This is a genomic window from Sphingobium sp. TKS (assembly GCF_001563265.1).
Lineage (GTDB): Bacteria > Pseudomonadota > Alphaproteobacteria > Sphingomonadales > Sphingomonadaceae > Sphingobium.
On sequence record NZ_CP005083.1, the window covers coordinates 401,005 to 457,239 of the forward strand.

At 62.8% G+C, this 56,235-nt stretch carries 54 protein-coding genes, 10 pseudogenes and 1 other annotated feature (1 of these 65 only partly in view); of the genes and pseudogenes, 23 read left to right on the forward strand and 41 right to left on the reverse strand.

From position 1 onward, the window contains the following. Positions 1-319: 319 nt before the first annotated feature. Positions 320-532, reverse strand: coding sequence for a hypothetical protein (locus tag K426_RS02020; protein WP_020818524.1), 213 nt, complete (start codon positions 530-532; stop codon positions 320-322). Between the two features lie 167 nt (positions 533-699). Further along, the gene (locus tag K426_RS02025) at positions 700-2,973 is read right to left on the reverse strand and encodes a TonB-dependent receptor (protein WP_235589629.1); all 2,274 of its coding nucleotides are present in this window, start codon (positions 2,971-2,973) and stop codon (positions 700-702) included. A gap of 589 nt (positions 2,974-3,562) precedes the next feature. Between K426_RS02025 and K426_RS02030 the strand changes: the two genes are divergently transcribed. The 6 genes from K426_RS02030 to K426_RS02060 all read left to right on the forward strand — a co-directional run bounded on the left by K426_RS02030 (position 3,563) and on the right by K426_RS02060 (position 7,331). Beyond that, positions 3,563-4,084, forward strand: coding sequence for a helix-turn-helix transcriptional regulator (locus K426_RS02030; protein ID WP_235589628.1), 522 nt, complete (start codon positions 3,563-3,565; stop codon positions 4,082-4,084). Between the two features lie 83 nt (positions 4,085-4,167). After that, positions 4,168-4,476, forward strand: a complete 309-nt coding sequence (locus K426_RS02035; protein WP_020818527.1) for a hypothetical protein — start codon at positions 4,168-4,170, stop codon at positions 4,474-4,476. Positions 4,477-4,517: 41 nt separating this feature from the next. After that, positions 4,518-4,991 (forward strand): hypothetical protein, encoded by a 474-nt coding sequence (locus K426_RS31765; protein ID WP_020818528.1) that lies wholly within the window; start codon positions 4,518-4,520, stop codon positions 4,989-4,991. Between the two features lie 122 nt (positions 4,992-5,113). After that, positions 5,114-5,953: a JAB domain-containing protein gene (locus K426_RS31770; RefSeq protein ID WP_158500939.1), complete on the forward strand. Its 840-nt coding sequence runs from the start codon at positions 5,114-5,116 to the stop codon at positions 5,951-5,953. A gap of 500 nt (positions 5,954-6,453) precedes the next feature. Then, positions 6,454-6,906: a MucR family transcriptional regulator gene (locus tag K426_RS02055; protein ID WP_020818598.1), complete on the forward strand. Its 453-nt coding sequence runs from the start codon at positions 6,454-6,456 to the stop codon at positions 6,904-6,906. Continuing rightward, positions 6,903-7,331 carry a hypothetical protein gene (locus K426_RS02060; RefSeq protein WP_020818599.1) on the forward strand — a complete coding sequence of 143 codons (429 nt, stop codon included), beginning with the start codon at positions 6,903-6,905 and terminating at the stop codon, positions 7,329-7,331. Before K426_RS02055 ends, K426_RS02060 begins: the two co-directional genes overlap by 4 nt. 226 nt (positions 7,332-7,557) lie before the next feature. On the opposite strand, the gene K426_RS02065 is transcribed toward K426_RS02060, so the two are convergent. Together K426_RS02065 and K426_RS02070 are read right to left on the reverse strand one after the other, a co-directional pair. Further along, positions 7,558-8,931, reverse strand: a complete 1,374-nt coding sequence (locus K426_RS02065; RefSeq protein WP_031293519.1) for a hypothetical protein — start codon at positions 8,929-8,931, stop codon at positions 7,558-7,560. Beyond that, on the reverse strand, positions 8,932-9,501 hold the full coding sequence (locus tag K426_RS02070; RefSeq protein ID WP_013849886.1) for a recombinase family protein: 570 nt from the start codon (positions 9,499-9,501) through the stop codon (positions 8,932-8,934). A 140-nt stretch (positions 9,502-9,641) separates the two neighbouring features. Between K426_RS02070 and K426_RS02075 the strand changes: the two genes are divergently transcribed. The 3 genes and pseudogenes from K426_RS02075 to K426_RS02090 all read left to right on the forward strand — a co-directional run. Then, entirely contained in the window at positions 9,642-12,611 is a 2,970-nt protein-coding gene (locus K426_RS02075) for a Tn3 family transposase (protein WP_062734670.1), read from the forward strand. An 805-nt stretch (positions 12,612-13,416) separates the two neighbouring features. Beyond that, positions 13,417-14,474: pseudogene (locus K426_RS02085) on the forward strand (IS3 family transposase); the annotation flags it as partial. Next, positions 13,698-13,814, forward strand: a sequence feature (AL1L pseudoknot). (Overlaps the previous pseudogene by 117 nt.) A 63-nt stretch (positions 14,475-14,537) precedes the next feature. Beyond that, positions 14,538-14,807 (forward strand): annotated as a pseudogene (locus tag K426_RS02090) (transposase); the annotation flags it as partial. Positions 14,808-15,072: 265 nt separating this feature from the next. On the opposite strand, the gene K426_RS02095 reads toward K426_RS02090, so the two are convergent. The 9 genes from K426_RS02095 to K426_RS02130 form a co-directional block, all read right to left on the reverse strand. Then, positions 15,073-16,242: an AlbA family DNA-binding domain-containing protein gene (locus K426_RS02095; RefSeq protein WP_020820181.1), complete on the reverse strand. Its 1,170-nt coding sequence runs from the start codon at positions 16,240-16,242 to the stop codon at positions 15,073-15,075. Between the two features lie 128 nt (positions 16,243-16,370). After that, positions 16,371-17,075 carry a glutathione binding-like protein gene (locus K426_RS02100; protein ID WP_013521170.1) on the reverse strand — a complete coding sequence of 235 codons (705 nt, stop codon included), beginning with the start codon at positions 17,073-17,075 and terminating at the stop codon, positions 16,371-16,373. Beyond that, positions 17,072-17,686, reverse strand: coding sequence for a TetR/AcrR family transcriptional regulator (locus tag K426_RS02105; protein ID WP_013521171.1), 615 nt, complete (start codon positions 17,684-17,686; stop codon positions 17,072-17,074). The genes K426_RS02100 and K426_RS02105 overlap by 4 nt, the downstream gene beginning before the upstream one ends. Before the next feature lie 63 nt (positions 17,687-17,749). Then, complete coding sequence (locus K426_RS02110; protein WP_013521172.1) at positions 17,750-18,544, reverse strand: SDR family NAD(P)-dependent oxidoreductase; 795 nt, start codon at positions 18,542-18,544, stop codon at positions 17,750-17,752. A gap of 1 nt (position 18,545) precedes the next feature. After that, on the reverse strand, positions 18,546-19,262 hold the full coding sequence (locus K426_RS02115) for a glutathione S-transferase family protein (protein WP_013521173.1): 717 nt from the start codon (positions 19,260-19,262) through the stop codon (positions 18,546-18,548). After that, on the reverse strand, positions 19,259-20,248 hold the full coding sequence (locus K426_RS02120; RefSeq protein WP_013521174.1) for a DMT family transporter: 990 nt from the start codon (positions 20,246-20,248) through the stop codon (positions 19,259-19,261). The genes K426_RS02115 and K426_RS02120 overlap by 4 nt, the downstream gene beginning before the upstream one ends. Beyond that, positions 20,245-20,454: a hypothetical protein gene (locus tag K426_RS32320; RefSeq protein ID WP_237229884.1), complete on the reverse strand. Its 210-nt coding sequence runs from the start codon at positions 20,452-20,454 to the stop codon at positions 20,245-20,247. Before K426_RS32320 ends, K426_RS02120 begins: the two co-directional genes overlap by 4 nt. Beyond that, positions 20,427-20,906: a peroxiredoxin family protein gene (locus tag K426_RS02125; protein WP_237230029.1), complete on the reverse strand. Its 480-nt coding sequence runs from the start codon at positions 20,904-20,906 to the stop codon at positions 20,427-20,429. The genes K426_RS32320 and K426_RS02125 overlap by 28 nt, the downstream gene beginning before the upstream one ends. Positions 20,907-20,993: 87 nt before the next feature. Further along, positions 20,994-21,452, reverse strand: a complete 459-nt coding sequence (locus K426_RS02130; protein WP_443018204.1) for an ATP-binding cassette domain-containing protein — start codon at positions 21,450-21,452, stop codon at positions 20,994-20,996. A 189-nt stretch (positions 21,453-21,641) separates the two neighbouring features. Between K426_RS02130 and K426_RS02135 the strand changes: the two genes are divergently transcribed. Continuing rightward, positions 21,642-22,529, forward strand: a complete 888-nt coding sequence (locus K426_RS02135) for a LysR substrate-binding domain-containing protein (RefSeq protein ID WP_066553272.1) — start codon at positions 21,642-21,644, stop codon at positions 22,527-22,529. Positions 22,530-22,607: 78 nt separating this feature from the next. Further along, positions 22,608-22,907: pseudogene (locus K426_RS02140) on the forward strand (transposase); the annotation flags it as partial. 188 nt (positions 22,908-23,095) lie between these two features. Here the strand turns inward: K426_RS02140 and K426_RS02145 are convergent. From K426_RS02145 to K426_RS02200, 13 genes and pseudogenes are all read right to left on the reverse strand, one after another. After that, complete coding sequence (locus K426_RS02145) at positions 23,096-24,643, reverse strand: IS91-like element ISPps1 family transposase (RefSeq protein ID WP_008328818.1); 1,548 nt, start codon at positions 24,641-24,643, stop codon at positions 23,096-23,098. Between the two features lie 108 nt (positions 24,644-24,751). Then, a complete protein-coding gene (locus tag K426_RS30040; protein ID WP_371295092.1) occupies positions 24,752-24,907 on the reverse strand; it encodes a hypothetical protein in 156 nt (51 codons plus the stop codon). 67 nt (positions 24,908-24,974) lie between these two features. Further along, positions 24,975-25,304 (reverse strand): annotated as a pseudogene (locus tag K426_RS32325) (IS481 family transposase); the annotation flags it as partial. A 111-nt stretch (positions 25,305-25,415) separates the two neighbouring features. Further along, positions 25,416-25,727: a hypothetical protein gene (locus K426_RS02155; protein ID WP_008651550.1), complete on the reverse strand. Its 312-nt coding sequence runs from the start codon at positions 25,725-25,727 to the stop codon at positions 25,416-25,418. Positions 25,728-25,975: 248 nt separating this feature from the next. Continuing rightward, positions 25,976-26,266, reverse strand: coding sequence for a putative quinol monooxygenase (locus K426_RS02160; protein WP_066553278.1), 291 nt, complete (start codon positions 26,264-26,266; stop codon positions 25,976-25,978). A 111-nt stretch (positions 26,267-26,377) separates the two neighbouring features. Next, the gene (locus K426_RS02165; RefSeq protein WP_066553280.1) at positions 26,378-27,043 is read right to left on the reverse strand and encodes an HvfX family Cu-binding RiPP maturation protein; all 666 of its coding nucleotides are present in this window, start codon (positions 27,041-27,043) and stop codon (positions 26,378-26,380) included. A 254-nt stretch (positions 27,044-27,297) separates the two neighbouring features. Next, positions 27,298-28,845, reverse strand: a complete 1,548-nt coding sequence (locus K426_RS02170; RefSeq protein WP_008328818.1) for an IS91-like element ISPps1 family transposase — start codon at positions 28,843-28,845, stop codon at positions 27,298-27,300. Between the two features lie 108 nt (positions 28,846-28,953). Next, entirely contained in the window at positions 28,954-29,175 is a 222-nt protein-coding gene (locus K426_RS02175) for a hypothetical protein (protein ID WP_066553282.1), read from the reverse strand. Positions 29,176-29,268: 93 nt separating this feature from the next. After that, the gene (locus tag K426_RS02180) at positions 29,269-29,892 is read right to left on the reverse strand and encodes a glutathione S-transferase family protein (RefSeq protein WP_197672746.1); all 624 of its coding nucleotides are present in this window, start codon (positions 29,890-29,892) and stop codon (positions 29,269-29,271) included. Positions 29,893-29,913: 21 nt separating this feature from the next. Further along, positions 29,914-30,519, reverse strand: a complete 606-nt coding sequence (locus tag K426_RS02185) for a glutathione S-transferase family protein (protein ID WP_066553286.1) — start codon at positions 30,517-30,519, stop codon at positions 29,914-29,916. Between the two features lie 39 nt (positions 30,520-30,558). Beyond that, complete coding sequence (locus tag K426_RS02190) at positions 30,559-30,918, reverse strand: sodium:solute symporter family transporter (protein WP_066553288.1); 360 nt, start codon at positions 30,916-30,918, stop codon at positions 30,559-30,561. Between the two features lie 165 nt (positions 30,919-31,083). Next, positions 31,084-32,631 carry an IS91-like element ISPps1 family transposase gene (locus K426_RS02195; protein WP_066553291.1) on the reverse strand — a complete coding sequence of 516 codons (1,548 nt, stop codon included), beginning with the start codon at positions 32,629-32,631 and terminating at the stop codon, positions 31,084-31,086. Positions 32,632-32,739: 108 nt separating this feature from the next. Then, positions 32,740-33,177, reverse strand: coding sequence for a hypothetical protein (locus K426_RS02200; protein ID WP_066553293.1), 438 nt, complete (start codon positions 33,175-33,177; stop codon positions 32,740-32,742). 120 nt (positions 33,178-33,297) lie between these two features. Between K426_RS02200 and K426_RS02205 the strand changes: the two are divergent. Further along, positions 33,298-33,614 (forward strand): annotated as a pseudogene (locus tag K426_RS02205) (transposase); the annotation flags it as partial. A gap of 35 nt (positions 33,615-33,649) precedes the next feature. Here the strand turns inward: K426_RS02205 and K426_RS32925 are convergent. The 10 genes and pseudogenes from K426_RS32925 to K426_RS32995 all read right to left on the reverse strand — a co-directional run. Next, positions 33,650-34,066: pseudogene (locus K426_RS32925) on the reverse strand (peroxiredoxin family protein); the annotation flags it as partial. A gap of 161 nt (positions 34,067-34,227) precedes the next feature. Beyond that, complete coding sequence (locus tag K426_RS02210) at positions 34,228-34,470, reverse strand: hypothetical protein (protein ID WP_021225953.1); 243 nt, start codon at positions 34,468-34,470, stop codon at positions 34,228-34,230. Beyond that, a complete protein-coding gene (locus K426_RS02215; protein WP_020820182.1) occupies positions 34,467-35,132 on the reverse strand; it encodes a 3-oxoacid CoA-transferase subunit B in 666 nt (221 codons plus the stop codon). Before K426_RS02215 ends, K426_RS02210 begins: the two co-directional genes overlap by 4 nt. 4 nt (positions 35,133-35,136) lie before the next feature. After that, complete coding sequence (locus K426_RS02220; protein ID WP_020820183.1) at positions 35,137-35,835, reverse strand: 3-oxoacid CoA-transferase subunit A; 699 nt, start codon at positions 35,833-35,835, stop codon at positions 35,137-35,139. After that, complete coding sequence (locus K426_RS02225; RefSeq protein ID WP_020820184.1) at positions 35,835-36,536, reverse strand: dienelactone hydrolase family protein; 702 nt, start codon at positions 36,534-36,536, stop codon at positions 35,835-35,837. The genes K426_RS02220 and K426_RS02225 overlap by 1 nt, the downstream gene beginning before the upstream one ends. Next, positions 36,533-37,672, reverse strand: coding sequence for a muconate/chloromuconate family cycloisomerase (locus tag K426_RS02230; RefSeq protein WP_157838174.1), 1,140 nt, complete (start codon positions 37,670-37,672; stop codon positions 36,533-36,535). Before K426_RS02230 ends, K426_RS02225 begins: the two co-directional genes overlap by 4 nt. A gap of 11 nt (positions 37,673-37,683) precedes the next feature. Then, entirely contained in the window at positions 37,684-38,757 is a 1,074-nt protein-coding gene (locus K426_RS02235; RefSeq protein WP_020820186.1) for a maleylacetate reductase, read from the reverse strand. A gap of 11 nt (positions 38,758-38,768) precedes the next feature. Beyond that, on the reverse strand, positions 38,769-39,104 hold the full coding sequence (locus tag K426_RS02240; protein WP_020820187.1) for a YciI family protein: 336 nt from the start codon (positions 39,102-39,104) through the stop codon (positions 38,769-38,771). Beyond that, complete coding sequence (locus K426_RS32335) at positions 39,104-39,274, reverse strand: hypothetical protein (protein ID WP_237229891.1); 171 nt, start codon at positions 39,272-39,274, stop codon at positions 39,104-39,106. Before K426_RS32335 ends, K426_RS02240 begins: the two co-directional genes overlap by 1 nt. Positions 39,275-39,345: 71 nt before the next feature. After that, positions 39,346-39,660 (reverse strand): annotated as a pseudogene (locus tag K426_RS32995) (MarR family transcriptional regulator); the annotation flags it as partial. 141 nt (positions 39,661-39,801) lie between these two features. On the opposite strand from K426_RS32995, the gene K426_RS02245 reads away from it, so the two are divergent. From K426_RS02245 to K426_RS02265, 5 genes are read left to right on the forward strand one after another with little or no spacing between them, the layout of a single operon-like run. Next, the gene (locus K426_RS02245; protein WP_020820189.1) at positions 39,802-40,434 is read left to right on the forward strand and encodes a glutathione S-transferase family protein; all 633 of its coding nucleotides are present in this window, start codon (positions 39,802-39,804) and stop codon (positions 40,432-40,434) included. Next, positions 40,431-41,045 (forward strand): glutathione S-transferase family protein, encoded by a 615-nt coding sequence (locus K426_RS02250; RefSeq protein ID WP_020820190.1) that lies wholly within the window; start codon positions 40,431-40,433, stop codon positions 41,043-41,045. Before K426_RS02245 ends, K426_RS02250 begins: the two co-directional genes overlap by 4 nt. A 41-nt stretch (positions 41,046-41,086) precedes the next feature. Beyond that, the gene (locus K426_RS02255) at positions 41,087-42,055 is read left to right on the forward strand and encodes a Bug family tripartite tricarboxylate transporter substrate binding protein (RefSeq protein WP_020820191.1); all 969 of its coding nucleotides are present in this window, start codon (positions 41,087-41,089) and stop codon (positions 42,053-42,055) included. A gap of 6 nt (positions 42,056-42,061) precedes the next feature. After that, complete coding sequence (locus K426_RS02260) at positions 42,062-42,700, forward strand: glutathione S-transferase N-terminal domain-containing protein (protein WP_020820192.1); 639 nt, start codon at positions 42,062-42,064, stop codon at positions 42,698-42,700. Continuing rightward, positions 42,697-43,854, forward strand: a complete 1,158-nt coding sequence (locus K426_RS02265) for an FAD-dependent oxidoreductase (RefSeq protein WP_062121849.1) — start codon at positions 42,697-42,699, stop codon at positions 43,852-43,854. The genes K426_RS02260 and K426_RS02265 overlap by 4 nt, the downstream gene beginning before the upstream one ends. Positions 43,855-43,858: 4 nt before the next feature. Here the strand turns inward: K426_RS02265 and K426_RS02270 are convergent, their stop codons facing one another. Both K426_RS02270 and K426_RS02275 read right to left on the reverse strand, forming a co-directional pair. Continuing rightward, entirely contained in the window at positions 43,859-44,791 is a 933-nt protein-coding gene (locus K426_RS02270) for a hypothetical protein (protein ID WP_443018205.1), read from the reverse strand. A gap of 185 nt (positions 44,792-44,976) precedes the next feature. Further along, positions 44,977-45,678 (reverse strand): recombinase family protein, encoded by a 702-nt coding sequence (locus tag K426_RS02275; protein WP_372587600.1) that lies wholly within the window; start codon positions 45,676-45,678, stop codon positions 44,977-44,979. 69 nt (positions 45,679-45,747) lie between these two features. Here K426_RS02275 and K426_RS33000 point away from each other — a divergent pair. Then, positions 45,748-48,716: pseudogene (locus K426_RS33000) on the forward strand (Tn3 family transposase). Between the two features lie 19 nt (positions 48,717-48,735). Here the strand turns inward: K426_RS33000 and K426_RS33005 are convergent. Both K426_RS33005 and K426_RS33010 read right to left on the reverse strand, forming a co-directional pair. Continuing rightward, positions 48,736-49,452 (reverse strand): annotated as a pseudogene (locus tag K426_RS33005) (Tn3 family transposase); the annotation flags it as partial. A 103-nt stretch (positions 49,453-49,555) separates the two neighbouring features. Beyond that, positions 49,556-51,013 (reverse strand): annotated as a pseudogene (locus K426_RS33010) (Tn3 family transposase); the annotation flags it as partial. 113 nt (positions 51,014-51,126) lie between these two features. Here K426_RS33010 and istA point away from each other — a divergent pair. Continuing rightward, complete coding sequence (gene istA, locus K426_RS02295; protein ID WP_061939592.1) at positions 51,127-52,641, forward strand: IS21 family transposase; 1,515 nt, start codon at positions 51,127-51,129, stop codon at positions 52,639-52,641. Continuing rightward, positions 52,628-53,356, forward strand: a complete 729-nt coding sequence (istB, locus tag K426_RS02300; RefSeq protein ID WP_061939590.1) for an IS21-like element helper ATPase IstB — start codon at positions 52,628-52,630, stop codon at positions 53,354-53,356. Before istA ends, istB begins: the two co-directional genes overlap by 14 nt. Positions 53,357-53,466: 110 nt before the next feature. Here istB and K426_RS02305 read toward each other — a convergent pair whose 3' ends face one another. Next, positions 53,467-54,288 carry an SDR family oxidoreductase gene (locus K426_RS02305; protein ID WP_066553301.1) on the reverse strand — a complete coding sequence of 274 codons (822 nt, stop codon included), beginning with the start codon at positions 54,286-54,288 and terminating at the stop codon, positions 53,467-53,469. Positions 54,289-54,374: 86 nt separating this feature from the next. Here K426_RS02305 and K426_RS02310 point away from each other — a divergent pair, with 86 nt between their 5' ends. The 3 genes from K426_RS02310 to K426_RS02320 form a co-directional block, all read left to right on the forward strand. Further along, entirely contained in the window at positions 54,375-54,815 is a 441-nt protein-coding gene (locus tag K426_RS02310; protein ID WP_234893064.1) for a winged helix-turn-helix transcriptional regulator, read from the forward strand. A 124-nt stretch (positions 54,816-54,939) separates the two neighbouring features. Further along, positions 54,940-55,335 (forward strand): hypothetical protein, encoded by a 396-nt coding sequence (locus K426_RS02315; RefSeq protein ID WP_008831331.1) that lies wholly within the window; start codon positions 54,940-54,942, stop codon positions 55,333-55,335. After that, positions 55,332-56,235 carry the 5' portion of a tyrosine-type recombinase/integrase gene (locus K426_RS02320; RefSeq protein WP_008831330.1) on the forward strand. The gene runs 65 nt beyond the window's last position, so only the first 904 of its 969 coding nucleotides appear in the window; the start codon lies at positions 55,332-55,334; its stop codon lies beyond the right edge, outside the window. The genes K426_RS02315 and K426_RS02320 overlap by 4 nt, the downstream gene beginning before the upstream one ends.

Consider the following 56,235-nt stretch of genomic DNA (forward strand, 5'->3'; position numbering starts at 1 on the left):
ATGAGGACGAGCTGGTGCGATCGGCCGATGATGGACGCTGACTCGCGGCCAGATAGTTGTTCGCTGTTTCAATTCGCACGAGAACGCCCTTTCCGCCAAGCCAATCGCGGACGATTGCAGGACATGGTTAATTTCAGGTGAAACGGCGTGGGATTTGAGCCGGCGAGAGACCGGACCTTAAGTATCGCCCCGCGCGGTCGCATTGTTCACGGGTAGACTATTTTCGCCGGGGGCCTTGAAGTGACGACGATCGGTGCAGCTACCAGCGCGATGCCCTATATAAAATCGCGCCGCCCAGATTGAATTATCGGTCAAGGCATCAAATGGACGCTTCACCGCTGAGGAAGTTACCGCAAGGCTTGAGGCGCGCGACGTCAGACAGCTTCGCCACGCGCAGAGCTATGAAAACCTCCTTGATGGCAAGGGGACGTATTTCGGCCACTCCGTTGGCAATAAGACCGTTTGGAAGCCGGAACTGGCGGCGCAGCAGATCAACGCTGCCCGCGCCGCTCGCGTAAAGCCTTATCTGCACATGTCCGGCCCCGTCAGCATCGAGGCGCTGAACGTCGATTCCGCCGTCAGAGCGCAGGGGATGATGAGGCAGCGCGCGGGGATCCAGATGTTCGGCCTAGAGCAAACGGTACGTCTGCCGTGTACCACGACCGGTTGTCGATCTATGGCATTACTCATGCCGCAAAATCACCACCGCGCCTCGAGCGCGATCCCCAGCACGCGCGGGTTTCCAAGGACCGCACGCGGTAGCCCGTCGAGGCGATAGTGATAATATCGATCGTCGAAAAGGTTGCTGGCAAAAGCGGACATCGTCCAGTGCCCTGTCTCATAGGCGACCCGCGCGTTCACCAGCGTGCGTCCGCTGGCCCGCGATGCGCTTTGTGGTAGGCGAACCTCGGTAAAAACCGCTGAACGATGGCTGGCGTTCAAGTTAATGGCCACTCGATCGACGGGACGAATGTTGACGCCGCCGGCGAGCGTCCAGCGCGGAGCATGAGCGAATTCAAGGCCGTCATAGTCCGTCACGCTGCCGACCGTCGTGGCAAATTCATCGAACCTCGTGCGCGAGTAGCCCACCGAGGCGTACCAGTCGAAAGCGCCGCTGGGGCTGTGCGTCGCCTCGATCTCGAACCCATAGAGATGGGACGAGCCGGCATTGACGATATGCGTGTCGTATATGCTCATGCCGAAGTTCGCTGAAACCTGCTGATCCTTCCAGTCGACATAGAAGGCGTTGGCATTCAATGTCAGCCGCCCATCGAGCCACGCGGAACGCAGCGACAGCTCGTAGTTCCAGGTGAATTCAGGATCGTAGGAAAAGGTCGCCGAACGCGCGATATTGCCGCTCGAGCCGCCTGACCGATAGCCTCGTTGGACCGTGAAACCAGTCTTGAGGTTCGGCGTCCAGGCCATTTGGATCCCCGCCTTCGGCAAGAACGCATCGAAGGTCCGATCGGTAGCGGCGGCCGAACCGCTCGCTTGGGCTACGATGCCGGCAACGCCCTGGTTGATTGCAACCACCGCGCGGTACAGCGGCGACCCGGTGGAGCCGAAAGCCCTCGGATCAGGATAGGCCCCCGCGAACCGCGCGGTCTGATCGATGCCCAAGCTGTTCGTTTCGTGGTCGTAGCGAAACCCCACGGTGAACATGAGCCTCTCGGTCAGCCTGAATTGAACATCGCCGAACAGGGCATAAGATCGCACGTGACCAGAGGCATCCGCTGAGAAATCGACCGGAATCGCTGCCAGCGCCCGGCTGTAGAGTCCGGCAACCAACTGCGCAGTCGGCGCGTCGATGCCACTGCTTCGCAGCAATGCGCTTATCGTGTCGACCGGCGTCGGAACGCTGTCATCGCTCGCCGTCGCGCTTCGGTTCCTTCGATCGTAGAAGAATGCCCCCATCAATCCGCTGAGGCGATCCCCCTCATAGTTCAGCCGGAGTTCCTGGGAGAACGTCCGATAGCGATTCTGCTGGTCGTAGGCGCCCCCATCGGCGGCCGTCATGTCGTTGTCGGAGCGATTGAACTCGCTAATCTCATTGAAGGCCGTGATCGCCGTCAGGGAGAGACCTGCGCCCAAATCGAAGCGCAGATCCGCGGTCGCGATATCGGTGCTCGCCTCACTGTCGTTAGGACTGTCGGAGAAGTTCCACCGACGGTCGAAAAAGTCGGGCACAGACGTATCGGTGAAGCTGAACGAATAGCCGCTGTAGCGGTCATAGCGCGTGTAGCCGAACCGCGCCTCGAAGCCCGGAACGGCCGTCGGCGTCCACAAGAGCTTTGCTCGGACCTGGGTCGTATCAAGAGGATTCTCGTGCGCGCGCCGTGTCGGATTCCAGGTAAATCCGTCGGCGTCTCGCTTTTCCACGCTGACGCGGAATGCGAGCTCTCCGGATACGATCGGACCGCCCAGCGCGGCGGCGAACTGCGTCTCATCGGCGTCCGTTATCATGGCGCGAGCGCGCAGCTCCCATTCCATTGTCGGTTCGGCTGTCCGCATGATGACCGCCCCGGCCAGGGCGTTCAGCCCTAGCAAGGTCGACTGTGGGCCTCGCATAATCTCGACCTGGCGGACGTCCCACATATCCGCCGGCGACGCATGAACCATGGCGGCCGGCACGGCAGCTCCATCGACAAATATCGTGGCGAGAGCTGCCCCCTCGCCGCCCATGATCCCGCGGTCGGCGATGCCTCGGATAGTGAACCCGCCGGCGCTGAACGTCTCCGTCACATTCGCCGTGCGCGCGTACACCTCCTGGAGTGATAACAGATTCTCCTCCTCGATGCGCCGAGCGGTGGTCACGGCCACGCTGCTGGGCGTGTCCTGCAGGGATCTCCGTGCTTTCTCCCCTGTCACGATGATTTCGGAGTAGGTGCCGACATGGCGCTCCTGCGCACGCGCAAAGCCACTCCAAGACAGAGCGGCCAGACCCACCACTCCCCACAACAAACAACGCACCACGATGGCCCCCCAAAGCAAATCCTTCGCCAGTAGATAAAGGCGTCGCCCGCTTGCAACAGGATTGATGAAAGGTTCGGCGATTGCCCGCGCGACCTGTGTTTCAGCCCGTGCAATCCGTGACTTTTTGCGGTGACGGCGAGACCAGACCCGCTTTGGGGAGCGTAGCTGGAGAGGCTACAGCAAATCTTGTTCGCAACTTGACTATCGTCAATGATGCGAACCGGGACGGTCGCATTGCCCGAGAATTCGAAGGGGGGAATCTTGAATAGTCGACCCATAGCCTTTGCGGCGGGAAGAAATAGCCGATGAATGGCCGACAAAAGGTCTTTCCGCCTGTGCATCGGGGGAGCCGCTTGTCAGGCCTCACCGCCGATGGCGCGTTCTCGGTCTCTTGCGCACCCGCACGAGCCATCATGGCTTTGCTCACATGCCAAGGGGTGGCGATCAGGAGCAAAATCGGATTACGTCGCCGCCATGTCTTGTCGAACGCATCCTTCCGGACGGGCCTGCCCGAAGCCGTCAGCGGGACCGCGCAGCCTCGCGCCACCCCTATGATCGCTCCTCGGCGAGAACGAAGACGGTGATGTCGATGACGATGCACGAAGATGACGACCTGGCACGCTGGCTGCGCCTGACCGAAAAGCAGCGCGCCTGTCTCGACCTGCTCATCGAGCGTAAGACCTCGAAAGAGATCGCTCGGATCCTCGGAATTTCCAAGCCGACCGTGGACCAGCGCATCACCGCTGCCCGGATCATCCTCGGCGCGGCCAATCGCGACGAGGCAGCTCTCATCTACGCGCGTCTCAAACAGCTATATGACCGGATCACATATGACTCGGTGCAGGTTCCCTCGCCGCCGACGCTGGTGCCATCCGACTTTCCGGACGGCGATCCCGAACCGGTCCTGAAGCTGAGCGACAGTGCGGCGCCCACCTTCGGCGCCGGCCAGGGATCGAGGGACTTCTTCCTGCCGTTCCGGGACGGATGGAGACACGATCACAGCATTCAGGCGCGCGTCATGATCATGGTGGGAATTCTCGTCGCCTTGGTCATCGTCGTTTTCCTGGGGCTCGGCATCGCGGAAGCGCTGACGCGGCTCGTCTCCAACTGAACCTGTTCAACTTGACCCACGGTTCGCCGGCGCGCGGGTGCGCGCCCGGCAAAGGAGAACTTATGCCTCAATCCATACCTCTGATGGCCGCCCGCCTGCAGCGCGACGTGCCGACTGCTGAATCCAAGGTCGACGACGCCATCATCGCCCTGTCGTCGCTGATGACGAGCATGGTGACCGCGCGGCGCGAAAGCGGTGCGCCCGCGAAGACCGGCCAGGCGACCATCCTGCGCCTCGCCAAGGCGCAGATGTCGCTTGTCGATGTGAGCAGCGACGTCCTGCGGATCCATGGCGACCTGCTCGAAATCGGCAAGGAAATGGGCAGTTACGATCTGCGCGATTGCCCCTCCGGCTCGGCGGAAACGACCCCGCATCTCGCGGCCGTAGCCTGACGGCGATTGACCGGGAGCGACTGGCATGAAAAGCGGGAACGATGCGCATAGCAATCTTCATCGCCCTTCTGTTGGTGGCTCTCGGCTACGCCGCCTGGCGGGGCGGTGCTCCGGAGCGGGTCATGGTGGGGATTGCCATCCTGATGGTCCTGCTCGATCGCCTGCTGGTCTCGACAGGTCAGGTGGAATATCATTCGGTCGACCTGGGTTACCTGGTGATCGACCTGATTGGTTCGGCGGCGACCATCGCCTTGGCGCTTCTGGCGCATCGCTTCTGGCCCATGATCGTTGCCGTCCTCCATGTCCTGCCGCTGCTGGCGCACATCAGCCGGGCGCTCGACGTCTCGATGAACCCGATTGCCTATCTCACGATGCAGGTCGCTTCGTCCTGGCTGCTCCCGCCCCTTCTCATCCTCGCAACCTGGCGGCACCAGCAGCGCTTGCGGCGCAGCGGCAGCGATCCGTCCTGGCACGTTTTCTGGCGTCCATCGAGCCGAATGACGGTGAGCGGCTAGCCGCCGCGCTGCTGCAGGAATTCCGCAGCATCGGACGGATCCTGGCCCAAACGCCAGAAGCGCTCGAGCGGGTTCTGGGTCACCACCCTTCGATCGCGGATATCCTGCTCGGCGCCCGGGACATGTTCCTTGAGGGTCTGCAGGCCGACCTGACAACGCAGCCGGTCGACCCTGCCTGCCCCAAGCTCGGCCAATATCTCATGGCCTCGATGGGATCGCTGCCGGACGAGGTGCTGCGCATCCTTTTCCTGGACGCTTCCTACCGCCTGATCGCGGACGAGCAATTGCACCATGGGTCCGTCCGGCAGCTCGAGCTTTATCCCAGAACGATCTTTCGGCGCGCGATCGAGCACGGCGCCACCGGACTCATTCTCGTCCACAATCACCCGAGCGGCGACGCGACCCCGAGCGAAAACGACATCGTCGCGACGCGCAGGCTTTCCGACCTTGGTCGATCGCTCGATATCGAGATCGTCGATCATATTGTCGTCACGGCGACCCACGCCCAGCGCGTCGCAGCGAGCGGGCGCATAGGATCTGATCGTGCGCCCGCCTGCGCCCATGTTCTGCGCGACAATCCCGGGTCGGGAGGCGGCGGACAACAGCAAAGTGCGTCAACCGCGCTCGCAAATGCGCGCCGAGCCTATAAGCGCCGCCAGTTCCGCCGAGAGCTGATCGGGTCGCCAAAGCTCTTCGGCGAACCGGCCTGGGACATGCTGATCGACCTCTTCATTCACGAAAGCGAGGGCAAGAAGGTGGCAACGAGCGCCCTTTGCCTCGCTTCGACCGCGCCTCCCAGCACTGCGCTGCGGCTGGTCAACAAGCTTTGCGAGGCAAAGCTGCTCGTGAAGATAGACGATCCCGACGATGGCAGGCGCCAGTTTGTCGAACTGACGCCCGACACGGCCGCGCGTCTCGAAAACTATTTTGGCGCGGATGAGGGAGGGATGCAGGAGGGTTGAGGCGCCGTCTGGAAATGGATTGGACGGGCGCAGCGTTGGGGGGAGGAGAATCCCGGAGAGGTTCACGATCGCATTGCCGCCGGCTCGCGACGTTAAATTGCTGTTAACCATCCTGTCCTATTTCGAGGCAAGGGGGCCAGCGGCAGGTCGCGGTGTGGGGGTAACGCGACCTGCCAATCAGGCAATGACATCAGGGACTGATCATTCGAAGCGCCGGGCGCACTTCGGGCCTACCGCACCGGGCTGAATCATCTCGCGCGGCGCACCGATCGCCAAACCAGGTCCGGGCGAGCGGTCGGCAGGCAAATGGCGAATGGCGCTACGAACCAGCATTAGCCGGCGGACAGGATAAAGCGCCGCTTCAAAGCGACCTGGCCTCGGTTGCAATCGATTATTGGACTGTTCGCCGTATCATTTTCACCGATGGACGCGCTTAATTCGAGCAGATAACAGGTCCCGCCGCGATCATTACGGATGCGGCGGTAAGCAGGAGCAGGGCTGTGAGCGAGGAAGCGGGGCGCAACGAGAATCTCATTACTTTGACGGCTGACATCGTTGCGGCGCATGTGACGAACAACAAGGTCGAAGTCGGCGATATTCCTCGGCTGATCGGATCGGTTTACGACGCTCTCGCCAGCGTCGGCCAGCCCGGCAAGCCTGAGCAACAGGCCCCAGTCCCCGCGGTTTCGATCCGCGCTTCGATAAAGCCGGATTACATCGTCTGTCTGGAGGACGGCAAGAAGCTCAAAATGCTGAAACGCCACCTGATGACCCACTATCAGATGACCCCTGACCAGTACCGGGCGAAGTGGGGGCTGCCTGCCGACTATCCCATGGTCGCGCCAAATTATGCCGAGCAGCGCCGCGAGCTCGCGAAGAAGATCGGCCTCGGCCGGCAACCGACCGTCCGCCGCGGCCGCGGCAAGCGCAAGAAGCTCTCCATCGCTACATGAGTATCGTGGCCGCAGGGCTGATATTCCTCTGCACGCCCACCCTTGTCGCCGATGGCGATGGCCCGGTCTGGTGTGCCGAGGGTCCACGCATCCGCATCGCGGGCATCGCCGCGCGCGAACTGGATGGTACTTGCCGTCGCGGCCATCCCTGTCCCCGCGCTGGACCGATCGCGGCGCGCAATGCATTGGTGGAGCTGCTTGGCGGCTCGCGCGGTGAGGTTCGGATCGCCAACGCAGGCATCAGCCATATCCGCGTCCGCGCAGCGCCAATGCGCTGTCTCTCGACCGGTCCGGCGGGCGGCGCCAGAACCGGTGCCTTCTGCACTCTTGCCGATGGCCGCAACCTCAGCTGCGCGATGCTTGCGACCGGCACCGTCGCGCGCTGGGAGCGCTACTGGCGTTCCGACCAGCGTTGCCGGCCCTGACAACGCCAGATCTCCTGAGCAATATTTACATCGTGGCCGGATATGTACCTACCGGTGGAGTAATAAATTCTGGAATAAAGTGTCGGTTTGTTTCCAACAGCCCCGGGGGGTCGAAAGGATCAAGAGTCTTGTTCTCGCGAGTATGAATTCCTTTACTGAGGGCATCGCGTGGAAGGTACGCCAGACAACGCTAAGCGAGAACATTTCAAGAACCGCATGATGGCCGTTACCGCCGGAGGTCGCTAAGCCCCAGTTCTTCCCACATCCATGTAAAGTCATAGGTGCCCATCGGATCGGCGGTGCCCGATTTTGCCGCGCCATTTTCGATATATTTGAGCCAGTCGGCTACCTTTACCCGCCCCGCCTTTGTACAGGCCAGAACGCGTGGCGTCTTGTGGCTGAGGGCTGGGACCGGCTCATCGAGCGTTTTCGTATATTCACGGGTCAGCATATCGTGAACGATGCGCTCCATTTCATGCGGTGGAATATCCAGCGCCTCGTCCTGTGGCGTGCGGGCGGCATCGTCGGCCATAACCTGATCGAGCGTCCGGATTTCGGCCATAGGCGCGCTCACGCAATCACCAAGCCATTCGCCCATCTGGGTAATTGCTCGCTCCGCGCGGGCGGCACTGTTTACCTCGACGATCAGCTTGCGCCCTGCCAGTTCCACATTGGCAAAAACCGGCGTGCCGTCATCCATGGTCGTGACGAAGGCCCGCTTGCCTTTGGTCGCTTGCGGCTTCTTGTTCTTCGTCGCTGGTGCCAGCCAGTTCCAGAAACTGTCGCTGGCAGGTTCCAGCCATTGTGCCGCGTTCAGCCTTCGGATCAGGCTCTTGCCGACCACGCCTTTCGCCAGCGGAAAAACGATACGGTGGAACACCAGGTCATCGCCGTCGGCGTTGACCATATCCGGCGCGCTGCCGGGCATGGCCTTGCCCAGACAGTCGAGCAGCCACATGTTCGTGAACATCGGTCCCGATGCTCCCAGAAGCGCGTCCCGATCGGACGGGTCCAATTCCGCAGTGTCCTGAGTTTCGTCGGCAAGTCGGGAAAATGCCTCGACCACTCGCACGGCGCCCTCAGCGCTGAACGGCAACAGCGCTCCGGAAATGCCATGGCGCCCGTTCACGTCGACAACCCTTGCGGCGATCTTGTCCCAGTTGACCAGGGTCTGGGTTGCACCGTGTTCGCGCACCGTCACCGGAGCAACGTCGCGCAGCAGATCGCGCAAGGTCATCGACTGACCAGGCACGACTTCGCTGACCTCATAGAGCGACATGACCGTATCGCGTAACGCGCGCATATAGGCCTTGTTCGGCGCCTTTTCGTTCCAGCCCCGGCGCTTGAGATAGTCATCGACCAGATTGCGACCGTCGGGTTCCAGTTCCTGCGTAAGCAGATCTTCAAAGGCGCAGCCCCATAGCGGCCCTTGCCAGTGATCGCCAATTATCTCGAATATGGCGTCAGGCTCGAGTCCGGTCGCTTCGCTCGCCGGATCGAGATGCGCGGACAGCATTTCGGCCAATGCCTCATCCCATGGCGCGCGATCCGCATATTTCATCAGGCCGGAAAGATCGTGAGCCGATTTCGATCTGGACATTCAGATGGGCCTTTCCACGCCGAGGCGGCGCATTTCTCGATAGATGGTCGATCGGCCGATGCCGAGTTGTCGTGCTGCTTCTGTCGGCGAGATGCTCGCTTCGACCAGTTTGATGGCGGCATGTACCTTGGACATGTCGAGCGGCTGACGGCCGGGCAACTTGCCTTTGGCGCGCGCGGCGGCGATCCCATCCCTGGTTCGCTCGGAGATCAGTCTCCGCTCGAAATGGGCGATGGCCCCGAACACATGGAAGATGAGTTCGCCGGCGGCCGACGATGTGTCGATCTTTTCCTCAAGACTCAGGAGCGCGATGCCCTGGCCGCGTAGCGTCTCGACCGTGGTGAGCAATTCGGCGAGCGAGCGCCCAAGCCGATCGAGGCGGACCACCGCCAGCGTGTCGCCCTTGCGGGCATAGGCGATCAGTTCGGCCAGACCGGGCCGCTCCATGCTCTTGCCCGACATGACGTCGGTGAACACCTTGATCGCGCCGGCCTCCTCCAGACGCATGGTCTGTCCAGCCACGTCCTGATCGCCGGTGCTGACGCGGGCATAACCCAGAATATCGCCCATCCCGTGCGTCTCCCAAACGGTCGTTCTGTGGACGATCTGAAGGGCGATCGCTTCGCCCCATCCATATCCGTCCACATACTATGTCTCTTTACTCATGGCTGTCCATAGGCCCAGATGACCTTTTGTGGACGGGAATCGGAATGACGAAGCGTAAGCATCAACTCCTGACCGAGAGCGAACGCGATCAGATCCTCGCCATCCCGAGCGAGCGCGACCATCTAGCCCGGCTCTACACCTTCGAGCCTTCGGACATCGAGATCATCGGCGCACGACGGGAGCGACGGAACCAGTTGGGTGTCGCGCTGCAACTCGCGCTCTTGCGGCACCCGGGCATCACACTGGCGCAGTTGATACAGGACAAGGGAGCGATACCCCATGATCTCGCCGCCTTCGTCGCGGAACAACTTGGTCTACACGTAACCGACCTGGCCAACTATGCAGCGCGGGATCAGACGATGACGGACCATGCCCGCGAGCTGGCGATGCGAGCGGGCCTTCGTGGACCAACCCGCGCCGACATTCCCTTCATGATCGAAGCGGCCGCGAAAACGGCATGGGCGACCGACAAGGGGATGACGATAGCGATCGGCGTTGTCACCGCCCTTCGCGAGGCCCGGATTCTACTGCCGTCCATCTCCACCATCGAACGCGCCAGTAGTGCGGGACGCGCGCGTGCCCGCAAGCAGGCTGCCTACGCCCTGATCGCTGATCTTAGCGCCGAACAGGTCCACGCCCTCGACCAGGTCTTTGACGACGCCGGCGGCATGAGCCAACTCGCTTCGCTCAAGACCATTCCCGTTGCGGCCAGGCCCGATCACATCCGCCAGATTCTCGACCGCCTGCGGCAAGTGCGGAAGATCGGCATCTCCCCGGACGTGGCTGGCCGCATCCATGCCGACCGATTTCGGCAATATGTCAGGGAAGGCCGCGCTTCGCCTGCCTATATGATCGAGCGATATATTCCCTCCCGACGGCGCGCTACGCTGGTTGCGTTCCTGCTCGACCTCGAGGAACGACTGACCGACAGCGCCTTGGAGATGGCGGACAAGCTGATCGGCAGCATCTTCACCCGCGCGAAGAACGCCCAGGCGCGCAGCTATGCCACCACGTCAAAGAATGTGGCGCGGCTGATGCTGATCTTTCGCAGGACAATCGACGCATTGACCGATGCGGTCGATACCGGCGAAGATCCAATGGAGGCCCTGGACGCATCGGTCGGGTGGAACACCCTCCTGAAGGCGAGGCCAGAAGTGGCGACAATCGCGGAAACCGCCAACCTTGATCCGCTGACGGTGGCGGCCGACCGCTATGCGACGTTGCGCAAGTTCGCCCCCGACCTGCTTGAGGCGCTCCAGTTCAGGGCCGGAAAGGGCAGTGCAAAAACGATCGCCGCCATCGAGATGCTGCGCGACCTCAACAGGTCGGGCAAACGCGATCTGCCTGCCGACGCTCCGATGCCCTTCCGCAAGGAATGGCGGAAAATCGTCGTGGGCGATGACGGCAAGATCAACCGGCGTCTCTGGGAAATCGCGACGATCGCGCATCTGCGCAACAAGCTGCGTTCCGGGGATGTCTGGGTGGAGCGATCGGCAGGATACCGCCGGTTCGACAGCTACCTGCTCAGCGAACCCCAGGCGAAGCCGATCGTGTCGGCTCTCGGTCTGCCACCCACAGCCGGCGAATGGCTCGAACAGCGGGGCCGCGAACTTGACTGGCGGCTTAAGAAATTTGCCCAGCGCCTGAAGCGCGACGCTCTGGAGGGTGTGCGATATCGCGACGACCGCCTCCAGATATCCCCCGTTCGCACGATCGCGACGCCCGACGCCGAAGCGCTGGCCGACCGGCTCGATGCCATGATGCCACGCATCCGCATCACCGAGCTACTGCATGAGGTGGCGCAGGAAACCGGCTTTCTTGCGGCGTTCACCAACCTGCGTACCGGCGAGCCGTGTCCCAATGAAAACGCGCTGCTCGCCACGATCCTCGCCGATGCGACCAATCTCGGCCTGTCGCGCATGGCGGCGGCGAGTCAGGGCGTCACGCGCGATCAGCTCCTCTGGACCCATGACGCCTATATCCGCGACGACAGCTACCGCGCGGCGCTGGCCCTCCTCATCAACGCGCACCACCGCCTGCCATTCTCACGAGTATGGGGCGACGGCACCACGTCCAGTTCCGATGGCCAGTTCTTCAGGGCCGCGAAGCGCGGCGCGTCGGGCGGCGATATCAACGCCCGCTATGGCGTCGATCATGGCTTCAGCTTCTACACCCATAATTCTGATCAGCGCGCGCCCTACCACGTCAAAGTGATCTCGGCCGCGACGCATGAGGCGCCCTATGTCCTCGACGGCCTCACCAGCCACGGCACCGATCTCAGGATCGTCGAGCATTACACCGACACCGGCGGGGCGACCGATCATGTCTTCGCCCTGTGCGCGATGCTGGGATTTCGCTTCTGCCCGCGCCTGCGCGACTTCCCCGACAGGCGGCTCGCGCCGATCGCGCCGGTCACGGCCTATCCGTCCATCACCCCGCTGTTGGGCAAGCGTATCCGCACCGACATCATCGGTGAGCAATGGGAAGACGTGCTGCGCCTCGTAGGGTCGATCAAGGCCGGCCATGTCGCGCCATCGGTCATGCTGCGAAAGCTCGCTGCCTACGAACGGCAGAACCAGCTCGATGTCGCGCTACAGGAAATCGGCAAGATCGAGCGGACGCTGTTCATGCTGGACTGGCTAGAAAATCCCGATCTGCGCCGGCGATGCCATGCCGGTCTCAACAACAGCGAGCAGCGCCATGCCCTGACGCAGGCGATCTACACATTCCGCCAGGGCCGCATCATCGACCGCAGCCACGAGGCGCAGCAATATCGGGCGTCCGGCCTCAATCTGCTCGTCGCCGCGATCGTCTATTGGAACACGATCTACATGGATGCCGCCGCCCAGCATCTACGATCAACATCGGTCGCGGTGCCTGATGATCTACTCGCCCATACGTCCCCAGTAGGTTGGGAGCATATTGCTTTCTCGGGCGATTTCCTCTGGGATCGAGCAGCCGCTTCCGCTGGCCGCAAGGCCCTCAATCTGCCGCCGGATAGCCGCGCCGCCTAAGCGTTCGCTGATTGTTCGCCCTTAGCGTTGTTTAGCGTACCATCCACGCTATGCCCTCCTTTAGCGGCCGGGTGGGATCGAGAAGGGGGGGCACCCCCCTTCGGCGGCCGATCATTCTGCGGGGGCACCTTGGGCCGGTTTGCCGCTTTTTTCGACACCGGGTTATAACAACTAGGTTTAATATAAAGGTTATGAAGGGTTAAAAGCCGGTTAGCTTGACCGGAAAACGCGCGCAAGCCGTTGATACGCCAAGGAAAAGGCTCGAAGGGCCGCCCCTCAAGTGTCAATGGATAAGCCCCTCAAGGGTCAATAGTCTGCCCGTCAAGTGTCAAGGATCGCGCCCCTCATCTGTCAGCACCCCCGCCCCTCAAGTGTCAGTACGGCAAGGGCCTTGCCAACAGGCTTATCCACAACTTCTGTGGATAAAGCCAGCCCGATCAAGCACATAGGCCGCCTCGACGGCCTCCGGCGCGGCTCCAGCCGGCCGATTTCGAGGCCGGCCCCTCATCTGTCAGCATCGCGCCGGGGTGCGCTGCCCCCCAAGTGTCAAGAAACGCCCCTCAACTGTCACCAGCCGGCGTTTTGTCCCCAAACGATCCACAAGGCCGACCAGGCAGCGCCGGCCCTCTATGGCCCCGAGAAGGGGCCAGAAAGGGGTCGCCTCAGAAAACGGAAAATAAAGCACGCTAAGCCCTTACTTACCCAGATGTTTGACTGTTCGTGGCACTTTCACCATGGCAATTGCAATTGCCCAACTGAATCGCACCGGCTTCCGTGGAGGCTCAACTCCTGAGAGGATTGAGTCATGAACACTAAAGCTGCTCGTTTTAGCCCTGAGGTACGTGAACGTGCCGTACGTTTGGTGCAGGAGTGCCAAGCGGATTACGCATCACTGTGGGGTGCATGCGAATCGATTGCCCCCAAGATTGGCTGCTCTGTCAGTACCCTGCATGGATGGGTACAGCGCAAAGAAATAGATGCAGGCCAACGACCGGGTTTGACTACAGATGAACGTGAGCGGCTCAAGCAACTGGAGCGGGAGAACAAGGAGTTGCGGCGTGCCAATGACATACTCAAGGCTGCGAGCGCTTTTTTTGCGCAGGCGGAGCTGGACCGTCGCATCAAGAGCTGATTGACTTTGTAGACAAGTACCGTGATGCCTATGGGGTCGAGCCAATTTGCCGACTGCTGCAAATTGCCCCATCGGGCTACAGACGCAGGGTTCAACAAAGAAACTGCCCATGGCTGCGCTGCAAGCGCAGCCAATCAGACGAAGAGAGTTGCGGTCATATCCAACGTGTATGGCATGCAAACTGGCAAGTTTATGGGGTGATCAAAGTCTGGAAGCAAATGCATCGAGAGGGCTTGCCTATTGCCCGCTGCACGGTGCAGCGCCTGATGCGCAAGCTAGGGTTGGAGGGTGCGCGGCGTGGCAAGAAGGTGTGCACAACACGCCCAGATGTGGCAAGGCCATGCCCACTAGACCTCGTCAACCGCCAGTTCACAGCCCAACGTCCTAACCAGCTTTGGGTTGCAGACTTTACCTATGTATCGACATGGCAAGGTCAGATGTTTGCGGCCTTTGTGATTGATGTCTATGCCCGCCGGATTGTGGGTTGGCGAGTCAGCAGCCACATGCGCACTGACTTTGTTGTGGATGCATTGGAGCAAGCTCTCTACGCACGGCATCCTTCAAGCGATGAAAAGCTGATTCATCACTCCGACAGGGGGAGTCAGTACGTGTCCATTCGCTACACAGAGCGCTTGGAGGAAGCTGGCCTGATGCCTTCGGTGGGCAGCACCGGCGACTCCTATGACAACGCCCTGGCTGAAACTATCAACGGCTTGTACAAAACGGAGGTCTGGACCGGCCAGCCTTTCGTAGACACCTAGGAGCCATAATTCATGGCAACGACAGAGGTGTTTATGAGCAACAGGCAGTACACGGATGAGTTCAAGGCCGAAGCGGTCAAGCAGGTAACCGAACGTGGCTTCCGGGTGGCCGATGTGGCCCAGCGGCTCGGGGTCTCCACCCACAGCCTGTACGAGTGGCTGCGCAAGGCGAAGAGCGCTGCCAATGCCGACGGCGCGGAGGCGGCACTGCTGCCGACGGCGAAGGACTCGGCGGAGGTCCGGCGACTGAAGGCCGAGATCAAGCGTCTGACCGAGGAGCGCGACATCCTAAAAAATGTCCGCTGTCAAGGACTTTCGATTTGCATCGGACGGACGCAAACCCATATCTGACGCGGGTTTAGAGGGTATTCGGGTTCCGGGTAGCTACGGACCGCATCCATGTCAGGAGTTGCATGGGAGCCTGGGGATTGTGCTTCCCGGCGACCTGAGGCGCGCGCCAGCGCATAGACGCTGAGTGCGCGCACGGTCACCGTACCGCTGGAGCGAGCACGCCTCTGGCAGCCGTGGCCCGCAGCCGCCCAAGGGCAAACGGCGGCGCACACAGTACTCAGCGATCGAACTGCAGGAAACTCTCGACGTTCGCATTCAGCTCTTTCACAAGAGTCTGAGCATCATCGACGATGCGCTGTAGTGAAGCGCCGCCATCCATGTAGACCCTCATGGACACCAGTTGGAGCAGGCTAAGACCGATTCGGCGCAGATCGGCCAGCGTGCTTTCCGGCACAACAGACAGCCTGAAATAGGTCCAAGTGGCGATTTGCTGGCCGATGCCATAGGTTTCCTGCTGGGCTTTCTCGACACGCCCATCGAAGATCTCTTTGTTGGCACGGTCCCACATTTGGGTCAACTTGCGGGCAAGTTTGGCAATCGCCTCCAGGACTTTTCGCTGTGTCTCATCGCTGACCTCGATAGGATCGACCAGATCGCGCATCAACTCCGCAGCAGCGAAGCCTGCGGAGTTGCACACGTCGTTGAAGTTTTCCCCTTCGCCGAGGTAGTGCCGGAACTGTGCGACTTCATCGAGCTTCTCAGCTGTGGCTTCCAACCGTTCATTGACGTGGCTCTCAATGGCCCAGTCGGAGACGGACAGGTCGCGCAGCTTTGACGCATAGACCTCCGCATCTGCCGACCAATCTTCAATCCAGGGTTTCAGGCTTCGCATCTCGGAGTCCGTATCGCTCCAGCGTCGCACGTTGGCGAGCACGTCGGCCAGCGCAGACAGCTCCGGATGATTCTTGGGTCCTTCTGCGGCCTCCCCGGGCATGGAAGCTGTCAAGGCAGCGCGAACCTCTGAGGCCGTCGCCGGTCGGGAGACCGTGCCGTGCCGGATGTACGCGCGCGAATCCACGTAGTACAGAGGCTCTGAACCCTTCTCGACAGTGATGACGAGAACGCCGAGCCCATTTGCCGATGTCCAGCCGATCTGCGGGCGGACGGGGGGATCGATGATCTGGCAAACGCCCACGATCCTTCTGCCGAGATCATCTCGAACCGCTGGGTCATGTGCATTTTCGACTCCTGGAATCGAGCCGTCGTCTGCCACTCCAAGAAGGAGTCGGCCCCCGCTGCTGGAAGCGAAAGCCGCGATTTCCTTGGCAAGATCCCGCACCTGCTTTGGCAGCTCTCGCTTGAATTCCACAGTCTCGCTCTCACCGCCCTGAGCAAGCCGAGGAATATCTTCAGATAGCTGGGCGTCCGCCCACGGTTCGATGGTCATAGCGATATCATGCCCGCGCCTCGAAAGATCTCCACGAATTCCCGAGCTCCCTGCAGCAGCTGGCGCACGCCCACGTCGCGTGATTGCTTTGACTTTGAGTAATCGCTGGTGTGTGCACCATAAACGTATCAGCGCGCCTGCGGGCCTGCGGCAGTTTGACCGAACAGAAGCTTCTTGCCCTCCTCCGTCACCGCAGGACGCGATGCGAAAGGCTCGCCGCGCGCATAGGCCCTGATCGTCGCGGGACGATTGCGAATCGCATCAAACCACCGCCGCAGACTGGGGAACTCGTCGAGTTCCTGCTGCTGGCGCTTCCACGGCACCACCCAGGGGTAGGTCGCCATGTCCGCGATCGAATAGGTTTCACCTGCGAGATATTCCTGCACGGCCAGGCGTCGGTCGAGCACACCGTACAGGCGATTGGTCTCGTTGACGTAGCGCGTGATGGCATAGGGGATCTTCTCGGGCGCATAGATGCCAAAGTGATGGTTCTGACCGGCCATGGGGCCGAGTCCACCGACCTGCCAGAAGAGCCATTCCAGCACCGCCTTGCGCTCACGCAGGTCGGTCGGCATGAAGCGACCCGTTTTCTCCGCAAGATAGACCAGGATGGCGCCCGATTCAAAGACGGTCACGGGCTCCCCGCCGTCGACCGGCTGCATGTCGATGATCGCAGGCATCCGGTTGTTCGGCGAGAACGCGAGGAACTCAGGCTTGAACTGGTCGCCCGCACTGATGTCGACAGGATGAATGCGGTATTCGAGGCCAGCCTCCTCCAGAAACATCGTGACCTTGTGGCCATTGGGCGTGGGCCAATAGTAGAGGTCGATCATTTGCGACTCCGTCGTTGAGATGTGCCGGCGCCATCGAGCAGCGCCAATGCGGGCCGGACAAGCCCACGCAGCAATTCCGGTTCTGGCCGCGATCGCGCGAGGACGCGCAGCCCCATTAGCAAGCCGAGCAGCATCCGGGCGAGATCATCGGCCGGCAACGTGATGTTGATCGCGCCGGCATCTTGGCCGGCCTTGACGCAACGGTAGAAGAAGGCCTCCATGTCGCGCAAGACAGCGGCCAGTGCAGCCTGAAACTCCGCGTCGTGAGGTGCCAGCTCCAGTGCCGAGTTCACGATCAGGCATCCCTTGCGCTGGTCGTCGGCCAGCGACAATTCGATGATCTCATCGAAGAACGCACCGATGGCCGCACGAGGTGCCAACTGGGACTCGAAGCGCCGGACCCGATCGCAAAAGCCTCGCTCGACATAGTGTTCGAGCGCCTGCCGGTACAGCGTGCGTTTGTCGCCAAACGTGTTGTACAGACTGGGGCCGGCGATACCCATCGCGTCGGCCAGGTCCCGCACCGAGGTGGCTTCGTAGCCCCTCGACCAGAAGCATTGAATCGCGGCATCGAGGGCCACTGCTTCGTCAAACTCTCTGGGGCGCGCCATGATCGTTCCTGGATCGGTTCGTGGTTGGCTTCGTGAGTGGATGCGGTGCTTGATGCCGCGTCGTCACAATGCGCTGTGGTCCTTGACCGCCTCTTCCAGCGCGCTCTTGAGCGTCAGGAATCTCGCATCGACCGCTACCGGATCGTTACGGTTGAGCGCAATCATCTGGGCTCTCGCCTCCCCGCCCCGGATGACCTCGAAAGCGTTCGCCTCGATCCCGGCGACGATGGCATCGGCCACCGCAGAAGCAGGCTCGCGCGAAAACCCCAGTTCGGGACCAGCGCGATTCGACTTCATCATCGGCGTGTCCGTGCCTCCAGGATAGGCCGTCAACACATGAATGCCTTCGCCCTTGAGCTCGCGCCTGAGCGCCTCGCCAAAGCGAGCCAGACCTGCTTTCACCGCGGCATACGTTGCATAGAAGGGTGCGCCGACCAGGGCAATGCCGGAGGCGACATTCACCACCATGGCATCTCCGCTGGCCCGCAGAGCGGGGAGCGCCGCGCGGGTCAACAAGACTGGCGCGAGCAAGTCGACGATCACCATCTGCTCGATATCGGCTTCCGTGGTGTTCTCCAGCCGGCCAGCCCGCACGCCGCCGGCGTTGTTGACGAGGATGTCGAGTCCGCCCAGCGTCTGTATCGCCTGGTCCAGCGTGGCCGCGCGTCCCTCGGGACTTCCCACGTCAGCGCAGACGCCCGTCGCCGAGTCAAGGCTGCGCAGTGCATCGTCCAGGACGCTTCTGCGCCTTCCGGTGATGACCACCCTGGCGCCTCGCGCGATCAGCGCATGGGCCAGCGCGAGGCCGATCCCGCTCGATCCGCCCGTGACGAGGACCCGCTTGTTCTTCAGTTCCATTTCAAACTCCTTGCGCCGATGCAGGGGGATAGTTCGACGGGAAGAGCGCACGCTTGGTCTCCTCGTCGTTGATCGCCTTGAACGCATGGCTCTTGGCGAGCGCCCGGGCGCGAGCGACCGCCGGACGCGCATCCACGCCTGCGAACCACCGCTTCAGTTCGGGAAAGGGCCCCAGAGGATCCTCGGCGCCCTTGCGCACGCGGGAAGCGCGATCGAGCCAGCCCCAGGCGGAGATGTCGGCGATCGTGAAACCGCTGCCGACGATGAACTCGCGTCCGGACAGGTGATCGTTGAGAACCTGATAGTGCCGCTCCGCCTCGCGGCGGTAACGATTGGCCGCGTAGTCCAAGCCCTCGGGCGCGGCGAACTGGAAGTGCACCGCCTGCCCGGAGAACGGCCCCAATCCCGAGGCGATGAAGAGCAGCCAGGACAGCAACTCCGGCCGATCCTCGGACGTGCCCAGAAGCTGGCCGGTCTTTTCCGCCAGATAGATCAGGATGGCGGTCGAGTCGAAGACCCTGACTTCGTTGCCGCCCGGCCCCTCGGTATCGACGATGGCCGGTACCTTGCCGTTCGGATTGATCGCACGAAAGGCGGGCGCATGCTGCTCGCCCTTGCTTGTGTCGACCGGCAAGGCTTCGTAGGCCAGACCGGTCTCCTCCAGAAAGAGCGCGATCTTTGCGGGGTTGGGGGTCGGATGAAAGTAGAACCGGATCATGGTGTATGCCTCGTGGTTGCGGAAATCGATGGCTTCGCTGCTTTACGGGCAGGACGTGCTGCCAAGAGCACGCCGCCAACAACGACGGCAAGTGCAACGCACTCTCCACCAGACGGCAGCTCTCCAAGTACGGGAATGGCGGCCAGCGAAGCAACGACCGGAATCAGGGCGATGATGGCTGTGGCCGCAGATGGGCCCAGAAGCGCGACAGAGCGATTGAAGGAAACGATCGCAACGCCGCTCATCAGGACGCCCTGATAGACGGCCTGCAAGCCGATCTCGCTGGGTGAGGCCATGGCGAGGCGACTGAGCCCGCCAAAAATATAGATCGGCAGGAAGAGGATGGCCGACCAGAAGCAGATCAGGGCTGCGGCCTGCACAGGTGTCAGGGCGCTGCGCCGAAAAAGCAGCGTGTAGACGGCCCACATGGCAGCGGCAGTCATCAGGGCGATGAGGCCCATCGGGTTCATGCCACCGTGAGCGGAAACACCGCCTGCAACCATGAACACCAGTCCGATGATGATGGCGAGGTAGCCACACCAGCGCGCGCGGCCCTGTTTCTCTTTCAGGAAAATCCACGCGAAGGCGCCGGCGAATACCGGCATCAGGGTCGGCGCTATCGCTGCCGCGCGGCCGGCCGACGTGAGCTGCAGGCCGAGCGCGACCGCCAGGACGAAGGGCAACCCCCAAAGGCAGGCATAGACCAGCCCCTCACGCCATTCCTTGGCTGATAGGCGTCTCTTTCCCCGCAACAGCACTGGAAGAAGAATGACGGCACCGATGCCGAACCGCAGCGCGGTCACATCCCACAGGCGAAGTTCGCGCGTGACACTGAAGCGCGTCACGACGAACCAGCCCGCAAAGATCGTGACGCTGAGCCCGGCCCAGCAGAATCCGCGCAAGACGTTCCGGGATGATCTCTGAGGCCACGACGCGGCAGCCGGTCCGACTACCGCTTCTTGCACCAAGTCGACGGCCTGCGTCACGTAACCGCCTGCTCTTGCAGCGCCGCAAGAAGTCGCTGCGGGGCCAATCGCTGCCGGTAATCGACCTCGATGAAAGCCAGCGAGATCCTCTGGTTCGGCGTGATCACATAGGTGGCGGGAACGGGCAGCTCCCAACTGGCGTCCCCATTTATGCTCGGCAGCGCCTTGTTGCTGGAACTCAAGGCATCGCGCAGTTCCTGCGGCAATGATAGACCAGCCCGAATTGGCGAGCCACGTCATTGCCCAGATCGCTCAGGACGTTAAACGTCAACGCCTCGCGCTCCGCGGTTGACAGTGATGCGTCCGGAAGCTGAGGTGAGATGGCCAGCATGCTTGCGCCAAAGGATGCCAACTCGGGCAGCAAGGCCTGGTAGGACCGCAGTTGGAGGTTGCAGTACGGACACCAGCCACCTCGATAGAAGGTCACCACCACAGGACCTTGCTTGAGAGCAGCGGACAGCGACACCGTGCCGCCTTGGGCGTCCGGCAACGAAAAGTCGGGGGCCCTGTCTCCCTCCTTCAGCGCAGCGTGCCTCGCAAAGGTCGATCGCAGTTCCTCGATCCTGGACTCATAGAGCGCGACCCGGCCGGCTGGAGCGGTGCGGGCGAACTCCTTTCGCAATTCTTGCAGTTGTCGATCAAGATCAATAACGGCCACTTGGATCTCCCTTCGAGCAAGGCAGTCGCGGCGGGGATCGCAGCGGACTCCCGTTATTTTATATCAGTCGATAAAAAATGGCTTGTGTCAAGCGTTTTGCCTGAATGCAGGTCGCATCAGAAGCCTATACAGGTCAATGGCCGCCAGCGCCTCCAGCTTGTCAGCCTTGCTCCAAGGCCACAACGACGCCAGAGATCCGCGGGTGGCGAGCTTGCCCATCAACACATTGGCCAGCACGCTTTGCCGCCCGATCAGGTGGTGCTGCTGGAACACCATGCCGCAGTGGCGCCGATGCTCAAGAAGGTTGCGTTTTGAGACGGTGCCGCCCGGCAGATCGGCCACCGACACCTCTCCGTCTGTGGGGCTAACCAAGCCATTGATGCTGCGCAGCAGCGTTGACTTTCCCGCGCCCGACGCGCCCAGCAGCACAAGGAACCCGCCATGCTGTACCTCCAGCGAGGTGGGCGCAAGCGCTGTGTGACCATCGGCATAGGTCACCGTGATACCCCGCAAGCTCAGATGGCTCTCGCGAATTGCAGTTTTCATAGCTCGGTTTCATTTGTTGTGGTGCGCTAGACGCACACCAGGACTCAAGTGGTCAGAGGTATCTCTCGGGAAAGAGGAGGTTCTGGAAGAAACAGCTTCAGTGGAAGCACAGCTCAAGTCTGGGTGACCAAGGTGTCATGAATATGAAACTTTCATCCCTAAAAATGAGGGCACCCATAGATCACATCAATGTCTGGACTCAGCCTCCTCGCAGCCTTGAAGGCCTTTGACGCAACGGCCCGAGCCGGCAGCATGACCGCTGCCGCGAGAGTGCTCGCTATTCAACAACCGACTGTTTCTTCACACATACAGCGCCTGGAGGTCGACTTCGGCGTGGAGCTTTTTCATCGGCGCGGGCGGCGGCTTGAACTCACGTCCTTTGGACGCACTCTGTTGAACTACACCCGGCGTACCTTCAGTGGCGAGGAAGATGCGCACGCACTGCTCGCTGCTGCGAAAAATCAATACGTAGGGCGACTGGTCATCCATGCCATCGGGCCGCACAACGTGCTGCCCGTGTTGAAGCTGTTCATGAAACAGTTCCCCCAGGTCAACGTGGCTGTTGGCGTAGGCGACTCGCGAACCATCACTGAAAAGATTCTTGACTACCAGGGAGACGTGGGCATGGTGCTCAATCACGTCGCTCACCCAGATCTATTTGGCGCGGCTTACCGTACCCAGCGATTGGTGATATTCGGCAACACCCAACACCCACTCGCGCAACGGGCCACTCTCAAACTGCGTGATCTGCAGGGTCAGAGGTTCGTCATCCGAGAGGAAGGATCGACGACCAGACGCGTGTTTGAACAAGAACTAAAGGAGCGAGGCGTCGAGGTGCAGGTGGCTCTGGAGATGGGCAGCCGCGAGTCCGTTCGAGAGGCGGTGGCGGAGGGGCTGGGCCTAGGCGTCGTGGCGGAAACAGCCTACAGGCCGGATCCTCGCCTTGTTAAGTTAACTATTTCAGACACCAGCATGGCGACACAGGTGCACTTCATCTGTAGAAAGGAGCGGCATCAAGCTCCACTGATCTCGATCTTCCTGGGTTTGGCGCATAGCGTAAGTCAGAAAATTGCCTAGGAGCCTGTCGGACTTTCCCACCTTCCGCCCAGAGACTCCATCCGAGACAATCGGCTCCGAATCACCGAGACCTCGCCGATGAGCCGCTTCGTTCCCGTAGATCGAGACACCGCCTACCTGTTACCACCGTCGGTGGACGAATGGCTGCCCAATGACCACTTGGCGCGCTTTGTCGTCGAAGTCATCGAGCAACTCGATCTGAGCGATCTGGTGCGCCAGTACGCGGGCCGGGGCTCGGCGGCGCACCACCCAGCCGTGCTCCTGGGACTGCTCATTTACGGCTACGCCAACGGCGTGCACTCCAGCCGCAAGATCGAGCGCGCCACCTATGACTCGGTGGCGTTTCGCTACGTGGCGGCCAACACCCACCCCGATCACACGGATAGGAAATTCAACCGCATGAGGCCAAGTATGGCACGAGTTTTGGGCCTCGAAACACGTTCGGCCAAGGAAGGTTGAGCGCTCGCTTGCCGCTCAATGGCAAGAGCTTGGGAGGCAGTATGCATTTGGGCCTGGCGCGCGCGCAGCTGCTTCCCCGCAGCGATGGATACCGCCGCTTCACTGGGTCACCAATTGACGCGCTGGTCTACCTCGTCGGGTTGAGCTGCCAGATCCCAATCCGGCTCGCCTTGCGCACCATCATCCACCGGCGCGTCGCAGCCCTCCCACAGCGGTGGCCCGCGTGCCGGGGTGATGTGCGGGGGGGCAGACTCCACCCCGATGTGGTTCAGGATGTGGCGGATTTCGGCGCTGTGGGTGATGAAGGCAATGATGCGCATCTGCCCACCGCACATGGGGCACAGCAGCGGAAATGCCTCGTAGATGCGGGCAATCAGCACCGCCCACAAGTAATGCGCCGCTCGCTTCGGGCGTGCTTCAGGTTCGGGTGTGGGTGTGGCCGCGTTGCCCGGCGCCGCCACCCCAGGTACGCCCGCGCCAGGTTGTGCAGTCTCCACCGTGGCTGGTTGCGACGCAGCAGGCTGAGCCAGCGCCGTTACCGCCGCTCTCAGCGGCGAGTTTGGTGCCAGCACACCAAAGTAGCGGTGCCGGTGGGTGCGTGGCGGTGGCACCAGCGCGGCGATGCGGTCGATCAGTTCCAGCGGTGTGAGGTGCAGCTCATCTGCCTTGGCACCACGCTTGTCACTGGTGGGCTCGCTGCGCTGTTTGGCACAGCGGTACACCAGTTTGCTTCCCTCTTTGCGTAGGCGCTCCATGGAAAACGGTGGACGCGCGCAATAGCGCAGCAGCCGCTCCAGCGCAGCGCGGTCGTGGGCTTCGATGCACACCCCCGCATCCACCGAGAAGCCGCTGTGTTTGTAGCCCAGCATGTCTTTGGCGTCACAGTTCTCCAGCAGGCCCCGAGCAACGAAGGCGCGCAGGATGCGTTTTTGCAGTGTGGTCTGCACTGGGGCCACGGTAGCCGCATCGATGCCGGTGGCCGCGTGAAAGATGACACCCGGCGATGAGATTCGAGGGGTCGCATCAGCATCGCCCTCGCCCTCCACTTCCTCAAACACCCCGTCCACCACACAAACGTGGAAGTGGACGTGTTCATTGAGGCTGGAGCCGAATCGGTGAATGAAGGCGATGGCACCGATGTGCAGGCCTGCCTTGTCCATATGGGCCGCACCGGGGCTGTGGGTCTGCAGAGTTTGTGCGATCACCCGCAGAAAGATGCGCAGCACCATGCTCAGCACCGCTCCGTCGCGCTGCATGAAGTAACGAAGCCGCTTGGGAACCGACAGCACCCACTGGCGCACCGGCAGGCGGGGGAATACGTGATCGTTCAGGTGCGCTGCTGTCTCCACCATGCGCCGGGTGGTGCACGAGGGGCAGACTCCCCGGCCTTTGCAGGAGAAGGCTACAAAGTAGTCGTGCCCACAGTCGCCGCAGCGAGCGCGGGCAAAGCCATGGGCAAAGATGCCGCACTCAAGATACTTGGCAAACGCTTTGCGCACGAAGGGCTTGGGGGTGTGGTGGTCGCCCTGGCCGTCGAACTGACCCGCGCTGGCCAACTCTAGCCAGGTCTCGTAGTGCTCGGCTACCGTTTGGTAGAGCAGCGTGCGTTCGGGGTGGCGTGGGTTGTAGAGCTTGGGCTTGGAAGTGGCTGACATGAATGCTGTACAAATGCACAGTATTCTGCGGCGATTGTTTGGGTACGCAAAGCACAAGGCCCGAACCGTCGCCAGTTCGGGCCTTGTCAGGGTAGCTTGGCTGCGGACTTACTTGCGCGCAGGCGGCACATCCGTGCAGCTGCCATGCGCCACTTCCGCCGCCATGCCGATGCTCTCGCCCAGCGTCGGATGCGGGTGGATGGTCTTGCCGATGTCCACTGCGTCCGCACCCATCTCGATGGCCAGGGCGATCTCGCCGATCATGTCGCCGGCGTGCGTGCCGACGATGCCGCCGCCCAGGATCTTGCCGTGGCCCCGGCCAGCATGGCATGGTCCAGCCGGGGTGCTGACGGTACTGCTCGACCAGCGCTTCGATGATGGCTGGGCTCAGACTGACGAAGTGGCCGCAATCGTCGCGCAGTCGGTTCTTGAGTTGATCGACCGGATCCTGGACGTGACGGGCCCGGTAATACCAGCGTTCGATGGAAGACGCGCCGAACTGAACGTCGGCGCCGGTGATGGGGTGCCGCCAGACCTTGGCGGCCAGTGCCTGGAACGCTTGCTGCAATTCTCCTTTGGCAGGCGGCGAAGCCAGCAAAGGGCCAATGACCGAGAAGCGCAAGCGCGCCCATCGGTTGCGATGATCAATCGATAGTGACATGACTCTCCGTTGGGGGGATAACGGGAGCAGGCTACGGGCAGTGCGGGTGACCCGCCATCGACATGTTCTGCGGGAGATTCCCCTATCTGGCGCATCCCTCAGCCAGCGTGGTCAGGCCGGGCCCAGCAGCAGAAGCAACACCGCGGCCAGACGCTCGTCTTCGCTGTCGTGCTCGACCGATTGCAGCAGGCAGTCGGGATAGATGAACGGCTCGGGCGTTGGCGGGATGAGGCCACGCAGCCACCGACCGACGGGGGTCTTGGGGAAGGTCTCGGTCCACCACTGACGCCAGCGCTTGAGCGTGGCCCAACTGATCGCCGGCAGGCCGTCCAGGCAGGCGCCAGTGGCACGGCTCGATCGCAGTACCAGGACAATGGCCAGCCAGACACGCCGGCCGAGAAAGCGCACCGAATCGGGCGTCATGCGTTTGCGGCATCCGGCACAGCACAGGCTCAGGCGCGTATTGCAGTTTCAGAAGACGTTGTGAGGCGGGATAAAGCCAGGAATGCTCCGAATTATCCTGTCATCGGCGCTCCCGCGTAGAGCCCGCCCCCGCGAAGGCGGGCGGGAACCCGTGTTTGAAGCGCTGGATGCCCGCCTGCGCGGGCATGACGGTTATTCAGAGTGGCCCTGGGTGAAGCGGAGCGGCGCTGGCCGCTCCGGCGCGAGGCTCAGGCTTTCTTGTCGAAGTAACGGATCGAAGGCGGCGCGGCAACCCAGTTCGCGAGCTGGCCGATCACGCCGGTCTCGGTGCGCCAGGCGAAATATTTTTCATAGGCCTGACGGGATTCCCAGACTTCAATCGCGACGATATTGGTGGGGTCGTCCTGATTCTGGTGCGCGTAAACCTCGATGCAGCCCGGGTAGGTGCGGGTCGACGGCAGCAATGCGCCGAGGCCCTCGATGGTGTCCTTGACGCATTCGGGTTTGACTTTCAGTTCGAGCAGTACGGTGCAGGTCATGGGGTTCTCCTTCCGGTTGTGTGGCGGGTTTGAATTGTTATGGTCCGCGTGAGCGGGCCCCGGATACTAGGGCAACCCCGCCACCGTGCCAAGCGGCTCGGACGCACAGAATCAGTCAATGGCGACGGCGCCGGTGCGACGGGCCAGCCAATAGTCGAGGCTGACGTACCGCCCGCCCCCCGCGAAAAACAGACTGAGCAGCATGATGAAATAGGTGGCGGCAAACTCGATGCCGTTATTCAACACCACGAAATTGCCTTTTTCGGTAAGCCAGTCGTAGTTGCCGTGCTCCCGCAGCAAGCTGCGGGCCGCGTTCACCCGCTGTCCGACTTCGACGCTGTTCTCAAGACTGCGCGCGGCGGCAGGAATACCCATCATCGCCAGCACCTTGGCGGTGCTGGTGTCGGGATCACCGGGCGCGATCGCGAACCAGCCGTGCTGCCAGTGCACCGTGGCGGTCGCGACCGCCATGGAAATCAGCAGAGGCAGCGCGAACCAGCGCACCGCCAGCCCGAGCAACAATGCCAACCCGCCGAACAATTCGGCACTGGCCGCCAGCGCCACCATCAGCGCAGGAACCGGCAACCCGAGGCCCCAGTCGGGATTGCCGAACCAGGCGACCATATCGTCCCAGTTGCGGAATTTGTGCAGCCCGACCGCGATCATGACCGGCGCCAGATAGAGTCGCATCAACAGCGGGGGAAGGCCGTCGAGATGGCGCAGGCGCCGGAACAAGCCCTGGTGCAGTTTGCCGTACGCGGTGATCGGTCCAGACATCGGAGGCCCTCCTGTCGGGTGGTGATGGCGATCCCGCGCCGGTGATTGCGGCGCGGCAACAGTGATACGGATAGGAAATTCAACCGCATGAGGCCAAGTATGGCACGAGTTTTGGGCCTCGAAACACGTTCGGCCAAGGAAGGTTGAGCGCTCGCTTGCCGCTCAATGGCAAGAGCTTGGGAGGCAGTATGCATTTGGGCCTGGCGCGCGCGCAGCTGCTTCCCCGCAGCGATGGATACCGCCGCTTCACTGGGTCACCAATTGACGCGCTGGTCTACCTCGTCGGGTTGAGCTGCCAGATCCCAATCCGGCTCGCCTTGCGCACCATCATCCACCGGCGCGTCGCAGCCCTCCCACAGCGGTGGCCCGCGTGCCGGGGTGATGTGCGGGGGGGCAGACTCCACCCCGATGTGGTTCAGGATGTGGCGGATTTCGGCGCTGTGGGTGATGAAGGCAATGATGCGCATCTGCCCACCGCACATGGGGCACAGCAGCGGAAATGCCTCGTAGATGCGGGCAATCAGCACCGCCCACAAGTAATGCGCCGCTCGCTTCGGGCGTGCTTCAGGTTCGGGTGTGGGTGTGGCCGCGTTGCCCGGCGCCGCCACCCCAGGTACGCCCGCGCCAGGTTGTGCAGTCTCCACCGTGGCTGGTTGCGACGCAGCAGGCTGAGCCAGCGCCGTTACCGCCGCTCTCAGCGGCGAGTTTGGTGCCAGCACACCAAAGTAGCGGTGCCGGTGGGTGCGTGGCGGTGGCACCAGCGCGGCGATGCGGTCGATCAGTTCCAGCGGTGTGAGGTGCAGCTCATCTGCCTTGGCACCACGCTTGTCACTGGTGGGCTCGCTGCGCTGTTTGGCACAGCGGTACACCAGTTTGCTTCCCTCTTTGCGTAGGCGCTCCATGGAAAACGGTGGACGCGCGCAATAGCGCAGCAGCCGCTCCAGCGCAGCGCGGTCGTGGGCTTCGATGCACACCCCCGCATCCACCGAGAAGCCGCTGTGTTTGTAGCCCAGCATGTCTTTGGCGTCACAGTTCTCCAGCAGGCCCCGAGCAACGAAGGCGCGCAGGATGCGTTTTTGCAGTGTGGTCTGCACTGGGGCCACGGTAGCCGCATCGATGCCGGTGGCCGCGTGAAAGATGACACCCGGCGATGAGATTCGAGGGGTCGCATCAGCATCGCCCTCGCCCTCCACTTCCTCAAACACCCCGTCCACCACACAAACGTGGAAGTGGACGTGTTCATTGAGGCTGGAGCCGAATCGGTGAATGAAGGCGATGGCACCGATGTGCAGGCCTGCCTTGTCCATATGGGCCGCACCGGGGCTGTGGGTCTGCAGAGTTTGTGCGATCACCCGCAGAAAGATGCGCAGCACCATGCTCAGCACCGCTCCGTCGCGCTGCATGAAGTAACGAAGCCGCTTGGGAACCGACAGCACCCACTGGCGCACCGGCAGGCGGGGGAATACGTGATCGTTCAGGTGCGCTGCTGTCTCCACCATGCGCCGGGTGGTGCACGAGGGGCAGACTCCCCGGCCTTTGCAGGAGAAGGCTACAAAGTAGTCGTGCCCACAGTCGCCGCAGCGAGCGCGGGCAAAGCCATGGGCAAAGATGCCGCACTCAAGATACTTGGCAAACGCTTTGCGCACGAAGGGCTTGGGGGTGTGGTGGTCGCCCTGGCCGTCGAACTGACCCGCGCTGGCCAACTCTAGCCAGGTCTCGTAGTGCTCGGCTACCGTTTGGTAGAGCAGCGTGCGTTCGGGGTGGCGTGGGTTGTAGAGCTTGGGCTTGGAAGTGGCTGACATGAATACTGTACAAATGCACAGTATTCTGCGGCGATTGTTTGGGTACGCAAAGCACAAGGCCCGAACCGTCGCCAGTTCGGGCCTTGGCAGGGTAGCTTGGCTGCGGACTTACTTGCGCGCAGGCGGCACATCCGTGCAACTGCCGTGGGCAATCTCCGCCGCCATGCCGATGCTCTCGCCCAGCGTCGGATGCGGGTGGATGGTCTTGCCGATGTCCACTGCGTCCGCACCCATCTCGATAGCCAGCGCGATCTCTCCGATCATGTCGCCCGCGTGGGTGCCGACCATGCCACCGCCCAAGATCTTGCCGGCCGGCTGTTCTCGAACCATATCCCCGACTACCGCAACCTGATGGCGGCCTACTCCACCGTCAAGGCCAGCAAGTAAGTCCTGCGTCCCGGGCGGCGCAGCGCCGCCCGGCGCTCAATCCAGCTTCACCTCCAGCCCGCGCGCCACGCCGGGACGGGCCACCAGGCGCTCGTACCAGCGGCCGACGTTGGGAAAGTCGTCGAACGAGACCTGGTGCTTCTCATGGCGCCAGGCCCAGCCGAAAATGGCGAAATCGGCCACCGAGATCTCGCCGGCCACATAGTCCCGTCCCGCCAGCCGCCGGTCCAGCACCCCATAGAGCCGCCGGGTCTCGGCCATGTAGCGCTGCAAGCCGTAACGGCGGTCCGCCTCCGGCTCCACGCCCAGGAAATGATGCACCTGTCCCGGCATGGGCCCGAAACCTCCGACCTGCCACATCAGCCATTCCAGCACCGGGATGCGCGAGGTCAGATCGGCCGGTAGAAACCGGCCGGTCTTCTCGCCCAGATACAGCAGAATGGCGCCCGATTCGAAAATGCTGACGGGCGCGCCCGCCGGCCCCTGCGGGTCGACGATGGCGGGAATGCGCCCGTTGGGGCTGAGTTCGAGAAAGGCCGGCAGATGCTGCTCGTCTTTGCCTATGTTCACGGGATGGATCGTGTAAGGCAGCCCCATTTCCTCCAGCGCAATACTGATCTTGCGCCCGTTGGGGGTATTCCAGGTATAGAGGTCGATCATGATCTGCTCAGCTAATCGGGTTCAGGTCAGCGCTATCGCCACGTGCCGCTGATAACCGGCTTCGTCGGCCATCAGCGCCTGCCAGCGCTCCAGGTGGGGCATGGCCGGCCGCGGGATGTCCAGCTTGAGCCAGCGGTACGAAAAGCAGGCGTTCGCGATATCCGCAATGGTGAAGTGGTCGCCGGCCAGGTATTCGTGCCGCGCCAGCAAACCATCGAGCATGCCGAAGGCGTCGGCCAATTGCTTGACCGCCTCGTCGAAGGCGGGATGCGCCACCCCGCGCACCACGGCCTGATAAACAATGCGCATAGGATTGCCGAGCGCGCCCTGCTGCCAGTCGAGCAGGCAATCCACGCGGGTACGCGCCGGCGAGGCCTGCGGATAGAGATCATGGCGCGATTCGCGGTCGGCCAGGTGGCGCAAGATCGTGTTCGACTCCCAGACGGCCAGCTCGCCGTCGACCAGCGTGGGCACCTTGCGGGCCGGATTGAGCGCCAGGTAGCCCTCGGGGAAACCGAAAGGCCCGCCGGCGTCGACGCGTTCGAACGCGGTTCCGGTTTCATCCAGCATCCACAGCACTTTCTGCACGTTCACCGAGTTGACGCGCCCATACAGCACGAGTCCCATATAAACCTCCTTGGTTGATGCGGCCTGTATACGGCCAAGTCAAATCGCCATCTGTTGGGCACCCTGTTTCGCCGGCGGCGCCGTGAGCAGCGACACCGCGAAGGCCACAACGAACGAGAGCGGTATCGTCACGATCGCGGGATTGCGCAGCGGGAAAAGCACGTCCTGCGGGTTGTGGAATATGTCCGCCTGCACGGTCGGGGAAAACCATATCAGCGCGACCGAACCGATGGCGCCCGTCAGGATGCTGGCCACCGCGCCGGCGCTCGTCAGGCGCGGCCAGAACAGGGCCAGCGTCAGCGAAGGCAGATTCGCCGAACCGGCGATCGAGAACGCCAGCGCGGTCAGGAAGACGACGTTCTGTCCTTGCATGAGCACGGATAGGAAATTCAACCGCATGAGGCCAAGTATGGCACGAGTTTTGGGCCTCGAAACACGTTCGGCCAAGGAAGGTTGAGCGCTCGCTTGCCGCTCAATGGCAAGAGCTTGGGAGGCAGTATGCATTTGGGCCTGGCGCGCGTGCAGCTGCTTCCCCGCAGCGATGGATACCGCCGCTTCACTGGGTCACCAATTGACGCGCTGGTCTACCTCGTCGGGTTGAGCTGCCAGATCCCAATCCGGCTCGCCTTGCGCACCATCATCCACCGGCGCGTCGCAGCCCTCCCACAGCGGTGGCCCGCGTGCCGGGGTGATGTGCGGGGGGGCAGACTCCACCCCGATGTGGTTCAGGATGTGGCGGATTTCGGCGCTGTGGGTGATGAAGGCAATGATGCGCATCTGCCCACCGCACATGGGGCACAGCAGCGGAAATGCCTCGTAGATGCGGGCAATCAGCACCGCCCACAAGTAATGCGCCGCTCGCTTCGGGCGTGCTTCAGGTTCGGGTGTGGGTGTGGCCGCGTTGCCCGGCGCCGCCACCCCAGGTACGCCCGCGCCAGGTTGTGCAGTCTCCACCGTGGCTGGTTGCGACGCAGCAGGCTGAGCCAGCGCCGTTACCGCCGCTCTCAGCGGCGAGTTTGGTGCCAGCACACCAAAGTAGCGGTGCCGGTGGGTGCGTGGCGGTGGCACCAGCGCGGCGATGCGGTCGATCAGTTCCAGCGGTGTGAGGTGCAGCTCATCTGCCTTGGCACCACGCTTGTCACTGGTGGGCTCGCTGCGCTGTTTGGCACAGCGGTACACCAGTTTGCTTCCCTCTTTGCGTAGGCGCTCCATGGAAAACGGTGGACGCGCGCAATAGCGCAGCAGCCGCTCCAGCGCAGCGCGGTCGTGAACTTCGATGCAGACACCGGCGTCCACCGAGAAGCCGCTGTGTTTGTAGCCCAGCATGTCTTTGGCGTCACAGTTCTCCAGCAGGCCCCGAGCAACGAAGGCGCGCAGGATGCGTTTTTGCAGTGTGGTCTGCACTGGGGCCACGGTAGCCGCATCGATGCCGGTGGCCGCGTGAAAGATGACACCCGGCGATGAGATTCGAGGGGTCGCATCAGCATCGCCCTCGCCCTCCACTTCCTCAAACACCCCGTCCACCACACAAACGTGGAAGTGGACGTGTTCATTGAGGCTGGAGCCGAATCGGTGAATGAAGGCGATGGCACCGATGTGCAGGCCTGCCTTGTCCATATGGGCCGCACCGGGGCTGTGGGTCTGCAGAGTTTGTGCGATCACCCGCAGAAAGATGCGCAGCACCATGCTCAGCACCGCTCCGTCGCGCTGCATGAAGTAACGAAGCCGCTTGGGAACCGACAGCACCCACTGGCGCACCGGCAGGCGGGGGAATACGTGATCGTTCAGGTGCGCTGCTGTCTCCACCATGCGCCGGGTGGTGCACGAGGGGCAGACTCCCCGGCCTTTGCAGGAGAAGGCTACAAAGTAGTCGTGCCCACAGTCGCCGCAGCGAGCGCGGGCAAAGCCATGGGCAAAGATGCCGCACTCAAGATACTTGGCAAACGCTTTGCGCACGAAGGGCTTGGGGGTGTGGTGGTCGCCCTGGCCGTCGAACTGACCCGCGCTGGCCAACTCTAGCCAGGTCTCGTAGTGCTCGGCTACCGTTTGGTAGAGCAGCGTGCGTTCGGGGTGGCGTGGGTTGTAGAGCTTGGGCTTGGAAGTGGCTGACATGAATACTGTACAAATGCACAGTATTCTGCGGCGATTGTTTGGGTACGCAAAGCACAAGGCCCGAACCGTCGCCAGTTCGGGCCTTGGCAGGGTAGCTTGGCTGCGGACTTACTTGCGCGCAGGCGGCACATCCGTGCAACTGCCGTGGGCAATCTCCGCCGCCATGCCGATGCTCTCGCCCAGCGTGGGGTGCGGGTGGATGGTCTTGCCGATGTCCACCGCGTCGGCGCCCATCTCGATGGCCAGGGCGATCTCGCCGATCATGTCGCCGGCGTGCGTGCCGACGATGCCGCCGCCCAGGATGCGGCCGTGGCCGTGCGCCTCGGGGCTGTCGTCGAACAGCAGCTTGGTAAAGCCTTCGTCGCGCCCGTTGGCGATGGCGCGGCCGCTGGCCGCCCAGGGGAAGCGGTGCGCGATCCGTCGGGGCGGGAAATTGCGCGCGGGCTGGCCAACTATGCGAGCGCGGAAGCCCGGCTGTTGTGCCGCAAACCGTCTTCCGAGGTTGAAAAGCTGCTCGGTTATGTCGCGGAGTCGGAGATGGTGCACCGCGACAACCTGGTGCTTACAGCGGGCTGATGCGCCCTTGTTAAGTCATGGGGTGCTGAGGTTGCCCCTGAAAAGTGGAGTTCTTAACCCTTGTTGAAAATACCGACAAGGAGTTCAGAGATGAGTGACAAGCAGGTGCGTGCGCAGTACACGCGAGAGTTCAAGCAGGAGGCCGTTCGGCAGGTCCGCTCGGGTCAGGCGATTGCGGTGGTGGCCAAGGTACTGGGCATCCCCAAATCGAGCCTGGGCAACTGGGTGCGGCTGTCAGCCAAGGGAGAATTGGACGGTGCGGGCGGTGGTGACAAGGGCATCCAAGTCTCGCCCGAGCAGATGGAGATAGCCCGGTTGCGTGCAGAGAATGCTCGCCTTCGCATGGAGCGCGACATCGCAAAAAAAGCCGCGGCGTACTTCGCGCAGGACACGCTGCGAGGTACGCCTGATAGACCAGCCCGAATTGGCGAGCCACGTCATTGCCCAGATCGCTCAGGACGTTAAACGTCAACGCCTCGCGCTCCGCGGTTGACAGTGATGCGTCCGGAAGCTGAGGTGAGATGGCCAGCATGCTTGCGCCAAAGGATGCCAACTCGGGCAGCAAGGCCTGGTAGGACCGCAGTTGGAGGTTGCAGTACGGACACCAGCCACCTCGATAGAAGGTCACCACCACAGGACCTTGCTTGAGAGCAGCGGACAGCGACACCGTGCCGCCTTGGGCGTCCGGCAACGAAAAGTCGGGGGCCCTGTCTCCCTCCTTCAGCGCAGCGTGCCTCGCAAAGGTCGATCGCAGTTCCTCGATCCTGGACTCATAGAGCGCGACCCGGCCGGCTGGAGCGGTGCGGGCGAACTCCTTTCGCAATTCTTGCAGTTGTCGATCAAGATCAATAACGGCCACTTGGATCTCCCTTCGAGCAAGGCAGTCGCGGCGGGGATCGCAGCGGACTCCCGTTATTTTATATCAGTCGATAAAAAATGGCTTGTGTCAAGCGTTTTGCCTGAATGCAGGTCGCATCAGGCATAGTCGTGACTGAAATTGCCGGACTCTTCATGCGCTTTTCAGGTGTCACTGCTTCGCGCGGCGCGCGATTTGCGCATGGTGGCAAGAAAGGGAAAGAGAGCAATCACCATCACACAGGCACCTGCATAGCCGCAGGCCAGCCGGTGCGCGATGGACCCCGCGCTGCTGCCTTCCAACAGTCCGTTGGTCACCGCTCCGGCCGTTGAGGTCAGTAGACAACCGAACAGGCTAAAGGGGACGATGTCCGCGCCTCGACGCCATTTTGCGGCCAGCCACTTCAATCTCTGCTCCCCCCGGCATTTCCATCCAGCAGCTCAAGGCCGGTCATGTCGCACAAAGCGTGCAGGCTCAAACCTTCGACGATGTCGCTTGCGGTCATGCCGTAGGGTGTGCGGGTGAAGGTGGCCAAGTCCGTGTAGACGCGACCGACACAGGCCAAGCCCGTGAGCGGATAAGTGCATGCCTTGACTAGTTTGCTCTGCCCCGACCGGGTCAGCAGATCCATCATCACCCACGTTTGCCTAGCGCCCGTAGCAAGGTCCATGGCGCCCCCCACGGCAGGGATGTCCTCCGGATTGCCGGTGTGCCAGTTCGCAAGGTCGCCGAATTGGCTGACCTGAAATGCGCCCAGCACGCAAATGTCGAGATGGCCGCCGCGCATCATGGCAAAGCTGTCTGCGTGGTGGAAGTAAGAGCCTCCAGCTAGAAGTGTGACTGGTTGCTTGCCAGCGTTTATGAGGTCGTAGTCTTCCTCGCCCGATTCTGGGGCTGGTCCCATGCCCAGTATGCCGTTCTCGCTGTGCAGCACGATACCAGCGCCCTCCGGCAGGTAGTTGGCAATCAGCGTGGGCATGCCGATGCCCAGGTTCACATAGGAATTGTCCGGAATGTCGCGGGCGATTAGGGACGCCAGTTCAGCCTTGTCACGGCTTCGGTAGTTCATTGCCTCATGCCCCCTTGAATCCGCCGGCGCCGGTGGCCGCGCGCGGCACCTGCACCAGTGACTTGACGAAGATGCCAGGCGTGACCACGGTCTCCGGGTCCATGTCACCAGCCGCCAGCACCTCATGGACCGAGGCGACGGTGCGCCGGGCCGCCGTCGCCATGATGGGACCGAAGTTCCTGGCGGCTTTCCGGTAGGTGAGGTTGCCCCAGGCGTCGCCGCGTTCGGCCTTGATGAGCGCCAGGTCCGCGTGGATGGGCAACTCCAGCACGTACATCCTTCCCGCGATCTCGCGCGTCTCTTTGCCCTGCGCGAGCTTCGTGCCGTAGCCCACCGGCGTGAAGAAGCCGCCTATGCCGGCGCCTGCGGCGCGTATGCGTTCGACTAGATTGCCTTGCGGCACCAGCTCCAGCTCGATGCGGCGCTGCCGGTACAGCGCATCGAAGATTTGGCTGTCGGCTTGCCGCGGGAAGCTGCAGATTATCTTGCGCACGCGGCCGGCCTTGAGCAGCGCGGCCAAGCCGCTGTCACCATTGCCAGCGTTGTTATTGACAACCACTAATTCCCTAGCACCGGTGGCGATCAGTCCTCCTATCAGTTCATTGGGGATGCCGGCGGTGCCGAAACCGCCGACCATCACGACCGATGCGTCGGCTACGGGGCCGATCGCCTCGGCCACCGTACTTGCGATCTTGCCGGCCATCAAGTACCTTGGTGCCGATTCAGAAAGGCGACGGCGCGCGTAAACGCCGATTCCGCGGCGCGCGGCGAGTAGCCGAAGGAGCGAACCGAGTTGAAAAAGCCGTGCCCGGCTCCCGCATACAGATGCAGCTCGTTGGTCTCGCTGCTCGAGAGCGCGCTTGTAAGGACATCGAGCACTGGAGGCGGTATGTGCGCGTCGTCGTCGCCAACGTGGACCTGCGTGGGACACTTTAGCGTAATCAGTTGTTCTTGGTAGTCGTTAACACGCACCGGATAAAAGGACACGCTCGCGAGGATGCCGCCTTGGGCCGCCAACAGTAACGCGTATTTGCCTCCTAGGCAAAAACCTAATACGCTAATTTCTCCGTTGCAGCGTGGATCAGCCGCCAGTGCATTGATGGCAGCGCGGCTGTCCGCCAGCGCCACAGAGTCGTCCATCTTTTGCCAGATGGCGATCGCGCGTTCGCGGTCCGCTTCCGTGTAGCCCAGCTCAACGCGCGACTCTACTTGGCTGAATAGGTCGGGTGCCAGCACCGCGAACCCTGCCTGCGAGAACTGGTCTGCCGCCAGGCGCATCGCGCCGTTGATGCCGAAAATCTCAGGCAGCAGCACGATGCCGGGCCGGGCCTGACCAGGCTGCGCAGTGATGTAGCCATCCATGGGGCCGTGCGAGGTGTCGATGGAATAATTGAAATTAGTCATGTCTTGCGGGTGTAGAAATTGATCTTGTCGTGGTCGGGCTGTACGCCCAGGCCGATGCCGCCCGGTACCACAACCTCAAAGTCGCGGTATCGTGTGGGCTCAGTGGCCAGGTCATCGGCCAGCAGGAGCGGGCCGATGAGTTCGCAGTCCCAGTCTAGCGCCGGCAGCGCGCTGAACAGTTGCAGGGCGGCGGCCGTGCCTAGGGAACTTTCCAGCGCCATACCGCCATAGATGGGAATGCCGGCGGCCTCGGCCACCGCAGCAGCCTTGTAGGCGCGACGAATGCCGCCGCCCTTGCCGATCTTCACTCCGTACAGTCCGGTGGCGCCCGACTTGAAGGAGGCGTATGCATCGTGGAAATCCCACAAACCTTCATCGGCCACCACCGCCATCCGTAGGCGCAACGACAGCGCCGCCATGCCGTCACGGTTCCAGTGAGGCAGCGGCTGCTCGACCATGGCGATGCCTGCGTCTTCGAACTGCGGCAGGTAGCGCGCGCATGTCGCTATATCCCAAGCTTGGTTCAGGTCGACCGTCACAACCGCGTGCGCAGCGATATCATGGATCGCCCGCGCAGTACGCATGACTCTACGAGATTCAGTCTCAGGACCTTCGAACCCCATCTTGATCTTGAACGTCTTATGGCGGCGCTCCTGCAGCATGCGGGCCGCATCGTCGATGTCTGCGGCCGCGTCGCCCGAGACCAATGCCCACAGCACGGGCATGGAACCGCGCACCTGGCCGCCGTAAAGCGCGCTGACGGGAATCCCCAGCAGGCGCCCCACGGCGTCGTGCACGGCCACGTCTACGGCCGCCTTGGCGAAGTGGTTGCCGGCCGCCGCCCGGTCCATGGTCTTGAGCACCTGCTCATGGGCGAACACGTTTACACCCCGCAGCGCCGGCGCCAAGTAGCGGTCGATCACACACTTGATTGTTTCGCAGGATTCGCCGCCCCAGAAGGCGGTGCCTGCGGGCGTGCCACCTTCTCCGTGTGCGACTGCGCCGCCCGAAGTGCGCAGCGTCAGGAACACTAGCGACTGCTGAGCATGCGAGGCATTGGAGTGATTGTGGGTCTTTTTCAGCGGGACATCGACGATGCGTGTTTCGATGGCCTCAATAGTTTCGTTCTGCGGCACGCGAGAATTCATCACAGGTAGGTAGAGTGGTCTGGGCGCAGGCCTGACCATGCATTGGTCAGCAACCTGCGGATGAGGCCTGCGTCTAGAGGGCGAGGGTTGGCATAGGGCTTGGACATGACCAGATCGGTAACCTTGTCGATGTCTGATTCCCGCATGCCGATGTCGCGCAGCGCAACCGGCACATCACAGCTGCTGGCGATATCGTGGATGCGTCCAGCAATGCCACCGCCGCCCATGGCGCGCTTGATGACATCCACAGCATCGCGCACACTGGGCGCGTTGTAGGCGATTGCGTGCGGCAGCACGATGGTGTGCGTCTCGGCGTGTGGCAGGTTAAGCGCGCCGCCGAGCGTGTGACACAGTTTGTGATGCAAGCCCATGGAGGTGGACGCAAGGCACATGGCGCTCATCCAGGAGCCGTACAGTGCCTGACCGCGCACTTCAGGATCGGCCGCGCCTGTGCGCAGCGCCGGCAGGCTGCGATATAGAGCGGCGATACCGGCTTCAGCCATCTGGGCGACCACCGGGTTGGTGTCGCTGGCATAAAGCGCCTCCACGGCATGTGCCATGGCATTAATGCCGCTGGCGACCGACATGGCCAGTGGCAGCGAGTAAGTCAGTTCGACGTCGTAGATGACGGTTTCGGGCAGGACCCTGGGGCTGCGCTGCGTCGTTTTTATGCCGCTTTCGGTCTGCCCGAGTATGGGCGTCATCTCCGAGCCTGCGTAGGTGGTGGGAATTACCAGTTGGGGCAGGTCAGTATGCAGCGCGATGGCCTTGGACAGGCCGATGGCCGAACCGCCCCCAATTGCGACGATTCCGTCCACGCCCAGCCTAGCAACCTCCGTCAGCGCTTCCTGCGTGAGCTCGGTGGGCGTGTGCATGGCCGCGCGCGTGAAAGCGCCGGCGCAAGCGCCGCCCAGCTGCTCGCGCAGGAGTTGCGCGTGGGCGGCCTGGGGCGCGCTGGCAACAACCATCGCTCGGCGGCAACCCAGCTTGTCCAGCTCGCTGCCCAATTCCGAGATAGTCCCGCGGCCAAAGCGCACGCGCGACGGGAGGCTTTGGTAGGTGAAGTTCAGCATGGTTGCAGCTTTCAGGCCACCGAGCTCGCGTAGAGCGGGCTGTCGTCCGTCGGGATGTTGAACTGACCGTCGAACACAGCCTTGATCCAGGGCTGAATGGTGACAAAGGCACGCAGTCCCGCCTTGGTGAAGGGGTCGTTGTCTACGAAGGCACGAGCTTCCTCCATGCTGGCGACTGAGATCACATAGCTGCCGCCCTTGACAGCCTTGCCGTCGTCGGTAAATGTCGCGCCGGCAGCCAGCACTTGGGAGGAGCGCGCCTCCATGTATTTGCGGTGCTCAGACACCACGGCCTGGCGCCTGGCGGCGGTGCCAGGCAGATCTTGGAAAAAAATCGCTACGTACATTAGACAGTCTCCTTCTTCTTGCGTGTCTTGCTGAGGGTGGATGTTTCTGCGGGCACATTGCCCGCCGTCGTGGATTCGGGGATCGACTCGGCCAGCACCTTGAGCAGGGCGCGCAGCGCGCCCATTTCGACTTCTCCCATGCTCTGGGCCCATTCGGCCTCGATCGCCAAGCGATCTCTATCGCGCGCGACTGCATCTGCATGCCGCGGGCGGACAGGCGCACTAGCTTGGCCCGCCGGTCCGTCGCGCTCTGCGCGGCTTCCAGGTAGCCGGCTCCCAGCAGCGAATCGACCAAGAAGCCCATGCTTTGCTTGGCCATGCCAGCGCGCCGGGCCAGATCAGACACGGAGGCGCCGGCCAGCGGCAGGTGCCTGAACACAGCGCCATGCGCTTCACGAACGTCGGGATAGCTGACGGCCAGCGCCGTGTAGACGCGCGCTGCCAGTGCTTCGAACGGCGTGCGTAGCAAAGTGCCAAGCGTGCCGGCCAAGGCGCCCATGGTGGCATCTGGTTTGGCGGGCTTCCAGGGCGAATAGGTTTCGGTGGACTTTTTCATAATTTTCCGTGAATCAATATGGACATATTATCTGCCTAAAAGAAGTGATGTCAAGTTCATTATTCGGGTTATTACTGACGAAATACCAATTCACAAAGACAAAAAGACTGTCTAATATAGCCAGACATTCTGTCTAAAACTATGATCAAACTGCACACATGGACAACGCCCAACGGGCGAAAGGTATCGATCGCGCTGGAAGAGCTGGGGCTGGAGTACGAAGTCGTGCCGGTGGACCTGTCAAAGGACGAGCAGCTTTCACCCGCATTCCTGCAGCTCAATCCCAACAACAAGATTCCCGTGATCGAGGACAGTCAGGGCCCCGGCGGGCGGCCGCTGGTGCTGTTCGAGTCGGGCGCGATCCTGATCTACTTGGCGGAGAAGACTGGCAAGCTGCTCCCTGCCAGTGCCCAGGATCGCTACCTGGCACTGCAGTGGCTTATGTTCCAGATGGGTGGGGTCGGTCCCATGTTCGGCCAGACCCATCACTTCCGCCGCTTTGCATCGGGTGAAGCTTATCCTCTCAAGCGCTTCTCGAATGAGACGCATCGCCTCTACCGAGTGCTAGAGGGGCAGCTGCGGACCCACCGCTACCTGGCGGGCAGCGAATACGGCATTGCCGACATCGCCATCTATCCCTGGGTGGACCGCTTCGAACTGCACGACATCTCATGGGACAGTCTGCCCAGCGTTAAGCGCTGGTTCGACGAGGTGGGCGCACGGCCTGCCGTGCAGCGCGGCATGAGCATTCCCCACACCAGGAGGCCCGCATGAAAGTTCTCGGCCGGTTGAGTTCGCACAATGTGCAGAAGGTGATGTGGTGCGCAGCGGAACTCGGCATTGCCGTGGAGCGCACCGACGTAGGCGGCAAGTTTGGAGGCAACAAGGAAGACGCTTATCTGCGGCTCAATCCCAACGGCGTAGTGCCGACCCTGCTGGATGATGGCGTGGTTGTCTGGGAATCCAACACCATCCTGAGATATCTGTGCAATACGCATCCCACGAGCCTGTATCCCGCCGGTGCCGCGCAGAGATCTGAGGTCGAGCGCTGGATGGACTGGCAGCTGACAACCCTGGTGGCCGGCATGGTCCCGCTGTTCCAGTCGATCGTGCGCACACCTAAGGAGCAGCACCAGTCAGAGCTGATTGCGCGCCACCGGACCACGTCTGCGACCGCGATGCGGATCATTGAATCGGCTCTCGCGCAAAGGCAGTACCTGGCAGGCGATGAATTCACGCTGGCAGACATCTGCATTGGGCCTTCGGTGTACCGCTGGTTCGAGCTGCCTATCGAACGTGAGGACCTTCCTGCGCTCGCTCGCTGGTACGAGGCCGCCAGGGCCAGGCCGGCTTTCCGCGAACAAGTCATGGTGGGCCTCTCGTGAACTTGCGCCCAACTCACGTTCAACACTTCTGATCCCATCACATGAAAACTAATCGAATCCACCTGCTGCTGATCACCGCGTTCCTAGCCTCGGCGCAACTCGCAGCCGCGCAAACCTATCCGGACAAGCCGGTGCGCATCATCGTGCCCTTCGCCACGGGAACCGCCGGCGACACGATCTCGCGCCTGCTGGCCGACAGCATGTCCGGAAGCCTCAAGCAGCCTTTCATCGTGGAAAACCGCCCTGGCGCGGGCGGCAACGTCGGCAGTCAAGCAGCCGCGCGCAGCCCGGCCGACGGCTACACGATCCTAATGGCCGCAACACCCAACTTCGCGATCAACCAGACGCTATACAGCAAGGCGGCCGTGGGCTTCGATGCCGATGCAGACTTCAGGCCGCTGGGTTTGGCTATGTCCGCGCCCAATCTGATCGTGGCCAACAATGCGGTGCCATTCAAAGATTTCGCAGGCATGCTGGCCTACGCGCGAAAGAATCCTGGCCACCTGTCCTTCGGCTCCTACGCAGCCGGCAGCACCGGGCACCTAGCTGGCGCGATGATCAACGCGCAGGCGGGCATCGACCTGCTGCACATCGCCGCCAAGGATCCGCTGACTATGGTTGCCGGCGAACATATCCAGCTGGCGCTGGTCACCCCGACCGCCACGCTACCGCTGGTGCGCGCGGGACGTCTCAAGGCCCTAGCCGTGACCTCGACCAGGCGCCTGTCCAGCGCGCAGGACATCCCCACTGTCAGCGAGTCCGGCTTGACCGGCTTCGAGGCGACTGCTTGGTACGGCTATGTGGTGCCCAAGCGCACGCCCGATGCCATCGCACGCGTGCTGGAGACAGAGCTTGAGCGCGCGATCAATTCGCCCAGGGCCAAAGAGTTCGCCAGAACTTCGGGCAACGAGATCACATGGATGAACGCCGCCACCTTCGGCGCCTACGTCAAGCAGGAGCGTGCGAAGTGGGGCGACGCTGTACGCCGCTCAGGCGCGCAGCCCGACTAGGCTCCCATGCACACCCTTTACTACAGCCCGGGCGCCTGCTCGCTTGCATCGCACATCGCGCTGGCGGAATCGGGGCTGGCATACCGATTAACGGAAATCAACACCAAAAACGGTGACAACCGAACGCCCGACTACCTGCGCATCAATCGCTGGGGCAAGGTGCCCGCACTCCTGCTGGCCACGGGTGAAGTGATTACCGAGGGGCCCGCGATTCTGACGCACATCGCCGACTCCGCGCGTGGACGCGCACTGCTGCCGGAGCCGGGTACGGTGGCGCGCGCCAGGGCCATGGAATGGCTGGCCTTTTTGTCCAGCACTGTGCATCCGGCCTTTCGCAACATGTTCCGTGCTGAGCGCGTTGCCGGCGATTCGCCACAGGCTATAGATAGTGTGCGGGAGCATGGCATCGCCGCGCTCGGCGCAGCGCTGGAGGAGGCCGACCACCGTATCGGTGCATCGGACTTTTTGATCGGCGATGACTTCACCGTCTGTGACGGTTACCTCACTGTGTTCTACCTGTGGAGCCTGCGTGTGCCGCTGAAAGAACGGTTGCCTGCCGTCCCCAAATACGCTGCGGTCGCCCAGCAGGTTCTGTTGCGTCCTGCGGTCCAGGGCGTGTTGGCACTGGAGCGCATCAAGCCGTGACGAAGGATGTCTATGACTTTGACCTGTTCGTCATCGGAGCGGGCTCTGGCGGTGTCCGGGCCGCGCGCATGGCGGCGCAGCGCGGCGTGCGCGTGTGCGTGGCTGAAGCCGCTGCGCTAGGCGGCACATGCGTTAATGTCGGCTGCATCCCGAAGAAGCTTTATAGCTACGCTGCGCACTACGCCGATGCGTTCGAGGAGGCGCGTGGCTTTGGCTGGGTTACCGGCGCGCCGGTGCTGGACTGGGAGCGCCTGAAGGCTCGGCGCGCAGCTGAAGTCCTGCGTCTCAACGGCGTCTACCAGGGCCTGTTGGAAGGCGCGGGCGTGACGATCGTGCAGGGCTGGGCATCGCTGCTGGACGAGCACGCGGTCCAGGTGCAGACGCAGGGCGGTCGCCGCACCTTCACTGCACATCACATTCTTCTCGCCACGGGCGGCACACCCAGCGTGCCCGATATTCCCGGCAGCGAATACGCCGTCAGCTCCGACGCTATGTTTGATCTCGCGCGGTTCCCAAAACGCTTGGTGGTGGTGGGTGGCGGCTATATCGCCTGCGAGTTCGCTTCGATTTTCAACGGCTTGGGTGCGCGGGTGACGCAGCTGTGCCGCGGACCGCAGTTGCTGCGCGGCTTCGACGATGAGATCAGGGAGTTCATCGCGCAAGAAATGAGCAAGGCCGGCATAAATGTCCGGCGGGACACCCAGCTTAGCTCGATTTCCAGCACGACCGACGGGCTGGAGCTCACGCTTGCCGATGGAGGTAGGCTGCGGGCCGACACCGTGCTGTTCGCTACAGGCCGCGTGCCTAACGTCACCGGCTTGGGCCTGGAGGCACTTGGGGTCGCCCGGGGTAGGGACGGCGCGATCCTAGTCGATGAGGGCTACCGCAGCAGCCTTCACTCGGTGTACGCCCTGGGCGACGTAACCGCGCGGGTGCAACTTACACCCGTGGCGCTGGGCGAAGCGATGGTGCTGGTGGACCGGCTCTTCGGACCGGCACAACGCTTCATGAGCTACGACTATATTCCCACCGCTGTGTTTACGCATCCGAATATCGGAACTGTGGGGTTTGGCGAGGCGCAGGCGCGCGAGAAATTTGGCAGGGTCACGGTGTACCGGGGGTCCGGTGAGAGAATGTTCGAAAACGTACGCTAAGGGATCAGAGCGATTGCAGGGTGTGGAGCAGTTGGTATGAGGCCCGTTTGATTGCGCCATCGTAGCGGCCGAACGCGAACGCTGTCGCTTTCGCCTGTCTTTGGATCATGTCGGGATGCCGTTCGAAGGCTCGATCTACTGCAGCAAGCACATCGTCAGCACCTGATGCGACCTCTCCCAGATGCCAACCAGCGTACCTTGGATCGTCCTGCCAGTTAGCGCCATGCGCATTCACGAAAGCGACGGGCCGCGGCTTAGCGAGGAATTCGTAAAGCTGGCTCGACATGTCGCCCAGATAGATGTCGGCGGCCCGCGCATAGCTCATGTCGAACAGCTTGGGAGAATCCAGATCGACCGCGATGTGCTCTGGCACGGCAAGTTCCAGCCACCGCGCTCGCGCGATCGGATCGAGGTTTTCGAACGCGCGGACATGAGGGGCGAAGACCAAGTTGTACCGCTCCTGTTCGCGGAAACGGGCGATGACATCGCGAGCGATGCCGATCGATGATAGCGCGGGATCGAAATGGGTGTTGTAGAAGACGGTCGGGCGATCGTTGTCGAACAATCGCGGTCTGGCGGGCAAAGCCTGCAGGTAATCCATCTTTACATAGCTGACGGCCGAAAGCTTCTTATGGCCGAGGCCTTGCGCGACGGCCCGCTCGATGTCTTTCTGTCCGGGGACAAAAATGGCATCGAAGGCCCTCAGCTTCGCTTCGGAAGATGGCGCACGGTCGCCGGCACCGTGGCGGAAATGTACCAGCGGACGCTTCCATCCGAGCCATCGCAACGCCGCAGAGGTGCGCTCGGGAACGATGATGGCCTGGGTCTTGCGGGCCTGCCATCGGATCCGCGCCAGCAGGGGCCCCTTCGCCGCCGAGCGGCTGCCCGTTATGCGCGCTGCAATCCTGCCCGCCCAAGGCCAGGCGATCTGCGTCACGGTCATCGTGCTGGCTCTCATCGCCGCAGCCACTGCGCGCAAGGCGGCGGCGGTGCGGTCGTCGGCGCAGATGCAGCGGACCGTGATATCCGGATGGCTCAGGCTAAGTTCTGCGGCGACCGGCGCGAGATGCAGGACCTGATGCTCCCCTCCGATGAATACGAACGTGAGATTGTTCAAATTCGTCATGCCTTGATCGATGGGCGCGCTTTTCGAGCGAGAAGCTTCTGTCCGTCCGTCCTGATCTCTCCGTTCGGCGTAACATGCCGGTAGAGCGTCTGACGCGTGATGCCCAGCTCGGCGCACAGCTCGGCGACCTTGGTTTCGGGTTTGCCCATAGCCGCCTGGGCAAGCCGCAGTTTGGCGGGCGTCATCTTGAACGGGCGACCGCCATGTCGGCCGCGCGCACGTGCCGATTCCAGACCGGCGCGGGTGCGCTCGACGATCAACTCGCGCTCAAACTCGGCGAGGCCGGCAAAAATCGCAAAGATCAACCGACCGTTGGCGGTGGTGGTGTCGATCGACGCGCCTTCGCCGGCCAGCACCTTGAGGCCGATGCCACGCTTGGTCAGGTCGCCGACTGTGTTAACGAGGTGGCGCAGGTCGCGACCGAGGCGGTCGAGCTTCCATATGACCAGCGTGTCATCACGGCGCAGTGCCTTCAGGCAGGCATCCAGCCCCGGCCGCTTGTCGAGCCGGCCCGACGCGGCATCCTCATAGATATGCTCGGGATCGACGCCGGCCGCGACCAGCGCGTCGTGCTGAAGGTCGTGAACCTGGCTGCCATCCGCCTTGGACACTCGCGCGTAACCGAGCTGCGTTGTCACATATACGTCCGTCTGCGTGACGGAGCGGCATTGCCCGTCGATCAATCTGCATAATGTCACATAACCCGTCTCCTCGTCTATGCTCCATGAACAGGGCCACATCCCTGTTGCGTGACAAACAGGAAGCCGATGCCGTCCAGAACAATATTATCGCCTGCGCAGCGCGCTGTGATCTTCGATCCGCCTTCTGACAGCGCGACGATCGAGCGGCTCTTCACTCTCGGCCCCGATGACCTCGCGCAGGTAGCGCGTCGTCGGCGCAGAGCGAACCGGCTCGGCTATGCCGTGCAGCTCTGCTACCTGCGTCATCCGGGGCGTGCGCTGCTGCCGAGTGAAGCAGTGCCCGCCCTCATGCTGTCGCTGCTCGCCGACCAGATCGGTTGCCGGATCGACGACTTCGCCGACTATTCTGCCCGTGCGACGACGCTGCGCGAGCATCGCGCCGAGATCGAAGCGTATCTTGGTCTGCGCGCCTTTGACCGGATCGACGTACGATCGACGCTGGCACTGGGATCAGAGATCGCCACCTCGACCGATCGGGGCGAGGCGATCGTCGCCGGCATGGTCAATCGCCTGCGGCTCGACCGGATTGTTCTGCCTGCGGCATCGACGCTGGAACGGCTCGCCCTCATCGTGCGGGCCCATGCACGCAAGGCCGCCCATGCCGGACTGATCCGCGATTGCTCGGCCGATCAGGAAGCGGCACTCGAACGCCTGATCGCATCCGATGACAATGGTCGCACCCGTCTGGGATGGCTACGCGAATGGCCGGAAGCGCCATCGGCGTCGAACCTGAAGGGGATCGTCGAACGGCTCGACGCGGTGCGCGGCATCGGGATCGCAACCGATCGGGCACGACGTATCCATGCCGCCCGCTATGCCGTCATCGCCCGGACCGCCGGCATCGTCACTGCGCAACACCTCCGGCGTCTCGAACGCCCGCGCCGACTCGCGATGCTGGTCGCCTCCATGATCGAGATGGAGGCGGCGCTGACCGATGCCGCCTTGGTCATGGTCGAGAAGATGGTGGGGGCGCTGTTCCGCCGCGCCGACCGTACCCGGTCCGACCGGCTGCTCGGGCAGGCACGGATGCTGAAAGACACGGCGCGCTTTCATGTCCGGCTCGGCCGCTTGCTGGTCGATGCACGCGCGAGCGGACGCGACGCCTTTCGCACGATCGATGACCGGGTGGGCTGGGATCAGCTCGAACGCAGCATCCGCTTCGCCGAGGATCTGACGCGTGCGGCCGATGACGGTCTGGAGGAAGTGGTCGAACGCTACCCTGCCGTGCGGCGGTTCGCCCCGACCTTCCTCGCCGCCTTCACCTTCCGGACCGCGAGATCGGGCGATCCGCTGCTCGGCGCGATCGAGGCGCTGCGAACGATGTACCGCGACGGCCGATCGGTCCTGCCGAAGCGTGTGCCGACCAGCTTCATCAAGCCACGCTGGCACAAGGTCGTGCAGCCGGCCGAAGGGACAATCGACCGCCGCGCCTATGAGATCGCGGTGATCGTCCACCTGCGCGAACGGCTCGGATCAGGCAGCATCTGGGTAGATGGCAGCCGCGCCTATCGCACGCTGGACGATTACCTGCTGCCGGTGCCCGCCTTTGAGACGATGCGCACCGATAGCGATCTGCGCCTCGCCGTGCCGTCCCGTTTTCTCAATGGTATGAGGAACGGCGCGCGATGCTGACCCAGCGCATGACCGAGGTGGAGCGCGCAGCCGCGGCCGGCGAACTGGTCGACGTAACGATCGAGCGCGGGCAGTTGTTGATCTCGCCGATCCGGCGATCTCCGTCCGACGATGCCGAGGCGCTGAAGGCCCGGCTCTACGCGATGCTGCCGCGTGTCCGCATTACGGACCTGCTGGTTGAGGTCGCCGCGTGGTCGGGCTTTGCCGACCGTTTCGTTCATGCCCGCAGTGGCGAGCCGGCCTCTGACCAGTCCGCGCTGATGGGGTCGATCCTCGCCGATGCGACCAATCTCGGCCTCGGGCGCATGGCGGAAAGCTCGCGTGGGCTGACATTGTCACGCCTGCGCTGGACTGCGGAATGGCATGTGCGCGATGAAACGTACCTGTCGGCGCTGGCGGCGATCGTAGACTGCCACACCGCGCATCCGCTCGCCCAGGTCTGGGGACCGGGCGACACATCGTCCTCGGACGGGCAGTTCTTCCGCGCCGGCGGTCAGGGCGAGGCGCGCGCCGATCGCAACGCCCGCTACGGCAGCGAACCCGGCGTGCTGTTCTACACCCACGTCACCGACCGCTTCACGCCGTTCCATACCAAGGTCATAGCCGCCAATGCTGGCGAGGCCGCGCATGTCCTCGACGGCCTGCTCGATCATGAGAGTGAACTGGTGATCCGCGAACATGCGACCGATACCGCCGGGGCGGTCGATCATGTCTTCGGCTTGTGCCATCTGCTCGGCTTCCGCTTCGCACCGCGTATTCGCGACCTCAACGAACGCCGCCTGTATAGCCTGTCGTCGCTCGATCCTTGGCCGACGCTGCGCCAACTTGTCGCGGGCCCGGTCAACGTTCGCGCGATCGAAGAGGATTGGGACGAGACGCTGCGGCTCGCCGCCTCGATCCGCGCCGGCACCGTCAGTGCCTCGGTCATGCTGCGCAAGCTGGCGGGTTTCCCGCGTCAAAACCCCGTCGCCCGCGCGCTGCGTGAGATCGGGCGGATTGAGCGCACACTGTTCATGCTCGACTGGTTCGACGATCCCGAACAGCGGCGTCGCACCGGCAGCATCCTCAACAAGGGTGAGGCCCGCAACGCGCTCGCCCGCGCCATCTTCTTCAACCGCCTCGGCGAACTGCGCGACCGCACCTTCGAGAACCAGCGCCATCGTGCCTCTGGCCTGACCCTGCTCACCGCGGCCGTCACGCTCTGGAACACCGTCTATCTCGACCGCGCCGTCCGGCATTTGCGCGCCAGCGGTGTCGAGGTGCTGGACGAACTGCTTGCCCATGTCGCGCCATTGGGCTGGGAGCATATCGGCCTCACTGGCGACTATCTGTGGAGCGAGATGGACAAGCCCCGCGAGCGGTTCAGGCCGCTCCGCCTCCATCGGAACGGTCGGGATGCTTAGCGTACGTTTTCGAACATTCTCTCACCGGCCCCCTATTGAGGCCCGCCTGGGTGCGCCGGCGCAGGTCAATGTCGCGCAGCCAGTCGAGCATGAAGATCGAGCGTTCGAGGCGGCCAAGCTCGCGCAACGCGAGGGCCAGTCCATTTTGTCGGGGATAGGCGGACAGCCGGCGGAGCATCGCCGAAGCGGTGACGGTGCCGGTGCGGATCGATGTGGCGAACCGCAGCAGTTCGTCCCAATGCGCGGCGACATGACCCAATGCGATCGGCTCGGCCGTCATGCCAGTGAGCAGCTGGCCAGATTCCTGGCCAGGCAGGAGGTGCAAGCGACGCTCCCTGATATCGCGGAGGCGCGGCGCGAAGCGGTAGCCGAAGAAAGGCATGAGGCCGAACACATGGTCCGATGCCCCGCCTGTATCGGTGTAGTGCTCCTCAATCGTCAGGCCGGTCTGATGATACAGCAAGCCATCCAGCACATAAGGCGCTTCGCCGGCAGTCGCCGCGATCACCCTGCTCGCGAAGGGATCATATCGATCCGAGACATGGGTGTAGAAGGCGACGCCCGGTTCGTTGCCGCTGCGTGCGTTGATGTCGCCGATCGCGGCCCCACGACCGCCAGCGTGAAATTGCTGTCCGTCGCTCGACGAAGTGGTGCCGTCTCCCCACAGCGCGGCGAGTGGCATGGCGCGATGGGCGTCGATCAGCCTTCCCAGCGCTTCGCCATAAGCGGCCTCGCTAGAGCGTTTTCCAAGCAGATGGAATCATCTGCTGAATCGGAAAACGCGACAAAACAAAAACTTAGAGCAGTCGAGCCGATGCAATCGGATCGGAATCTGCTCTAATATGCCAGTCGTGAAGATGGGCGAGCTGACGCAGACTTGCGCCCCGGCAGGTTTCCGCCATCCGCGTGAGGCCGAGATTGATGCCGTCGGCGAGGATGACGGTAAGCAGGGCATTGCGATCGTCGGCTTCCCTACCCGAACGCCGGTGGATGAAGCATTCGCTGAACCCGGTCCAGGCATCGACCTCAAGCAGAAGATCGGTGATCTTCACGCGCGGCAGTCGATCATAGGCGGCGCGACGGGCAATCTCGGTGGCGGGCGGCGTTGCCGCCTTCAGCGGCGAGATGATGAGGCCGTTTTCGTCAAGCCTCACCTGGGGCAGCTCGCCCTGACGCGCGAGGATCGTCACCTGTTCGATCGCCGTGTCGAGCCTGGTGCGCCTTTCCTCGATATGGCGCTCGAAATCCGTTTCGATGGCTAGCGGCAAAGGCCCCTTCTCGTGAAGCGCCGCAAAGGTCGCCGGCGGGATGAGATAGCTGTCGAAATCGCGAAACTGCCGGCTTCCCGCGACCCAAATGTCTCCCGCTCGCAGCCGTTCACGTAGCTGCGACAGGGCGCATAGTTCATAGGCGGCACGATCGACGATGCCATCGCGCAGGACGAACGGCCGCCATGCGGACGGCACAAAGCGCAGCGGCACGCGATCAGGCAAGCGCCTTTTGCCGGTCTGGTAGAGCTCCGCGATGATGGCCAGCGCTGACAGGAGCCCCTGCACCGCACCGGCGCCGCGAAATTCAAAGGTGTTGAGAAAGGCACCGGCAAAGAGCTTCACAGTGCGATGCCGCTCGATCAATTCGGCCGTGCGATCGACGGTTTCCGGTCGCCCGAGCACTTCGGCCTGCTCGACGGCCACGGCGAAGCGCTGCCAGTCCAGCGCCTCGATCTGCGCCAGAAAATCCACGCCCTTGGTGCGCGCGTCGATGAGGAGCCGGCAAGATCCCGTGAGCGTCCGGAGATGGCCTTGCAGCTCGCGCACCGTCTTTAGGGCTTTGTCGCGAGTCCGGTTCTCGGCGCGGCGCGCCATGCTCCCCAACAGCTTGTCGAACATCGTCAGGGCCGCGTCGGTCAGGCTTTCCTCAAGGCGGATGCCGGTTGCCGCCAGTGTTGCATGTCTCCGTAGGGCATTGAGTTCGCCAAGGTGCTGGGGCGTGATGCGGCTGCCTTCGTCCGCCAGCCTGTCAAAAGTCAAAGCCGGGATCATGTCGGCACGGGCGCGATCGAGGCCCAGCGCGCGGACATAGGCGAGCCGTTCGATCAGGCGCAGGATGGTGCGCGCTGCCGGCGACTGTGGCGCATTGCGTAGCCAGGATAGCCATGTGGTGGCCTGCCCCGACCGTCGCGCCAGCAAATCGTCCAGGCCCTGTAGTGTGTCGGGCAGCAGGCCATTTGTGAGCACTTCATAGGTAAGCTGTTCAGCTTGCTGGCGAGCCCGTCGCAGTACCGCTTCGAGAATCGACTGTGGACCGGCGTGCAAAAGGGACCCCGTTAGCGGGGTGATCGGCGTCTAAATGGGACCCCTCATTCTGGTGGTGTAGTTGACTGCCTGGTTTTCCAGGTGGTGAGATCGGGATGTTGGTGGTGGAGACGGTTGTTCGGATTCGGCGGGAGCACGCGAGCGGGAAGGCGATCAAGGCGATTGCGCGGGATCTGCGGCTGTCTCGCAAGGTAGTGCGCAAGGCGATCCGGGCGCCGGAAGGCGCGTTCGATTATCGCCGCACGGTTCAGCCGCTGCCCCGGCTTGGTCCGTTCCAGGAGCGGCTTGATACGCTGCTGGCGGAGAACGAGGTCCGGCACCGGCGTGATCGGCTGCGCATGACCCGGATCCATGATCTGCTGTGCCGTGAGGGGTTCGAGGGATCCTACGACGCGGTCCGGCGCTACGCCCGGCGCTGGACGGAAGCGAGGCGCAAGGATGCGGGTGATGGGGCGCCCGCGTTCATCCCGCTCATGTTCAAGCCCGGCGAGGCCTACCAGTTCGACTGGAGCCACGAGGATGTGGAGATCGCGGGCAAGCCGATGCGAGTGAAGGTGGCGCAGATGCGGCTGTGTGCGTCGCGGGCTGTCTACGTCCGGGCCTATCCGCGCGAGACGCAGGAGATGGTGTTCGACGCCCATGCCCGGGGCTTTGCCTTTTTTGGCGGCGTTCCCCTGCGCGGCATCTACGATAACATGAAGACCGCGGTCACCACCGTGTTCGTCGGCAAGGAGCGCGTGTTCAACCGCCGCTTTCTGGTCATGGCCGATCATTACATGGTCGAGCCGACCGCTTGCTCGCCGGCGGCGGGATGGGAGAAGGGTCAGGTCGAACACCAAGTCCAGACGATCCGGGGCCGGTTCTTCCAGCCTCGCCTGCGCTTTGCCAGCATCGAGGAGCTCAACGGGTGGCTGGAGGCCGAGTGCCTGCGCTGGGCCGCAACGCACGCGCATCCCGAGCAGAAGGAGCTGACCGTTGCCGAGGCGCTGGCTCTCGAACGGCCAGCCCTGCAGCCGATGCTGGCGCCCTTCGACGGCTTCCACGAGACCGCCCATGCCGTGACCGGCACGTGCCTGATCAGCTTCGACCGCAACCGCTACTCGGTCATGGCCAAGGCTGCGCGGCGGGCCGTCCAGGTCCGCGCCTATGCCGACCGCATTGTCGTGCGCCTCGGCGACGAGGTCATCGCCGAACATGCCCGGCACTTCGGCCGTGACCGGACGATCTATGATCCCTGGCATTACCTGCCCGTTCTGGCGAACAAGCCCGGCGCTTTGCGGAACGGCGCGCCCTTCCAGGGGTGGGACCTGCCACCGGCACTAACGCGGTTGCGGCGCAAGCTGGGCGGCGGTGATGAAGCCGACCGCCGCTTTGTGCGCGTGCTGGCAGCCGTAATGACCGATGGTCTGGAAGCGGTCGAGGCCGCGATCCGGGAGGCGCTCGATAACGGGGCCGTCAGCGACGAGGTGATCCTCAACATCCTGGCCCGATACCGGGACCCGCCATCCGAGCGCCCTTTGGACGTGGTCGTTGATCTCAAGCTCAGCCACCCGCCGGTTGCGGACTGTGCGCGCTATGACACAGTGCGAGGCCTCCATGCAACGGCATGAGATGATCGAGGCGATGCGAGCGCTCGGGCTCAAGGGCATGGCAGGGGCCTTCGACGAGGCGGTCACCACCGGGTTGCAGCGCAAGCGCACGACCAACGAGATCCTGACCGACCTGCTGCGGGCAGAAGCGGCGCATCGTCATGCCGCCTCGATCCGCTATCGCATGACCGCGGCCAAGCTGCCTGTAATCAAGGACCTCGATGCCTTCGTGTTCGAGGGCACCCCTATCAACGAAGGGCTGGTGCGTTCCCTGCACGCAGGTTCGTTCCTGCCCGGTCGCCGCAACATCGTGCTCATCGGCGGCACAGGGACGGGCAAGACCCATCTGGCCACCGCAGTCACCGCCAGCGTCGTGCGTGCCGGTGCCCGTGGGCGCTACTTCAACACGGTCGATCTCGTCACCCGGCTCGAGGAAGAGGCGCGCATCGGCAAAGCCGGATCCATCGCCGCCCAGCTCAGCCGGCTTGATCTCGTGGTGCTCGATGAACTGGGTTATCTGCCGTTCGCCCGATCCGGCGGGCAGCTCTTGTTCCACCTGATCAGCAAGCTCTACGAGCAGACCTCGGTCATCATCACCACCAACCTCGCCTTCGGCGAGTGGCCCACCGTGTTCGGCGACCCGAAGATGACCACCGCGCTGCTCGACCGCATCACCCACCATTGCGACATCGTCGAGACCGGCAACGACAGCTGGCGCTTCAAAAACCGCAGCTGACCCAATCAGAAAAACGCCTTCGCGCTGCTGACGCCTCCGGTCGGGCTACGCCCTCCCTACGCCGCCAGCAGCGCGAAACCCGCGCCCAACATCGATCGATCTATGCAACGCTAACGGGGTCCCTTTTGCGCGCCGATAGGGGGGCCCGATTGAACGCCGATTGACACGAAGGACACCAGAAGCCGCGCGAAGCCCTCCGGGACGCCGGCCGCCTTGATGCCCTCCAGTAACTGCTCGTCGGTGAGGTTGACGACCGGAATCTGCTTGCCTGCGACCTCGCCCGCCAATGCGGCGACATCGGTGGTCGTCAGCGCCTCGGGGCCGGTCAACTGATAGGTGATGCTCTCCGTAGAACCGGACGCCAGCGAGGCGGCAATAGCGCGAGCGACGTCCTCTCGCGCAATATGAGAGGTCCGGCCTTCGCCTGCCGATGTGTAGAGCGTCCCCATCTTGATCGCCTGCGGCAAAGTCATCAGGAGATTCTCCTGATACCAGCCATTACGGAAAATCGTGTAGGGACGACCCGTTTCCTTGATCGCTTGCTCGGTGCCATAATGATCGGGCGCGAAGAGCACCGGATTACCCGGTTCGGGCGCCAGCATCGAGGTGTAGGCAATATGCGCACCTGCTGTGGCTGCGGCCGAAACGGCTGCAAGATGCTGACGCAACCTCTTGCCCGGCTCGCCGACAGCATCCGTGGAGATGATGAGAATGCGATCGGCACCGTCGAAGGCTTGGCCCAGCGACGCTGCGTCGTCGAAGTCTCCGATCCTCGCCTGGACACCCCTTGCGCTGAGGTCAGACAACTTGCCTGGATCACGGCTCAGCAGGATCAGGCTCTCAGGCGCCACACCTTGGGTCTCCAGGAGATGGTGAACCACGCGCTGGCCGAGCTGGCCGGTTGCGCCGGTGACGAGGATCGTTTCACTCATGAAGGGATATTCCTGCTGCTAGATTAGGTCTCTTATTGAGACTATGATGTTAAACTGAGTTCAACTCCTGTAAAGAAGGCAGTTTTATGGAAGCTGGTTACGCGAAGGGAACCACCGGCATCGCGGTGTTCAATGTTGACGGGGGCATGAAGCTCGACGAGATACGTCGCGCGCATGGCGGCAACCTGGATAATTGCCCGGTACGGGACGTCCTGGCCAATCTGAGCGGCAAATGGTCTTCGCTCCTGCTGATCGTGCTTGCGGAACGCCCGCGCCGTTTCAGCGAGATCCGCCGACTTGTGTTCGACATTTCGCAACGCATGCTGACGCAGACCCTGCGTGAATTGCAGAGGGATGGCTACGTTCACAGGCTGGTCGTCCCCAGCACGCCGCCCAAGGTGGAATATAGCCTGACCCCTTTGGGCCACTCGATGTTCCAACCCTTGCTGGCCCTTATCGAATGGGCTGACCAGAACCACATGGCTGTGCGTGAGGCTCGAGACCGGTTCGACGCGATAGCTGAATAGCCGGAATGCGACATGCGGGATTCACGCCTCGTTCTATGTATGATAATGTCCTTTATCACACACTCATGGCGATCCGATGGAGCCGTTTAAACGGTCCCGAGATCCACCGCCGAAAGGGAGCGATATGGACCAGGACGAGGACACGGCTTTCGCCGACAACTATGCCGAGCGCGACCAGGCCAAGGCGCTGCGCGAGCAGGCCCGCGCGGGCGGCTTGCGCTTCGAGGCGTATCTTACCGGCGATCAGGCCGACTGGCTGTTGGAGCGGATCGAGCGCGGCATGTTCGCCGATCCTTCCGAGGCGGTGTTCGCGATCGTCAAGAACTTCATCGACATGGAGCCGCACCACGATTTACGCGACGAGCTGCTACGCCGGATATTGGACGGGTCGATAAAGCGCGGCCTTGAGGACGCGGAGGCTGGCCGCGTCCGCGACGCCGACGAGGTGTTCGACGAGCTGCGCCGCAAGATGGCCGCGCCGCGTCCCGCGCCGGCGCGATGGGAGAAGATCGCGCGATGAACCAGCTCGCCCCCCTCCCCGCGCCCGCGCCCGCGCTGGCGTTGCCGGCGCTGATCGCGGCGGCCGACGAGCGCGCGCAGCTTCGATTCCTTGAGTTCTTCGCCGTCACCATCCGCAATCCGCATACACGCCGCGCCTATGCGCGGGCGGCCGGCGACTTCCTGGCCTGGTGCGAGGCGCGCGGCGTCGCCTCGCTCGCCCAGGTGCAGCCGCTTCATGTCGCGGCCTGGGTCGAGGCGCTGGGGCGCGAGCTGGCCGCCCCCAGCGTCAAGCAGCAGCTCGCCGGCGTGCGCCACCTGTTCGACTGGCTGGTGACGGGTCATGCCGTGCCGGCGAACCCGGCCGGATCGGTGCGCGGGCCGGCGCATAGCCAGCGGCGCGGCAAGACGCCGGTACTGGCCCCCGACGAGGCGCGGCGGTTGCTCGACAGCATCGACGTGACCACCCATGCGGGCCTGCGCGACCGCGCGCTGATCGGTCTCATGGTCTATAGCTTCGCGCGGATCGGCGCGGCGCTGGCGATGCGGGTCGAGGACGTGTTCATGCAGAATCGGCGGCTATGGGTCCGCCTGCATGAGAAAGGCGGCAAGCGCCATGAAATGCCCTGCCACCACAATCTAGAGGATTATCTAACCGCCTATATCGACGGTTGCGAGCTGCGCGAGGACCGCAAGGGGCCGCTATTCCGCACGATCGCGCGCAGCACTAAGCGACTAAGCGATACCCCCCTGCCCCAAGCCAACGCCTTCGCGATGGTGCGCCGGCGCGCGGCGGCGGCCGGGATCGGGACGGCGATCGGCAACCACAGTTTCCGCGCGACCGGGATCACCACCTATTTGAAGAATGGCGGCACGTTGGAGACGGCCGCGACGATGGCGAACCATAGCTCGACGCGCACCA

Coding starts and splice junctions, on each gene's coding strand:
- K426_RS02030 (WP_235589628.1), top strand. CDS start 3,563: ATGACGATGCACGAAGATGACGACCTGGCACGCTGGCTGCGCCTGACC.
- K426_RS02035 (WP_020818527.1), top strand. CDS start 4,168: ATGGCCGCCCGCCTGCAGCGCGACGTGCCGACTGCTGAATCCAAGGTC.
- K426_RS31765 (WP_020818528.1), top strand. CDS start 4,518: ATGCGCATAGCAATCTTCATCGCCCTTCTGTTGGTGGCTCTCGGCTAC.
- K426_RS31770 (WP_158500939.1), top strand. CDS start 5,114: ATGTTCCTTGAGGGTCTGCAGGCCGACCTGACAACGCAGCCGGTCGAC.
- K426_RS02060 (WP_020818599.1), top strand. CDS start 6,903: ATGAGTATCGTGGCCGCAGGGCTGATATTCCTCTGCACGCCCACCCTT.
- K426_RS02065 (WP_031293519.1), bottom strand. CDS start 8,931: ATGTCCAGATCGAAATCGGCTCACGATCTTTCCGGCCTGATGAAATAT.
- K426_RS02070 (WP_013849886.1), bottom strand. CDS start 9,501: ATGGGCGATATTCTGGGTTATGCCCGCGTCAGCACCGGCGATCAGGAC.
- K426_RS02075 (WP_062734670.1), top strand. CDS start 9,642: ATGACGAAGCGTAAGCATCAACTCCTGACCGAGAGCGAACGCGATCAG.
- K426_RS02095 (WP_020820181.1), bottom strand. CDS start 16,242: ATGACCATCGAACCGTGGGCGGACGCCCAGCTATCTGAAGATATTCCT.
- K426_RS02100 (WP_013521170.1), bottom strand. CDS start 17,075: ATGATCGACCTCTACTATTGGCCCACGCCCAATGGCCACAAGGTCACG.
- K426_RS02105 (WP_013521171.1), bottom strand. CDS start 17,686: ATGGCGCGCCCCAGAGAGTTTGACGAAGCAGTGGCCCTCGATGCCGCG.
- K426_RS02110 (WP_013521172.1), bottom strand. CDS start 18,544: ATGGAACTGAAGAACAAGCGGGTCCTCGTCACGGGCGGATCGAGCGGG.
- K426_RS02115 (WP_013521173.1), bottom strand. CDS start 19,262: ATGATCCGGTTCTACTTTCATCCGACCCCCAACCCCGCAAAGATCGCG.
- K426_RS02130 (WP_443018204.1), bottom strand. CDS start 21,452: ATGAAAACTGCAATTCGCGAGAGCCATCTGAGCTTGCGGGGTATCACG.
- K426_RS02135 (WP_066553272.1), top strand. CDS start 21,642: ATGTCTGGACTCAGCCTCCTCGCAGCCTTGAAGGCCTTTGACGCAACG.
- K426_RS02145 (WP_008328818.1), bottom strand. CDS start 24,643: ATGTCAGCCACTTCCAAGCCCAAGCTCTACAACCCACGCCACCCCGAA.
- K426_RS30040 (WP_371295092.1), bottom strand. CDS start 24,907: ATGATCGGCGAGATCGCCCTGGCCATCGAGATGGGTGCGGACGCAGTG.
- K426_RS02155 (WP_008651550.1), bottom strand. CDS start 25,727: ATGACGCCCGATTCGGTGCGCTTTCTCGGCCGGCGTGTCTGGCTGGCC.
- K426_RS02160 (WP_066553278.1), bottom strand. CDS start 26,266: ATGACCTGCACCGTACTGCTCGAACTGAAAGTCAAACCCGAATGCGTC.
- K426_RS02165 (WP_066553280.1), bottom strand. CDS start 27,043: ATGTCTGGACCGATCACCGCGTACGGCAAACTGCACCAGGGCTTGTTC.
- K426_RS02170 (WP_008328818.1), bottom strand. CDS start 28,845: ATGTCAGCCACTTCCAAGCCCAAGCTCTACAACCCACGCCACCCCGAA.
- K426_RS02175 (WP_066553282.1), bottom strand. CDS start 29,175: ATGGTTCGAGAACAGCCGGCCGGCAAGATCTTGGGCGGTGGCATGGTC.
- K426_RS02180 (WP_197672746.1), bottom strand. CDS start 29,892: ATGATCGACCTCTATACCTGGAATACCCCCAACGGGCGCAAGATCAGT.
- K426_RS02185 (WP_066553286.1), bottom strand. CDS start 30,519: ATGGGACTCGTGCTGTATGGGCGCGTCAACTCGGTGAACGTGCAGAAA.
- K426_RS02190 (WP_066553288.1), bottom strand. CDS start 30,918: ATGCGGTTGAATTTCCTATCCGTGCTCATGCAAGGACAGAACGTCGTC.
- K426_RS02195 (WP_066553291.1), bottom strand. CDS start 32,631: ATGTCAGCCACTTCCAAGCCCAAGCTCTACAACCCACGCCACCCCGAA.
- K426_RS02215 (WP_020820182.1), bottom strand. CDS start 35,132: ATGAACTACCGAAGCCGTGACAAGGCTGAACTGGCGTCCCTAATCGCC.
- K426_RS02220 (WP_020820183.1), bottom strand. CDS start 35,835: ATGGCCGGCAAGATCGCAAGTACGGTGGCCGAGGCGATCGGCCCCGTA.
- K426_RS02225 (WP_020820184.1), bottom strand. CDS start 36,536: ATGACTAATTTCAATTATTCCATCGACACCTCGCACGGCCCCATGGAT.
- K426_RS02235 (WP_020820186.1), bottom strand. CDS start 38,757: ATGCTGAACTTCACCTACCAAAGCCTCCCGTCGCGCGTGCGCTTTGGC.
- K426_RS02240 (WP_020820187.1), bottom strand. CDS start 39,104: ATGTACGTAGCGATTTTTTTCCAAGATCTGCCTGGCACCGCCGCCAGG.
- K426_RS02245 (WP_020820189.1), top strand. CDS start 39,802: ATGATCAAACTGCACACATGGACAACGCCCAACGGGCGAAAGGTATCG.
- K426_RS02250 (WP_020820190.1), top strand. CDS start 40,431: ATGAAAGTTCTCGGCCGGTTGAGTTCGCACAATGTGCAGAAGGTGATG.
- K426_RS02255 (WP_020820191.1), top strand. CDS start 41,087: ATGAAAACTAATCGAATCCACCTGCTGCTGATCACCGCGTTCCTAGCC.
- K426_RS02260 (WP_020820192.1), top strand. CDS start 42,062: ATGCACACCCTTTACTACAGCCCGGGCGCCTGCTCGCTTGCATCGCAC.
- istA (WP_061939592.1), top strand. CDS start 51,127: ATGTTGGTGGTGGAGACGGTTGTTCGGATTCGGCGGGAGCACGCGAGC.
- istB (WP_061939590.1), top strand. CDS start 52,628: ATGCAACGGCATGAGATGATCGAGGCGATGCGAGCGCTCGGGCTCAAG.
- K426_RS02305 (WP_066553301.1), bottom strand. CDS start 54,288: ATGAGTGAAACGATCCTCGTCACCGGCGCAACCGGCCAGCTCGGCCAG.
- K426_RS02310 (WP_234893064.1), top strand. CDS start 54,375: ATGGAAGCTGGTTACGCGAAGGGAACCACCGGCATCGCGGTGTTCAAT.
- K426_RS02315 (WP_008831331.1), top strand. CDS start 54,940: ATGGACCAGGACGAGGACACGGCTTTCGCCGACAACTATGCCGAGCGC.